Raw genomic sequence first — 57,671 nt, 5'->3', positions numbered from 1 at the left:
GGAAATAAAGGTATCGTTGCGAAAATTGTTCGTCACGAAGACATGCCTTTCTTAGAAGACGGAACTCCTGTAGATATCGTATTGAATCCACTTGGTGTACCATCGCGTATGAACATCGGGCAGATCTATGAAACTGTTCTTGGATGGGCAGGTCAGAAACTAGGTAAGAAATTTGCAACGCCAATTTTTGATGGAGCTTCTTTAGAGCAGATCAATGCTTTAACAGACGAAGCAGGTATTCCTAGATTCGGTCATACTTACCTGTATGACGGAGGAACAGGAGACCGTTTCCACCAGCCGGCGACTGTAGGTATCATCTACATGTTGAAATTAGGACACATGGTTGATGATAAAATGCACGCACGTTCTATCGGTCCATACTCATTAATTACGCAACAGCCATTAGGAGGTAAAGCACAATTCGGTGGTCAGCGTTTTGGAGAGATGGAGGTTTGGGCTCTTGAAGCTTATGGAGCATCAAGTACACTAAGAGAAATCTTGACTGTTAAATCGGATGACGTTATTGGTAGAGCGAAAACTTACGAAGCTATCGTTAAGGGAGAAACTATGCCGGAACCAGGATTACCGGAATCATTCAATGTATTAATGCATGAATTGAAAGGTCTTGGATTAGACATCAGATTAGAAGAATAAATTCACACGGGAGTAATCTTTGATTGCTCCCTTTTATAGCGTTTTTAATAAATCGATAGTATTCATATCATGACGAGATTAAAAGATAAAAATACCGTTAAAAGATTTAACAAAATTTCGATAGGACTTGCTTCCCCGGAATCCATTCTGGCAGAATCAAGAGGTGAGGTTTTAAAACCGGAAACCATCAACTATCGTACACACAAACCAGAGCGTGACGGTCTTTTCTGCGAAAGAATTTTCGGTCCAGTAAAAGATTTCGAATGTGCTTGTGGTAAATACAAAAGAATCCGTTATAAAGGAATCGTTTGTGACCGTTGTGGAGTTGAAGTTACGGAGAAAAAAGTACGTAGAGACAGAGTTGGACACATCAATTTGGTGGTGCCTATCGCTCATATCTGGTATTTCCGTTCCCTTCCAAACAAAATTGGTTACATTCTAGGCTTGCCGTCTAAGAAATTAGACATGATTATTTACTACGAAAGATATGTAGTAATTCAACCGGGTATTGCTAAAAATCCAGAAGGAGAAACTTTAAACCGATTAGACTTCTTAACAGAAGAAGAGTATTTGAATATTTTAGATACCCTTCCGATGGAGAATCAATATTTAGATGATACCGATCCGAACAAATTCATCGCTAAGATGGGTGCGGAATGTATTATGGACTTATTGGCACGTACAGATTTAGATGCTTTGTCTTACGACCTGCGTCACGCTGCTAATAATGAAACATCAAAACAACGTAAAACAGAAGCTTTAAAAAGACTTCAGGTTGTAGAATCGTTCCGTGAAGCAAACAATAACAGAGAAAACCGTCCGGAATGGATGATTTTAAAAGTAATCCCGGTTATTCCGCCGGAATTGCGTCCGTTAGTGCCGCTTGATGGAGGTCGTTTCGCAACATCGGATTTAAATGATTTGTACCGAAGAGTAATCATCCGTAACAACCGTTTAAAACGATTAATGGAAATTAAAGCTCCGGAAGTAATCTTAAGAAACGAAAAACGTATGTTACAGGAATCTGTAGACTCGTTATTCGATAACACAAGAAAAGCTTCTGCTGTTAAAACAGAATCAAACAGACCATTAAAATCCCTTTCGGATTCCTTAAAAGGTAAGCAAGGTCGTTTCCGTCAGAACTTATTAGGTAAACGTGTGGATTATTCTGCCCGTTCGGTAATTGTTGTTGGACCGGAAATGAAATTGTTCGAATGTGGTCTGCCTAAAGATATGGCTGCGGAACTGTACAAACCATTCGTTATTCGTAAATTAATCGAAAGAGGAATTGTTAAAACAGTGAAGTCGGCTAAGAAAATTATCGACAAAAAAGAGCCGGTAGTTTGGGATATCCTTGAAAACGTAATTAAAGGACACCCGGTACTACTAAACCGTGCTCCTACTTTGCACAGATTAGGTATCCAGGCATTCCAGCCAAAATTGATTGAAGGTAAAGCGATCCAGTTACACCCGTTAGTGTGTACGGCGTTTAATGCCGATTTCGATGGTGACCAGATGGCGGTTCACTTACCATTAGGACCGGAAGCTATTTTGGAAGCACAATTATTAATGTTGGCTTCACACAATATCTTGAACCCTGCAAATGGTGCGCCAATCACGGTACCTTCTCAGGACATGGTTTTGGGTCTGTATTACATGACCAAAGAACGTTTGTCTACTCCGGATCATAAAATTTTAGGTGAAGGCCTGACTTTTTACTCGGCAGAAGAAGTAAATATTGCTTTGAATGAAGGGAAGTTAGAGTTGAATGCCCGTGTTAAAATCAGAGCAAAAGACTTTAATGAAAACGGAGAATTAGTATATAAAATTATCCAGACTACTGCAGGTAGAGTATTATTTAACGAAGTAGTACCGGAAGCAGCTGGTTATATAAATGAAGTATTAACGAAGAAGTCCTTAAGAGATATTATTGGTAAAATTTTAAGTGTTACCAATGTACCTACTACTGCTGCCTTCTTGGATAATATGAAAGATATGGGATACCGTTTCGCTTTCAGAGGAGGACTTTCTTTCTCTTTAGGGGATATCAAAATTCCAGATCAGAAACAAGACCTTATTGCGGATGCAAACGGTCAGGTTGAAGCGATTTCGATGAACTATAACATGGGTCTTATTACTAATAATGAGCGTTACAACCAGGTTATTGACGTTTGGACTTCAACCAATGCATTGCTTACAGAATTAGCGATGAAAAACATTAGAGAAGACCAGCAGGGATTCAACTCGGTGTATATGATGCTTGACTCTGGAGCGAGGGGATCTAAAGAACAGATTCGTCAGTTAACCGGTATGCGTGGTTTGATGGCTAAGCCTAAAAAATCAACCGCTGGTGGTGGTGAAATTATTGAAAACCCGATTTTATCGAACTTTAAAGAAGGACTTTCAATTTTAGAATACTTTATTTCTACTCACGGTGCTCGTAAAGGTCTTGCGGATACGGCTCTTAAAACGGCAGATGCCGGGTACTTAACCAGAAGATTACATGACGTTTCTCAGGATGTTATTGTAAACTCTGTAGATTGTGGTACTTTAAGAGGTGTTGAAGTATCAGCATTGAAAAAGAATGAGGAAGTTGTTGAAACTTTAGGAGAAAGAATCTTAGGACGTGTTGCGTTACAAGATGTAATCAATCCTTTAACCAGCGAAATTTTAGTTCACGCAGGTGATGAAATTACAGAAGCTATCGTTAAAGCTATTGACGCTTCTCCAATTGAAAGAGTAGACGTTCGTTCTCCGTTAACTTGTGAAGCTGGAAAAGGTATCTGTGCAAAATGTTACGGACGTAACCTGGCAACAGGTAAAATGACCCAGAGAGGTGAAGCAGTAGGAGTTATTGCAGCACAGTCTATTGGTGAGCCGGGTACACAGTTAACACTACGTACATTCCACGTTGGGGGTACAGCAGGTAACATTTCTGAAGAATCAAGTATCATTACGAAATTCAAAGGAAGACTTGAAATCGAAGATTTAAAAACCGTTAAAGGAGAAGACAATGAAGGTAATGCTATCGATATTGTAATTTCCCGTTCAACAGAATTAAAATTAGTAGACGAAACAACAGGAATCGTATTAAATACACATAATATCCCTTACGGATCAAGCATCTTTGTTAAAGATGGTGAAGTAGTAGATAAAGGAACTACAATCTGTAAATGGGACCCGTATAATGGTGTAATTATTTCAGAATTTACAGGTAAGGTTGCTTACGAAGATATCGAACAGGGACAATCGTTCATGGTTGAAATCGATGAGCAAACCGGATTCCAGGAAAAAGTAATCTCTGAAGCCAGAAATAAAAAATTAATTCCTACTTTATTAATCTACGGAAAAGACGGAGAATTAATCCGTTCTTACAACTTACCGGTGGGTGCCCACCTTATGGTTGATGACGGAGAGAAAATTAAAGCAGGTAAGATTTTAGTGAAAATCCCTCGTCGTTCTTCAAAAGCAGGGGATATTACAGGAGGTTTACCAAGAATTACCGAGTTGTTAGAAGCTCGTAATCCTTCAAACCCGGCTGTAGTATCTGAGATTGACGGTGTAGTATCTTTTGGAAAAATCAAAAGAGGTAACCGTGAGATCGTTGTAGAATCTAAATTTGGTGAGATTAAGAAATACTTAGTTAAACTTTCAAACCAGATCTTAGTTCAGGAAAATGACTACGTAAGAGCAGGTATGCCACTATCTGACGGAGCAATTACTCCGGATGATATCTTAAGAATCCAGGGACCATCTGCTGTACAACAGTACTTGGTAAATGAAATTCAGGAAGTGTACCGTTTACAAGGGGTAAAAATTAATGACAAGCACTTTGAAGTTGTAATTCGTCAGATGATGCGTAAAGTTCAAATCCAGGATCCGGGTGATACACTATTCTTAGAAGATCAGTTGGCTCATACAAGTGACTTTATCGTTGAAAATGATAAATTATACGGAATGAAAGTTGTGGAAGATGCGGGTGATTCTGATAACCTGAAAGCAGGTCAGATCATATCGCCAAGAGAATTAAGAGATGAAAACTCTTTACTGAAGAGAAATGACAGAAACCTTGTAGTTGCAAGAGATGTGGTTCCGGCAACGGCTACTCCGATTCTTCAGGGTATTACAAGAGCGTCATTACAAACGAAATCGTTTATCTCGGCAGCATCGTTCCAGGAAACAACGAAAGTATTGAATGAAGCAGCTGTAGCTGGTAAAGTTGACGGATTAGAAGGATTGAAAGAAAATGTTATTGTGGGTCACAGAATCCCTGCTGGTACAGGTATGAGAGATTACGATAATATTATTGTAGGTTCTAAAGAAGAATTCAACGAATTAATGGCTGCAAAAGAAGAATTTAATTACTAAGAATCATGAGTGATAATAAACAGCAAGGACAAATCAATATTGAATTGGATGAGCAGGTAGCCGACGGGATTTACTCCAATCTGGCAATCATCAATCATTCCAACACAGAATTCGTAATTGATTTTGTGAACATTATGCCGGGAGTGCCAAAAGCAAAAGTAAAATCCAGAATTATACTTACTCCGCAGCATGCAAAACGTTTATTAGGAGCTTTAGCAGAAAACATAACACGGTTTGAAGCAGCTCATGGTGAAATCAAAGAGGCAGAATTGCCTTCGATACCTTTAAATTTCGGACCAACAGGTCAAGCTTAATAAAAAGCCTCTCATTATGAGAGGCTTTTTTTATTTGTGTGTCCCGTCCTGAAATAAGTTGACACAAAATCGACTTATTATGAAAGACACAACAACAACGCGAGTTAAGCGTACTCAAAAGGATTATAATATGGCTTTTAAATTAGCTGTAGTTTCCCGAGTTGAACAAGGCGAAATGACCTATAAACAGGCTCAAACTGTTTACGGTATCCAAGGCAGAAGTACTGTTTTGGTTTGGCTTCGAAAATATGGTAACTTAGACTGGAGTAAACCAAATCTGTTATTTATGTCTAAATCTAAAGAAACCCCGGCTCAGATTATTAAACGATTAGAGAAAGAACTGGCAGGTGAGAAACTTCGAAATAAGATTCTCAATACGATGATCGACATTTCTGATAGTCAGTACGGAACCCAGATCCGAAAAAAGTTTTCTCCCAAACCATCTTCCGACTCCGGGAAGGAGCAGGAATAAGTTTGTCCAAAAGTTGCCGATTGTTTGGGATAAGTAGGCAAGCTATATATCAGGAACAAAAAAGAATCCTCGATCGGGAATCTGAGTTACTCAAAGTAAAGCATCTGGTTCTTTCTTTGCGATTGGAAATGCCACGTATAGGGACACGTAAACTATATTACCTACTTTCGAAGCAATTTGATCAACAGGGTGTAAAGATAGGTCGTGATGCCTTATTTGGTTATCTAAGAAGGGAGAAGTTACTTGTTAAACCAATGAAGAGTTACACTAAAACTACCTATTCTAAACATTGGCTACACAAGTACGAAAATCTTTTGAAAGAGTGTGAGATTAAACGTCCTGAACAGGTATATGTAAGCGACATCACTTATGTCAAATCATCCCGGAAAACCCATTATCTGTCTTTAGTTACTGATGCTTATAGCAGAAAAATAATGGGGTATAAGCTGAGTGATGATATGAGTTCTGAAAATGTGGTACAGGCATTAAAAATGGCTATACAGAATAGGAAATCAACATTACCCCTGATACATCACTCCGATAGAGGATTACAATATTGTTCTAAAATTTATCAGGAAGTATTAGCTAAAAACGGTATTACACCCTCTATGACTGACGGATATGATTGTTATCAAAATGCTTTAGCTGAAAGAATAAACGGAATTTTAAAAAACGAATTCTTGTTTTATAAATGCAAAGATGGTCAGACTTTAGGAAAGCTTATAAAAACAGCGATAGAAACGTATAATGCTAAAAGACCTCATTTGAGTTTAATGATGAAAACGCCTAATTTTATACATGAAAAAACCAGCCAGGTAAACCTGACTGGTTAATATATTTTTATTCTAAAATCTGTCAACCTATTTTAGGACGACTCAGTGAATATTTTAACCGCTAAAATATTAAATTGTTAAATCTTTAAAATTTTTATAGTTTTTTTATTGTATGATGAAAAATTTAGTAATTTAACCGACTAAATAATTTCATATGAATAAAAATTACTATTCATTAGGCAGCGAAAGTAAAGCGTTGCTTAAAAACAGCGATGCCCATCAATTTGCATGGTCGAAGAACATTAAACATATATGTTTAATGTTCTTTTTATTTGTATCGGTCTTTGTAGCCAACGCACAGGTAGCTACAAACGGCGGATCGGGTTTAAGTGCCACATATCCGAACCTGGCTTCGGCTATTACGGCATTGAACGCAGCAACTATTTCGGGACCGGTCGTGATAACACTCTCCGGAAATGAAACGGCACCTGCGGGCGGTTATGTCATTACAGCTGAAGGAACAGCGGTAAATACAATTACAATAGTAGGAAGTACCAGCACAATTACAGCACCAACCCCTCAAACGTCGGGAGCTTTAAATGATGCTATTTTTAAATTAGTAGGAGCAGACTGGGTTACGATCCAGGGCTTTACAATGCAGGAAAATGCAGCCAATTCAACAACGGCAGCAGGAACGAACAACATGACCGAATGGGGTGTTGCGTTGCTGTATGCCTCTACTACAAATGGTGCGCAGAATAACACCATCCTGAACAATACTATCGATTTAAACCGTACTTATCAAAATACCTTCGGTATTTACAGTAACTCTGTTCACTCGGGTACTACCGTTACAACAGCAGCTACAGCAACCGGAGCTAACGGAGGAAATCACAACCTGAAAATCTATGGCAATACGATAACCGATGTAAACATCGGAATCGTATATGTGGGACCAACAGCGGCGGCTGATCACAATACCGGATTGGATATTGGAGGAACAGCACTGGCAACAGGGAACACGATAACAAACTTTGGAACAACGGGAACCTTTTCCGGTTATTCGAATGTTTCCGGATCGGTTAACGGTATCCTGGTAAGAAATACCAAGAATTTTAATATTTCTTATAATAACGTAGCCAGTTCAAACGGAGGCGTTACGGCAGGAACCCTAAGAGGAATCTTTGTACCGGCTTTCAATAACGCACCTACCGGTGTTATTGTGAATACAATCAATAATAATACAGTATCCTTACGCAGCGCTGCTGCCGGGGGAACGATGTTTGGGATATCCAATGAGGCAACTACCGTAAGTGTTACCACAACATTGAATATCAATAACAACGACTTCAATACATTTGGACACACCGTAGCAGGAACGGCAGCGATAACTTTGATTATTAATGCCGCTACTACATTAAATACAAACATCAACAACAATACTTTTACGAACTTATCGGTAAACACAACCGCTGGATTTACGTTTATCAGTAATAATGTAACCCACCCTACAGATGCGGTAACCATTGTAAACAACAATGCCATTGTTACTGGTTTTAGTAAAACCGGAGCGGGTGGAACCGTGTACTTCTATGACTCTTTCGGAAGTACTACAAGTGGTTCAGAAACCAATACCGGAAATAATTTCTCAAATGTTACATTAACCGGAGCAACAACATTAGGCGGTTTCAGATCGGCCGATGGAGGAACTGCGGGATATCCGGCAAAAACAATAACGAACAACACATTTAACAATATTATCAACGGAAGTAGTGCTTCAACCGTATTGAATGCGGGATACAGCTTGGTTGGCGGTACAAACAATGTGTCTGGAAATACAATTACAAATGTTACTACTGCGGGCAGTATCGTAGGAATCACTTCTGCTGCCGGTAACCAGAACTTTTTTAACAATACCATCAGCGGTTTAACAACAACAGGAGCGGCAAACGTTTCTGCTATTTCCATAACGGGAGGAACCATACAGAATCTTTATAAAAACAAGATCTTCAATATTGAGGCAAACAATGCTTCCGGAACCGTAAATGGTATCTTAGTGTCTGGTGGAACAACAACGTCACTATACAATAATATTGTGGGCGACTTGAGAACTCCGATTGCAAATGCAGCCAACCCTTTGATCGGGATCAGCATTACAGGAGGAACAACTGTAAATGTTAACTTCAACACCGTTCGTTTAAACGGAGCAAGTACCGGAGCATTATTCGGATCAAGCGCTGTATCTGTTTCAACAACGCCTACAGTGGCTTTCAGAAACAATATTTTTGTAAACCAGTCTGCAACAACCGGAGCGGGACTTGCAGCAGCCTACAGAAGATCTTCAACAACGTTAACAACGTATGATGCCGTATCTAATAATAACCTGTATTTTGGAACGACAATTTTTACAGACGGAACAAATACCGATGCAACCCTGGCAGCTTTTAAAGCCAGAGTGGCACCAAGAGATGTTGCATCTGTAACAGAAAATCCGAACTGGGTTTCCGTAACAGGCGCAAATGCTACTTTCTTACACATCGATACTACAATACCGACACAAATCGAAAATGGTGGTACACCGGTAGCGGGTATCACGGATGATTTTGACGGAGATGTAAGAAATGTAACAACTCCGGATATCGGAGCAGATGAATTTGCCGGTATCCCTACAGATATAACGGCTCCGGTAATAGTACATACGGTAGTAGCAGGTTCTTGCGTACCGGGTAGTAAAGTAATTACAGCAACAATTACAGACGGAAGCGGAGTGCCAACAACAGGTGCCGGTTTACCGGTTGCCTACTGGAAAATCAATGCAGGAACCTATACGGCAGCTGTAGCGACCAGTTTAGGATCTGGACAATATGAATTTACAATTGGTGCTGGAGCAGTATTAGGAGATTCTGTTTCCTATTATATTGTGGCTCAGGATAATGCAGGAACTCCAAATGTAGCCGTATTACCGGCAGCAGGTGCAGCAGGATTTACAATTAATCCGCCGGCAGCAGCAACGCCGCCAACCACACCGTTTACATACAATATTTACAGCCCTTTAAGTGGTGTTTATACCGTTGGAGCTTCTGGAAACTATGCAACGTTAACAGCGGCTGTAGCAGACTATAACTCAAAATGTTTATCCGGTCCGGTTACCTTCTCATTAACAGATGCAACCTATACGGGAGAAACCTATCCGATTACGATTAATTCCAATCCGGATGCCAGTGCAACAAACACGTTGACCATTAAACCGGCAACTGGTGTTACAGCAGCATTTTCAGGATCTAATGCAACGGCTATTCTTAAAATAGCAGGAGCAGATTATGTAACTATCGACGGAAGTAATAACGGAACAACTACCCGTGATTTAACAATCACCAATACCAATGGAGCAGGGGTGGTACTTTGGGTAGCGAGTGCCGATGCTACAAACGGAGCATTGAATGCGACATTCAAAAACCTTAAAATCATCGGAAACACACCGGCAACAACCGTGGCAGGTATTGTGGTGAGTGGTACTGCTTTAGGAGGTGCTGCAGAAGCATCCAATACCGGTTTTACAGCCATTAATAACACCTTCAACAAAATGCAGAATGCTATTTTCGCTATCGGAAATGCAACAACTCCGGATCAGGGATTTGTGATTACGGGTAATGTTATAGGATCTGCAACTGCTGTTGATAAACTTGGTTTTAGAGGAGTAGCGGTGCAAAACGCACAGGGATTTGTGATTTCCGGAAACCAGATTTTTGGAGTAACAACAACTACAACCAGTACAGCATCGGGTATACTTGTTGGCGGAAACGCAATTAACGGAACCGTGTTTAATAACAAAATATCCGATATTAAAAATACCAATACCACTGGTTATGGATGTAACGGAATCTATTTGAATTCCAACAACGCTGCGGCAAACATTACGGTATATAATAACTTCATCAGTGATGTGGCAAGTTATGGCTATTCAGCGGGTGGTGGCGTAGCCGATAACGGATACGGAATCATCATCAACCAGGGAGCTGGTTATAATGTTTACCACAATACAGTGGCAATGAATACTAACCAGACTATTGGAGGAAGACCGGCAGCGATCAATGTTACAGCAACGGTTACAGCAGCCGGAGCCATTAACTTGCGAAACAATATCTTTAGCAATACGCAAACACAAACCGGAGCACGCTATGCGATTTATTCGGAAGCAGCCAATACGGTTTTTGCAGCAATAGATTATAACAACTATTATACAACAGGAACGAATCTGGGGTATATTGTATCAGACAGAGCAGATCTTGCAGCGTTACAAACAGGTTTCGGAGGCAACACAAACGCTAAAAATGTTTTACCGGTGTATACCTCTTTAACAGACTTACATTTAGTACCGGCAAGTAATGTTTATTTAGACAACCTTGGAACACCAATTGCAGGTATCACTACCGATATTGATGGCGATACAAGAAATGTTACAACACCGGATATGGGAGCCGATGAATTTACGTCTCCGGTTTGTACAGCAGCAGTTGGCGGTACCGCTACCGCTACGGTAACTACAATTTGTACTTCCGGAACGTCAACAATTCAGGCAGCAGGTTACTCTACTGGTGAAACCACATCATATCAGTGGCAATCTGCTACAGATATGGCATTTACAACACCGGTAAATGTGGGAACAGCAACAGCAACTTATGCTGATTTGACTACAGCAACAATTACGCAAACAACATACTATCGTTTAGCGGTAACCTGTGTGGCAAACGGACAGGCAAATTACTCTACTGTTGCTCAGGTAACGGTAAATACAACTGCAGAACCTGTAGCAGCAGCACAAACATTCTGTAACAGTGCAACAGTATCACAATTGGTAGCAACAGGAACGGGAGTACAATGGTATAATGTTCCAACCGGAGGTACAGCGATGGCAGCAACAGATGCTTTGGCAACAGGTACATACTATGCGACACAAACAATCTCAGGATGTGAAAGTACAAGACTATCGGTTTCGGTTACTGTAAATGTAACACCGCAGCCTACAGCAGCCACACAAACATTCTGTAGCAGTGCAACAGTATCACAATTGGTAGCAACAGGAACAGGAGTACAATGGTATAATGTTCCAACCGGAGGTACAGCGATGGCAGAAACAGATGCTTTGGCAACAGGTACTTACTATGTGACACAAACAATTTCGGGATGTGAAAGTACAAGACTATCGGTTTCGGTTACTGTAAATGTAACACCGCAGCCTACAGCAGCCACACAAACATTCTGTAACAGTGCAACAGTATCACAATTGGTAGCAACAGGAACAGGAGTACAATGGTATAATGTTCCAACCGGAGGTACAGCGATGGTATCAACAGATGCTTTGGCAACAGGTACGTACTATGTGACACAAACAATTTCGGGATGTGAAAGTACAAGACTATCGGTATCGGTTACTGTAAATGTAACACCACAACCTGGTGGAGCAACAACACAGACAATCACTGTAAATACACCGGCAGAAGCAACAATCGAAGATTTGGTAGCGACCGGAACAGGTATAATCTGGTACCCTACGCTGGCAGATGCACAGGCGGGAACAAATGCCATTCCGGCAGGAACACAACTGGTAAACGGTTCTACCTATTATGCAACGCAAACAGTGAGCGGATGTGCCAGTGCTACTGCACTTGCTGTTACCGTAACAGTTACATTGGGAACATCATCATTTGATAAAAACCAATTCAAATACTATCCTAACCCGGTTATTGATAACATCACGTTTAGTTATGCTGAACCAATCAATACAATTGAAGTATTCAATATGTTAGGACAACGGGTTATTTACAAAACAGTAAACATGACAACGATAGAAATCGACATGACGCAATTAGCCGCAGGAACTTATACGGCTCATTTGAAATCTGGAGATGCAAAAGAGATCGTTAAGGTGGTTAAAAGGTAGATAATTAACGTAAATACTTTAAAATAGTCTAAGAAATATTTCTTAGACTATTTTTTTTGAACTTAATTAAGGGTAATATTGTTATATTACTGTTTCTTATTGATTCTTTTTAACGTTAACAAAACTTGATGTTAAAAAAATATGGTGTTTTCATTGATTTTGCATTTATAATTGTTAAAATAGATATATGCCATTTATAGTGTTATTATTTTGTTAAATTAGCCGCGATAAACTAATGACACTATTTTATGAAAAACTCTACTTTTTTGAGTGGATTTCGATGGCGTAATGCATTGAAAATTCACTGGAATTTTAGTTGTTTGTTATTGTTTGCACTTTTGTTAGGACAACAGGTCAGTGCGCAGGGAACACAAACAACACTATTAATTAACCCCAATGCAGAAGGCGGCTTCGAAACCGGAACAACGTTTGCCAGCAATGGATGGACGGCAGTTAACGGAACGACCAATACTTGGAACGTAGGAACTGTTCCGGGTTGGTTTACCGGTACTGGCGGTGCTTATGTTTCTAATAACTCAGGAGCAGCATGGGCTTATACCAATAATACGGCGAACCGTTCACATTTTTATCGTGATGTCACTTTTCCGGCCGGTGTAACGGCAGTAGATCTGGTATTTGACTGGAGAGGAAATGGAAATGATACAGATTATGACAACCTGTTAGTGTATCTTGTAGACACAACGGTTACTCCGGATACGGCTGGTCCAACCGGAACCAATACAACTACGACAGGATGGACGGGTTATACTAGTGCTACTACAGGGTATTACCTGTTACAACGTAGCGGAACGGTAACGCCTACTACAACTACAAGCGTAACCTATTCACTTACTGCAGCACAAAGAACGTATGTAGCAGGGAAAACAAAACGTCTTGTTTTTGTATGGAAAAACGATGGATTGGGTGGAACAAATCCACCGGCATCTGTAGATAATATCTCTTTAACGGCAGTAGCACCTACCTGCTTAATGCCTTCGAATATTACAGCAACAGCTGTTGCAACACAAACTGCAACAATCAACTGGACGGCTTCTGGTTCTGCCCCTGCAAACGGGTATGAATATGAAGTGAGAACCAGTGGAGCAGCGGGTAGCGGAACAACTGGTTTGACAGTAGCAAATACTACAGCAGCCGGAGTTACTACAGTTAATATTAGCGGACTTACATCGGCGGTTACCTATTCTGTTTATGTTCGTGCAAATTGTGGTTCAGGCGATTTTAGTGCCTGGACAGCAGCGGGTACATTTACAACATTGTGTTCACCATCTGCAATTCCGCACATAGTACCGATCGAAGCGGTAACGGTACCTGCAATTCCTGCATGTACTACCGTTCAGAATGTTAATAATGATACCAGAACATGGATAAGTTATGCCTCTATAGCAGGTATTACAGGAAAAGTAATGGGTTATCCATACCATGGTAGCAATGCAGCAAATGACTGGTTTTTTACTAACGGATTAGAATTAACGCAAGGCGTTAGCTACCGTTTGAAATTCAAATATAAAGATGCAGCCTATGCTGAAAAACTTAAAGTAGGTATTGGTACTACAGCTGTAAATACGGCAATGACCACTACTTTGTTTGATGTGACTACAGGAAATACAAGTACAGTAGTAGCAAAAGAAATTGATTTTACGGTACCAACTACCGGAGTTTATAACATCGGATTCCAGTGTTATTCTGCGGCGAATATGAACATTTTATACGTAGGAGAAATTGCTGTTGAGGTGACTCCTTCTTGTCTTGTGCCTACAGCAGTTAATGCTTCGGCTATCACGATGACAACGGCAACTATCGGTTGGACAGCTCCGGCGACAGCTCCGGCAAACGGATACCAGTATGAAGTAAGATCAAGTGGTGCAGCGGGAAGCGGTGCAACAGGTCTTGCTGCTTCAGGTAATACGGCAGCGGGTGTTGTTACAGCTAACGTAGCTACTTTAACTCAGGCTACAGTTTACACGGTTTATGTGCGATCTGCTTGTGGCGCTACAGATTTTAGTGCCTGGACAGTTGCCTATACTTTCACGACAGTATGTGATAATGCTGTGATTCCTTATACAGTGCCTATTGAAGCGGTAACTGTACCGGCAATTCCAATGTGTACTACCGTTCAGAATGTGAATAATGATACCAGAACATGGGTGAGTTATGCTACTACAACAGGTATTACAGGAAAAGTAATGGGATACCCTTACCATGGTACCAATGCAGCAGATGATTGGTTCTTTACTAACGGATTAAATTTAACACAAGGTGTTAGCTACCGTTTGAAATTTAAATATAAAGACTCCGGATATGCTGAAAAACTTAAAGTAGCGGTGGGTACTACTGCTGTAAATACAGCAATGACAACCACTTTATTTGATGTAACTACAGGAACAGGAACTACTGTTGTAGCGAAAGAAATTGATTTCACAGCACCAGCAACAGGCGTTTATAACATTGGATTCCAGTGTTATTCTGTAGCGAACATGAGTACTTTGTATTTAGGAGAAATTACGGTTGAGTTAGCGCCAACTTGTTTGCCGGCTTCAGCAACAGCTGTTTCAGCGATTACAAAAAATACAGCTACCATTTCATGGACAGCTTCTACATCAGCTCCGGCAAGCGGATATGAATATGAAATCAGAACAAGTGGTGCAGCCGGAAGCGGTGCAACAGGTCTTGCAACTTCTGGTACTACTGCGGCAGGAATTGTTACTAAAAACGTAACAGGTTTATTGCCTTCAACGGCTTATGCCGTTTATGTTCGTGCAAATTGCGGAGCAGGAGATTTCAGTACATGGACAGCAGTAACGAACTTTACAACCAGTTGTGATTATTTTGATATAACAGGAACAACACCTGCAACAATCTGCGGACAGGGAACTGCTAACTTAGGAGTAACGACTACAGGCGGAACAGTAAAATGGTACGCGGCAGCTACAGGCGGAACAGCATTGGCAACCGGAGCGACATATACAACTCCGGTAATTAATGCCACTACATCTTATTGGGCTGAAACAAGTGTTCTGGGTACTCCGGTATCAGTAGGTCCGGCTTCTCCAACAGCACAGGGAGGTACTATAGGAGTGCAAACAACGGCTTGGAATGTGAACTTTACAGTTACTCAAAATACAGCATTGGCATCTGTAGATGTTTTCCCGGTAACTTCAGGGCAAACAGGAGCGATCGTTGTTAGAAGCAGTACCGGTACCGTTATTGCGACGTATCCGTATACCACAAATGTATCCGGTGGAGCAACAGCACAAACCATTACATTGAACCATGTGTTCGCACCGGGAAGCTACCAATTGTATCCAACCTTGCCAACAGCTGGTTTATCAAGAAATACTACCGGAGCGGTTTATCCTTACACCTCTTCTGTAGCAAACATTACCGGAAATGGTTATGATGCGGCTTACTTTATGAGCTTCTATAACTGGGTGTTCCAGTCTTCATGTGTTTCTCCAAGAACAGAAGTAGTGGCTACGGTAACAACACCACCAACTTTTGCTTTGAGCACTAACAGTACAACAGCTGTTTGTAGCGGACAAGCTGCTGCTGCGGTAACTATCGCAACAGGAGCGGCAGATTATGATACTTTCGTTTGGTCACCGGCAACAGGCGTTACCGGAAATGCAGCTAACGGATGGGTATTTAATCCAACAGCTACGACAACTTATACTTTAACAGCGTCACAATCGGCAGGTGCTTGTACTACTACAGCAAATGTAGTAGTGAACATCAACCCGCTACCGGTTGTTGCGGCTTCTGCAGCAAACGCAACCGTTTGTGAAGGAACTTCGACAACATTATCAGCAATAACGATTGCTCCGGGAACGGTTGCTATTGGAACAGGAACAACCTTAACATCGGCAACTACACAACCGACAGCTTTCTGTAACCGTTTTGATCAATACTGGAACCAAACGGTTTATACCGCTGCAGAACTTACAGCTGCCGGATTAAAAGCAGGAAATATCACTTCGATTGCTTATAACATTACCACATTAGGTGATGCTGCTAATGTTACGAATTTCACAATCAGAATCGGAACTACAGCAAACAGTACGTTAACAGCGTTTACAACAACAGGATTAAACCTTGTTTACGGACCGTCTACCTATGCTCATGCTGTAGGTGTAAATACCATTACATTTGCAACACCTTATGTTTGGGATGGTGTATCGAACATTATTGTTGATGTAAGACATGATGGGGTTGATGCTACAAATAATTCCATAACTTATTACACAACAACTACCGGAAATATGACTATTTCGGCTGTTTCATCAACACCGTCTTCTACTACCGTATTGTCTACAACAAACCCGACAGGAACAGTGTCTACACAACGTTTGAATGTAGTATTCGGAGGTCAGGTTGTTTCAACAGGAGCTGGAACTATAGACTGGACCTGGACACCGGGTAACTTAACCGGAAGTACAGTAACAGTATCGCCAGCAACAACGACAACCTATACGGTTAGAGGAACAAATTCCGCTACAGGTTGTTATGCTGAATCTACGGTAACGGTAAACGTAACGTCTACACCGGCACCAACAGGAAACAGTACACAAACAATCAATGCCAACACGGCTGCTGATGCAACAATTGAAAACATCGTTGTAACAGGAACGGCTGTAGTTTGGTATCCAACGGCTGCTGATGCATTGGCAAATACAAACCCGATCGCTGCCGGAACACAATTAGTAAGCGGAACAACTTATTATGCAATGCAAACAGTTGGCGGATGTAGAAGTGTTAGCCCGTTAGCGGTTACAGTAACCGTAACATTAGGTACTTCTTCATTTGATATCGTAGGATTGAAATACTATCCAAACCCTGTAGTAGATGTGTTTACAGTAACCTATACAGATGCTATCACATCGGTTGAGGTATTTAACTTGGTTGGTCAGCGAGTAATTGCGGTAAAACCAAATACAAATACAGCGCTTTTAGATATGAGCACTTTACCAACAGGAGCTTATATTTTACAGGTAAAAGCAAATGGTCAATCACAATCCATTAAAGTGATTAAAAAATAAGTTTTTTGATTTTTAGGAAAAGCCGCTCAAATGAGCGGCTTTTTTTATGGGGCAAAATGCGAATTATTCATTTTAAAAGTTAATTATACAGGATCTTTGTTGTTATTTTGTTATAATAGTTTTTTTATGATGTTAAAATGCTGTTTTTAGTGCTTTTGTGATTAATATTTTTTTACATTGGTATAGTATAAACTAATACTATATCATTCATGGAGAAAACTACTTTATTAAAAATGAATCACTGGCAAAAAGTATGGGGGCAGAAATGGAACGCCTGCTATTTGCTGGTAATGGCTTTCCTTATCGGACAGTCAATGACAGCACAAACAGTGCTGATTAATCCCGCTGCAGAAGGTGGATTTGAAAACGGAACAACATTTGCCAGTAACGGATGGACACAGGTTGACGATACTACTAATAAATGGGCTTTAGGAACAGTTCCAGGGTGGTTTTCGGGGTCAAGAGGTGCTTATGTTTCCAATGATTCCGGAACAACATGGGGTTATAATGCGGGAGCAACCAGCCGATCGCACTTTTACAGAGATGTGGCTTTCCCGGCCGGCGCTACTGCAGTTAATTTAGCTTTTGACTGGAGAGGTAACGGAAACGACGGTAACTATGATAACCTGATGGTGTATGTAATGGATACCAGTATTACACCATCTAATGTTGGTCCTACAACAACAAATACAACAACAACCGGTTGGACGGGCTATACTAATGGCACTACAGGCTATTATTTATTACAGCGTAGCGGCACATCGGCTCCCACAACAACTACTGCGGTAACCTATACCTTTACAACGGCACAATTAAATTATGTTTCCGGCAAAACAAAACGGCTGGTATTTGTCTGGAAAAATGATGGTTCAGACGGGGTGAATCCACCGGCTTCTTTAGACAATATCTCTTTAACAGCTACGGTACCAAGCTGTATTGCGCCTACAGCGGTTACTGTTGCAGGTATTACAAAAAATGCAGCAACTATTTCATGGACTGCTCCTGCATCAGCTCCTGCAAGCGGATACGAATATGAGATCAGAACGAGTGGTGCAGCCGGAAGTGGTGCAACAGGTCTAACAACGTCAGGAACTACAGCAGCCGGAATTGTTACTAAAAACGTAACTGGCTTGGCAGCTTCAACAACATATTCGTTATATGTCCGCTCCAACTGCGGTAGCGGCGATTTTAGTGCATGGACCAGTGTAACAAGTTTTGTGACAGCCTGTGATTATGCCGATATTACCGGAACCACACCGGGCAGTGTTTGCGGTAACGGTTCTGCAACTTTGGCAGCAACGGCAACCGGCGGAACCCTTAGCTGGTATGCAGCAGCAACCGGCGGAACGGCATTAGGAACCGGAGCTACATTTGCAACACCGGTAATTTCAACAACAACCTCTTACTGGGTTGAGGCAGGAGTGCCGGGAGTAGCATCACTGGGACCTCTTTCGCCAACAGCACAGGGTGGAACGATAGGAACACAAACAGTAGAATGGAACGTTAACTTCACAGTTACACAAAATACAACCTTAACATCTGTAGATGTTTTCCCGGTAACGTCAGGACAAACAGCAGCTATTATTGTTAGAAACGGTTCGGGTACTGTAATTGCTACTTATCCGTACACCACAAATGTATCCGGTGGTGCAACAGCACAAACCGTTATATTAAACCATGCGTTAACACCGGGAAGTTACCAATTGTATCCAACCTTGCCATCGGCTGGTTTATCAAGAAATACTACCGGAGCGGTTTATCCTTACACCTCTTCTGTAGCAAACATTACCGGAAACGGGTATGATGCAAATTACTATATGGGCTTCTATAACTGGGTGTTCCAGGCATCATGTGTTTCTCCAAGAACAGAAGTTGTGGCTACGGTAACAACGCCACCGGCATTTACATTAAGTACAAACAGTACAACAGCTGTTTGTAGCGGGCAGGCTGCTGCTGCGGTAACTATCGCAACAGGAGCGGCAAATTATGATACTTTCGTTTGGTCACCGGCAACAGGTGTTACCGGAAATGCAGCTAACGGATGGGTATTTAATCCAACGGCTACCACAACCTATACCTTAACAGCGTCACAATCGGCAGGTGCTTGTGCTACTACAGCTAGTGTAGTAGTTAACATTAACCCGCTACCGGTTGTTACGGTTTCTGCAGCAAACCCAACCGTTTGCGAGGGCGCTTCCACAACATTAACGGCACTTACAAGCGTTATTGGTCCGGGAACTGTTGCTATCGGAACAGGAACAACCTTAACATCGGCAACAAACCAGCCAACAGCTTTTTGTAACCGTTTTGATCAATACTGGAACCAAACGGTTTATACCGCTGCAGAACTTACGGCTGCCGGATTAAAAGCAGGAAATATCACTTCGATCGCTTATAACATTACCACATTAGGGGATGCCGCTAATGTTACGAATTTCACAATCAGAATCGGAACTACGACTAACAGTGCGTTAACAGCGTTTACAACAACAGGATTAAACCTTGTGTACGGACCGGCTACCTATGCTCATGCAATAGGAGTAAATACCATCACATTTGCAACACCTTATGTTTGGGACGGTGTATCGAACATTATTCTAGATATAAGACAGGATGGAGTAGATGCTACTAATAATGCGGTAACCTATTATACGGCTACTACCGGAAACATGACTATTTCGGCTGTTTCATCAACACCGTCTTCTACTACCGTATTGTCTACAACAAACCCGGCAGGAACAGTATCTACACAACGTTTGAATGTAGTATTCGGAGGCCAGGTTGTAACAACAGGAGCAGGAACTTTAGACTGGACCTGGACACCGGGTAACTTAACCGGAAGTACAGTAACAGTATCGCCAACAACAGCGACTACCTACACTGTTAGAGGAACAAACGCAACTACCGGCTGTTATACAGAAGCTACGGTAACGGTAAACGTAACGTCTACACTGGCACCAACAGGAAACAGTACGCAGACTATCAATGCCAACACGGCAGCTGATGCAACAATTGAAGACATCGTTGTAACGGGAACGGCTGTAGTTTGGTATGCAACCTCGGCTGATGCATTGGCAAATACAAACCCGATCGCTGCCGGAACACAATTAGTAAGCGGAACAACCTATTATGCAATGCAGACTGTTAACGGATGTAGAAGTGTTAGCCCGTTAGCGGTAACTGTAACCGTAACATTAGGTGCCTCTTCATTTGAGATCGTAGGATTGAAATACTATCCAAACCCTGTAGTAGATGTGTTTACAGTAACCTATACAGATGCTATCACATCGGTTGAGATATTTAACTTAATTGGTCAGCGGGTAATTGCTGAAAAACCAAATACAAATACAGCCCTTATTGATATGAGTGTGCTGCCAGCTGGAGCTTATATTTTACAAGTAAAAGCGAATGGTCAATCACAATCCATTAAAGTGATTAAAAAATAAGTTTTTTGATTTTAGGAAAAGCCGCTCATTTGAGCGGCTTTTTTTATTTTATAGAATGCTAAAAGTTAATTATAATAACACGCGCTATTATTTTGTTATAATACTCATTTTCAGCTGTTAAAGTTCTGTTTTGTAATGGTTTGCGGTTTTTTAATGGTTATATTAGTTATGATATAAACCATTTAAAATTTTTATTTATGAAGAAAACTATTTTATTAAAAGAGAATTGCGGGCAAAGAGTATGGAGACTGAAATGGACTGCCTGCTGTTTATTTTTAATGGCTTTCCTTCTCGGACAGCCAATGAATGCGCAAACGGTATTGATTAATCCCAATGTAGAGGGTGGATTTGAAGACGGAACAACATTTGCCAGTAATGGATGGACACAAGTTGATGATACAAACAATAGATGGGTTTTAGGAACAGCACCGGGATGGTTTTCGGGAGCAAGAGGCGCTTATGTTTCCAATGATTCCGGAGTAACATGGGGTTATAGTACAACAGAATTCAGCCGGTCTCACTTTTACAGAGATGTGGCTTTTCCGGCTGGTGTTGCAGCTGTTGATTTAGCTTTTGACTGGAGAGCTAACGGAAGCGACGGTAACTGGGATAACCTGCTGGTGTATATAATGGATACCAGCATTACACCATCTACTGCCGGTCCGACCTCAACCAATACAACCAATACAAATTGGACGGGCTATACAAATGGCACTACAGGCTATTTTTTATTACAGCGTAACGGGACGACAGTTCCCACGACAACTACGGCCGTGACTTATACCTTTACAGCGGCACAATTGAACTATGTTTCCGGAAAAACAAAACGGCTGGTATTTGTTTGGAAAAACGATGGTTCGGGCGGTGCAAATCCGCCGGCTTCGTTAGATAATATCTCTTTAACAGCGATGGTGCCAAGTTGTGTTCCGCCTACAGATGTTACTGTTGCAGGCATTACAAAAAGTGCAGCGACCATTTCATGGACGGCTTCTGCATCCATTCCGGCAAGCGGATATGAATATGAGATCAGGACAAGCGGTGCAGCCGGAAGCGGTGCAACAGGTCTTACGACTTCTGGTACTACAGCTGCCGGAATTGTTGCTAAAAACGTAACAGGCTTGGCAGCTTCAACAACATATTCGTTATATGTCCGCTCCAATTGCGGTGGCGGCGATTTTAGTGCATGGAGCAGTGTGACAAGCCTTATAACAGCTTGTGATTATGCCGATATTACCGGAACCACACCGGGCAGTGTCTGTGGTAACGGTTCTGCAACTTTGGGCGCAACGGCAACCGGCGGAATCCTTAGCTGGTATGCCGCAGCAACCGGTGGAGTGGCATTAGGAACCGGAGCGACATTTGCAACACCGGTAATTTCAGCAACAACTTCTTACTGGGTTGAGGCAGGAGTGCCGGGAGTAACATCGCTGGGACCTCTTTCACCAACAGCACAGGGAGGAACGATAGGAACACAAACAGTGGACTGGGATGTGAGCTTCACGGTTCTGGAAAATACAACCTTAACATCTGTAGATGTTTTCCCGATAACGTCAGGACAAACAGCGGCTATTATTGTAAGAAACGGTGCCGGTACTGTAATTGCCACTTATCCGTACACCACAAATGTATCCGGTGGTGCCACCCCGCAAACCATTACATTAAACCATGTGTTAACACCGGGTAACTATCAGTTGTATCCAGCCATGCCGTCGTCTGGTTTATCAAGAAATACTACCGGAGCGGTTTATCCTTACACCTCTTCTGTAGCAAACATTACCGGAAACGGTTATAATGCAAATTACTATATGGGCTTCTATAACTGGGTGTTCCAGGCAACATGCGCTTCTCCAAGAACAGAAGTGGTGGCTACGGTAACAACGCCACCGGCATTTACATTAAGTACAAACAGTACAACAGCGGTTTGCAGCGGTCAGTCCGGCAGTGCGGTAACAATTGCTACAGGAGCAGCAAATTATGATACTTTCGTTTGGTCACCGGCAACAGGCGTTACCGGAAATGCAGCCAGCGGATGGGTATTTAATCCGGCAGCTACCACAACGTATACCTTAACAGCTTCACAATCGGCAGGTGTTTGTGCGATAGCGACAAATGTAGTGGTAAACATCAATCCGCTGCCGGTTGTTACGGCTTCTGCCGCAAACCCAACAGTTTGCCAGGGGACTTCTACAACGCTAACGGCACTTACAAGTGTTATTGGTCCGGGAACTGCTGCCATCGGAACAGGGACAACAACCTTAACATCGGCAACAACCCAACCGACAGCTTTCTGTAACCGTTGGTCGCAATACTGGAATCAAACGGTTTATACCGCAGCAGAGCTTACGGCTGCCGGATTAAGAGCCGGTAACATCACCTCAATTGCTTATATCATTACCACTCTGGGTGATGCGGCTAATGTTACGAATTTTACAATCAGAATCGGAACAACAGCTAACAGTACATTAACCGGATTTACAACAACAGGATTAAACCTTGTGTACGGACCGGCTACCTATGCCCATACTATAGGTGTAAATACCATCACATTTGCAACGCCTTATGCCTGGGACGGCGTATCGAATATTATCGTAGATGTAAGGCAGGATGGGGCAAATTTGACAAATAATGCCATAACCTATTATACGGCAACTACCGGAAATAAAACGGCTTCAGCTGTTACGTCAACATTACCGACAACTTTTATATTGGCGGAAACGAATCCTTCTGCTGCTTTATCCGTACAACGCCTGAATGTGATATTCGGAGGCCAGGTTGTGACAACAGGAGCGGGAACTTTAGACTGGACCTGGACACCGGGTAACCTAACCGGAAGTACAGTAACGGTATCGCCAACAACGGCGACTACCTATACTGTTAGAGGAACAAACACGGCTACCGGCTGTTATACAGAAGCTACGGTAATGGTAAATGTAACGACTACACCGCCGCCAACAGGAAACAGTACGCAGACTATTAATGTGAATACGGCTGCTGAGGCAACAATTGAAGACCTCGTTGTAACGGGAACGGCTGTAGTTTGGTACCCGACGGCTGCCGATGCACTGGCAAATACCAACCCGATCGCGGCCGGAACACAATTGGTAAGCGGAACAACTTATTATGCGGTTCAGACAGTTGGCGGATGCAGAAGTGTGAGCCCTTTGGCGGTGACAGTAACGGTAACATTAGGGACTTCTTTATTTGAAATTACAGGTTTGAAATACTATCCGAATCCGGTAGCAGCTGTGTTTACAGTAACCTATACAGACGCGATTGCCTCGGTTGAGGTGTTCAATTTGATTGGTCAGCGGGTGATTGCCGAAAAACCGGCTACCAATACAGTACTTTTAGATATGAGTGTTTTGCCCGCAGGCGCCTATATTGTACAGGTAAAAGCTAATGGTCAGTCACAAGCCATTAAAGTGGTTAAGAAATAAATTTTTTTGATTTTAAGAAAAAGCCTCTCTTCGGAGAGGTTTTTTTATGGAAATAATTAAAACCGGTGCTTAACGCAATGATAACCTTATGAATAGTATATGATAATGTGATAAACAAAGGTGGTGATGTACTGGTCGTTATTTTTGTAACGCTCAAATTGAAAAGAACAAAAGAGCTAAAAACAGAATACGTTTAATGGATTTAAGAACATTATATCAACTAAAAGCGCCGGCTTTTTCCAGGATTTTCGGAGTATTGTTTCTCTTGATACTCGGTTTTACAGATAGTTATGGACAAAGTATTTTTAGTAATCCCATTACCGGCACCAATCCCAATACGGCAAACCCTTATACTGCCGGACAGCTTGTAAACCCGAATATAACCGTTTCCGGTATCGGAAGAGGATCTGGGATCACCGGAAGTAATACCAACAACAGGTATAATGCCACCGGATGGAATATAGGATCATTAGGAGCAACTCAGTATTTCGAATTTGTCTTAACGCCATCTGCCGGGTATGCCATCAACTTTACAAGCTTTGAATATACCGGACAGGCATCCGGCACAGGACCAACTTCTTTTGCATTCCGGTCTTCTGTCGATTCTTTTACCGGTAATATCGGTACGGCAACGGTAAGCGGAACAACAATAAGCCTTTCCGGTGCTGCTTTCCAGAATATCACCCAGGCAATACGATTCAGGATATATGCATGGGGAGCATCCGGCGGAACCGGAACATTCAGTATCAACGATTTTACGTTTAACGGACAGGTGGTTGCTGCCTGTACGCAGCCTGTGATTACAAGTTTTCTGCCAGCGTCAGCTCCGGTCAATACACTGGTGAAGATCAATGGGAATGGCTTCCTGAACGGTTCCGGAACCACTTCGGTTAAATTCAACGGTGTTCCGGCAGCGTCATTTACGGTTATATCCAATACGTTAATTGAAGCGGTTATTCCGGTAGGAGCAACAACAGGAGCGGTAACCATTACAACAAATAACTGTACGGGTACTTCGGCAGCTTCTTATACGATACTATCCTCAAATTGTAGTACGCTTTACGCGGATTTGTTTATCTCGGAACTTTATGATGCCCAGGTTGGAGATGGAGGCGTAATAGAATTGTATAACGGAACCGGGGCAACAATTAATATGACCCAGTATTCCATTTTGAGATATGGAAATATTGGCGATGCTGCACCTTCCTATACAATACCGCTTACCGGAACACTGGCATCGGGCAGTGTTTACCTTATCCGGATAGGAAACGATGCCCCGGTATGTACCTTTACGCCAAACATGACTTACAATACCGGTTTTAATGCCAATGATGCATTCGAACTGGTAAAAAATACAACGGTAATTGATGTGGTCAATGCACCCAATAATGCCGGTTACTCGGTAATCAGGCTCAATACGGTTCCGGCACCCAATAGTACTTTTGTGGACAGCGAATGGAATACTTCTTCTTCGGAAAGCTGTGCCGACATTGGCTTGCAAAATTATAACAACTCCACAACCACGGTGATTGCGCCGCAACCGGTTAATGCCATTATCTGCGAAAATCAGACAGCATCCTTTACGGTGGGTGTCAGCAATCCGGCAGGAGTGACCTATCAGTGGAAAATACTGAACAGTTCCGGAAACTGGGTAAATGTGACCAATTCGGCTACCTATTCCGGGGCAACAACGGCGACACTTACCGTGAATAACGTACCGATAAGCTTCAACGGGAACCAGTATTATTGCTTTGTAAATATTTCAGGCTGCCAGGAAAGCTCGCATGCCGCTATGCTTACGGTGAAAACAAAACCGGTCACAGCGGGAATTTATTTTAATTAAAAAATTACTAAATAGAAAACATGAAACAGCATTATTTAAAAAATTTAATTTTCACACTTGTGTTGTTGGCATCCCTGGGAGGCTATGCGCAACAGACAATATGTGTGGGTGCGGTTAAAAACTATAGCGTGAATACTCCGGGTTCCGGTCCGGCAGGTTCTACCTACAGCTGGGTGGTAACACCCAATACTTTTGCGGGTACCATTACCGGAACGCCCGGTGTAAATGCAAACAGTATTACCATTAACTGGGGAACAACGCCGGCAGGGGTGTATACCTTGCAGGTAACGGAAACCAATGCGGCCGGATGTCCGGGAACACCGGTTGACGTAACGGTTACCATTGAAAATATTCCGGTTAACCCGACGGTAACAACGGTTCAGCCTACCTGTGCTGTGGGAACGGGTAGCATTACCGTAACCACTCCTGTAGGAACAGGACTTACCTATAGCATTGACGGAACGAACTATCAGGCGGGTACAGGATTTAACAACCTGGCGCCGGGAACCTATAATGTAACGGTTAAAAATGCAGCAGGCTGTATTTCCGGAATAACTCCGGTTACAATTAACGCACAACCGGCATTACCGGCAGCACCTACCGCAACATTAACACAGCCTACCTGTGCCGTTGCCACAGGAACCATTACAGTTACTGCTCCGGTAGGAACAGGTTATGAATACAGCATTGACGGAACGAATTATCAAACGGGTGTAGCCTTTAATAATGTGGCACCGGGATCGTATAATCTAACTGTAAAAAATCCGGCAGGATGTATCTCCAGCCCTATGGCAATAACGATTAACGCACAGCCGGCCGCGCCAACGGCACCAACGGTAACACCAACGCAGCCTACCTGTGCCCAGGCGTTGGGAGCCATACAGGTAACAGCACCGTTAGGAGCAGGACTTACGTATAGTATTGACGGGGTTAATTACCAGGCCGGTACAACTTTTAATAACCTGACGCCGGGCAATTATAATGTAACCGTTCAAAGTGCAGGAGGATGTACTTCGGGAGCAACCGCGGTAACCATAAACCCGCAGCCTGCAGCGCCAACAACATCGGCTATTATTTTTAATTAAAGAGAAACAGCGATAAGCAACGGCTTAAAGCCGGAGTGAATAAAGAAAATAATGAGTAAAAGTACAGATACAAATAGTATATACGCAACTAAAGAAGAGGCAATAAAGTATTCGAAAATGCAGCGGTATTTTAGAATGCTAACAGGACTTCTGCTCTTAAGTACCGGGTTTGTCAGCTACGGCCAGCAATCGATCTGCTACGGAACCGCGACTTCGGTTTATAAGGTGGATGCTTTAGAAAACGGCGGTTTGGGAACTATAGGCTCTGTTTATGTATGGACTGTTTTAAATACCGGATTTTCAGGAACCATAGGGTATGTAAATCCGCCCAGTACAAACCAGGTAACGGTTAACTGGGGCAATACGCCGCCCGGAACCTATACCATTCAGGTTCAGGAAAAAGACGCTGTTTCCGGCTGTCTGGGACCGGTACAGCAGTTAACAGTTGACCTGAAAAGTGCTCCGCAGCCCAATTTAGCAGATACTGTTGCCTGTGTTAATCCGGTTACGGGCGTTTTAGTAGATCCGGTTCTTTTAAATTCCGGAGTTCCGCAGGCAGGGAATACCTTTTTATGGACATTAAATAACGTGCCGTTATCCGGGAATTCCAATACCCTTGTGGCAACACAGCCCGGAAATTATGCGGTAACGGTTACCCATACGGCTACCGGCTGTTCCGGTACTGATACGGCTACCATTGGAGTGTCTTCGGTTGCCGTTGCTTATGCGGTTGTAAAAGAAGCGTTTGAGCTGTATCAGGCAATTACGGTTACGGTTACACAGGGATCCGGCGATTATGAATACCAGTTAAATGACGGTCCTTTTCAGAGTGAGCCTGTTTTTTATGTGAACAAATCAGGATCATATACGATAAATGTAAGGGATACCAAAGGGTGCGGTGAGGTGCCACTCAAAGTAAATGTGCTGAATTATCCCCGGTATTTTACGCCAAACGGCGATTCCTACCACGATACCTGGAATATTACCGGTTTGCCAAATCCGGAAAAAGCAAAGATTACGATATTTGACCGCTATGGTAAAGTAATTAAACAAATTTCGCCCAAAGGAAGAGGCTGGGACGGAACCTATAACGGAAACCCGTTACCGTCTACCGATTATTGGTTTGTGCTGGATTATTATGAAGATGGAGTGCAAAAAGAATTCAAAGCCCATTTCAGTATGAAACGATAATTTACGTTTATAACCATAAATTATACCCTGTTACGTTGACAATATTGTTAGTGTAACAGGGTGTTTTGATTTTTAAATGTTAAAAAAGGGTGCAATGTTAAAATTAAATTAAATGTTATTCACTTGTTATCGTGTGTATTGTGAATTTTTATCGACGAAAAGTGTTAAAAAATTAATAAAATGTATTTCTATTGTTAATTAATGAAATAGTAACATACGCAATGTAAAAATTTGAAACATCTTTATACCTTTGGAGGCTCAAAAAAACAAATATTTATGAAACAAAAATTACATTATCATTTGCCTAAGTGTCTGATGTTGCTCATCATATGCTTATTGAGTGTAAACTCGTGGGGGCAAACAACGATCTTTAGCGTTTCGGGAGGCGGAGCTTTCCCGTCCGGATGGACAAGTGCAAATAATGTGCCTACAAATGACATTGATAAATCAAGTTATTATTTATTAGATGCCGGTAATCCAAGTGACGTAATCACAACAAGCAGTTATAATTTATCCAGCTACACAAGTGCTGTGTTTACTATAAATGTAGCTACTTTTGATACGGGAACGGCAAATCCTGGAAAGATAGAAATATCCTATAATGGAGGAACTACTTTTACACAAACAACTACAACGACTACACCTTCAAATTCTACTTATGTAGGATCGACTATAAATTTAAACTCTGTAAGTAGTCAGGTTGTTATAAGAATTTCAAATAATGGAACTTCTGGTCGTGGAATAAGAGTACAGGCTATTAAATTAGTAGCATCAGGTACTGCTACTGTTCCTGCTATAACAGCTACACCAAGTACTGTCCCAGGTTTTGGAAATGTTAATGTAGGAACAAATTCAGCAAACAGTACTGTAACAATTTCCGGAGCAAACCTGACAGGAGATATTATGGTTAATGCACCGTCTGCAGATTTTCAGATAAGTAAAGACCAGTCAGCCTGGTCAGCATCAGTATCGTTAACGCCAACTTCTGGAACAATAACGAGCGTACCGGTGTATGTTAGATTTACTCCGCAATCTGTTGGGGCTAAATCCGGTAATATTACTTTTTCAGGTGGTGGTGTTTCTTCGTCTCCAACTGTAGCTGTTTCCGGAACGGGAACATTACAGACGCCTGTGACAACTGCAGCTACAACGGTACAACAGTTGCAATTTAATGCAAACTGGGGAACTGTTGCAGGAGCTTCAGGATATCGTCTTGACGTAAGTGAACATGCAAGTTTTGGAATTGATACACCATCAAGTGTATTGGAAGAATTCGAAACAGGGCTTAGTACTTCCGGATATGGAACAGGTACGACTTCATTGGCTTCCGGAAACTGGGAAGTAGAAGATGTTATCAGAGCTGCGGCCAATCAGTCTGTGTCAGGATATGGAGCACAACTTAGAGCGAGTACTGGAAAAATGACCACGCCAAGTTTTGCTAAAATAAGCACAATTACATTTTCAGCTAAAAGAGGAGCTTCTGCAACGACATTACAGGTTAGCAAAATTGTAAACGGGGTAACGACATTGCTTCAAACAATTAACTTGACAACATCACATAGCGATTATACCGTAAATGTCAATGAAACCGCTTCCGATGTTAAGATTTTGCTTGCAAATGGAGGAGGTAACCTGGTTTATGTAGATGAACTTACAATCAATTATACAGGATCAACACCGTCTTTTGTTACCGGGTATAACGACAGAAATGTTGGTAATGTAACAACTTATGCAGTAACAGGATTAAATCCGAATACCGCTTACTATTACAGAGTGCGTGCAACAGCTACAGCTACTACTTCATCAAACTCAAATGTAACAGCAGTAACAACAAAACTAAGTACAGTAACCTGGAACGGAACGGCATGGTCTAACGTAACTGGACCGGATGCGACTATTGAAGCAGTTATTGCCGGAGCCTACAACACCAATACAAACGGTGCGTTTACCACTAAAAAATTAACATTAAATTCAGGATCATTTACATTGGCATCCGGTACAAACCTTACTGTTGTAAATGAAGTAGTGAATAATATGACAGCAGCTGATTTTGTGATCCAGAACAATGCAAACTTAATTCAGACAAATGCTGTTGCCAATACCGGAGCAGTAACCCTGCATAGAAATTCAGCGCCAATTGTACGTTTGGATCATACTTTATGGTCTTCACCGGTAGAAGCACAAAATCTTTTCGGATTCTCTCCAAATACACTGACAAACCGTTTTTATACGTATCAAACGAGTACGAATACTTATGTAAACACCGGATTAACGGCAGCAACAACTTTTGTTGTTGGTAAAGGTTTTGCAGTAAGAGCACCAAACAATTACCAGGCTTCACCGGCAGCTGCATGGGAAGGAACTTTTGTAGGGAAACCAAACAATGGTAATGTAACATTTACATTAGAAACTACAGGTACCGGATACAACATGGTGGGTAACCCTTATCCGTCTGTTATTGATGGAGCGACTTTTGTAAGTAACAATACAACGATCGACGGAACTTTATACTTCTATGCACATACTTTAACGATGAATGCTCAGGGACAATTCCCGGCAGGAACAAACTATGCAACATGGACTCCGGGCGTAGGAGGAGTAGCGGCTACAGCCGGAACTTCCGGTGTACCGGCGAATGTGCCAAACGGTAAAATTCAGGTTGGACAAGGATTTATAGTAAAATCATTGCCGGCAGGAGGAAATGTAACTTTTGCAAACACAATGCGTGCTGCTGAAAACGGGAACCAGTTCTTTAAAGTGAGCAGCGCTAACGCTACGCTTCCGGAAACAGAAAAACACAGAATGTGGCTTAACTTAACCAATGATGCCGGAACAGCTTTCAACCAGATTCTGGTTGCTTATGCAGAGGGCGCTACAGAAGGAGTAGACCGCGGTTATGACGGATTGGCATTCGGAACTACAGGAAGTACCTTATCGTCTAAAATTGCCGGAGCAGATTATACTATCCAGGGACGTTCTTTGCCTTTCAATGCAGAAGATGTTGTGGCTTTAGGATTTAAAGCGGCTACAGCAGGAAACTACAGCGTTACCTTATCGGCTATGGACGGAGTGTTCTTGGGAGCTCAGGATGTTTATTTAAAAGATAAAACAGCGGGAGTATTACACGACCTGAAAGCGGGTGCCTATGCATTTGCTTCAGCAGAGGGAACATTCGACAATCGTTTTGAAATCGTTTACAAAAACACTTTGGGAACGGTAGATACAACATTAGATGCTAATGCTGTTGTAGTATTCAAGCAAAATGCAGCTTTATATATCGAAACTAAAAATACGCAAATCAAAGACATTGCTATTTTTGATATCAGAGGCCGTTTGGTGTACCAGAAAGCAAATGTGAATGCTGGTTCTTTTGTGATTTCTGATTTAACTGCAGCGAATGAAGTATTATTGGTTCAGGTAAAATCGGAAGACAATAAAACAAAAACGGTTAAAGTAATTTATTAATAAAAAATACTTCGTGTAGTGTTGCGGCACTACACGAAAGTTGTACTATACATTAGGACTATGAAAAAGATATTAAAATACAGTTACGTCGTTATTTTTACACTATTGTTGGATGTGATGGCGTTTGCGGCAGAGGAGCCGGGTGATTTCGGTGATACTGACGATACAAATCCTACAGATACTCCGGTGCCAATTGACGGATATTTGTTATGGCTGACGATCATTGCAATAGCTTTTGCTTTTTTTGTGATCAACAGAAGAAGAGCAGCGCAATTGAATGAGTCGTCCTAAAATAGGTTGACAGATTTTAGAATAAAAATATATTAACCAGTCAGGTTTACCTGGCTGGTTTTTTCATGTATAAAATTAGGCGTTTTCATCATTAAACTCAAATGAGGTCTTTTAGCATTATACGTTTCTATCGCTGTTTTTATAAGCTTTCCTAAAGTCTGACCATCTTTGCATTTATAAAACAAGAATTCGTTTTTTAAAATTCCGTTTATTCTTTCAGCTAAAGCATTTTGATAACAATCATATCCGTCAGTCATAGAGGGTGTAATACCGTTTTTAGCTAATACTTCCTGATAAATTTTAGAACAATATTGTAATCCTCTATCGGAGTGATGTATCAGGGGTAATGTTGATTTCCTATTCTGTATAGCCATTTTTAATGCCTGTACCACATTTTCAGAACTCATATCATCACTCAGCTTATACCCCATTATTTTTCTGCTATAAGCATCAGTAACTAAAGACAGATAATGGGTTTTCCGGGATGATTTGACATAAGTGATGTCGCTTACATATACCTGTTCAGGACGTTTAATCTCACACTCTTTCAAAAGATTTTCGTACTTGTGTAGCCAATGTTTAGAATAGGTAGTTTTAGTGTAACTCTTCATTGGTTTAACAAGTAACTTCTCCCTTCTTAGATAACCAAATAAGGCATCACGACCTATCTTTACACCCTGTTGATCAAATTGCTTCGAAAGTAGGTAATATAGTTTACGTGTCCCTATACGTGGCATTTCCAATCGCAAAGAAAGAACCAGATGCTTTACTTTGAGTAACTCAGATTCCCGATCGAGGATTCTTTTTTGTTCCTGATATATAGCTTGCCTACTTATCCCAAACAATCGGCAACTTTTGGACAAACTTATTCCTGCTCCTTCCCGGAGTCGGAAGATGGTTTGGGAGAAAACTTTTTTCGGATCTGGGTTCCGTACTGACTATCAGAAATGTCGATCATCGTATTGAGAATCTTATTTCGAAGTTTCTCACCTGCCAGTTCTTTCTCTAATCGTTTAATAATCTGAGCCGGGGTTTCTTTAGATTTAGACATAAATAACAGATTTGGTTTACTCCAGTCTAAGTTACCATATTTTCGAAGCCAAACCAAAACAGTACTTCTGCCTTGGATACCGTAAACAGTTTGAGCCTGTTTATAGGTCATTTCGCCTTGTTCAACTCGGGAAACTACAGCTAATTTAAAAGCCATATTATAATCCTTTTGAGTACGCTTAACTCGCGTTGTTGTTGTGTCTTTCATAATAAGTCGATTTTGTGTCAACTTATTTCAGGACGGGACAGAAATAATAAAAAAGCCCGGTTATTTAACCGGGCTTTTTATTTTTTTAAGAATCATAAGTCGTCTTCCTGCATTTTTTGAAAACCAGGTAATAATAGCCTATTCCTATCGCGGCAAGGAGCAATAGTAATGCAAAATTATCTATTGGAACAGGCGGATCACTATCACCGGGAGGGTCATTTGGGCCTTCTTCTTCATTCGCTGTTATAAAAGAAGCAAAAGAATTTACATAAGAAAATAGTAAAATGACAACAAACCATTTTTTTTGATGTAATAAACGCATAAATTTTAGTTAAGAGGCGATAAAAATAAATAAATTAATGTTAATATATTGCGATTTTATGTCAATTTAATGATTGTAAAATGTAAAATTTTACGTGCGTATTGTTCAAAAAATAAAAAAGCGTAAACTTTTTTAGGGTTTACGCTTTTTTTATTGGTTTATCGGTAAGGTGTTAATCCATTTCCGAGGTGAAATGCAATTTAACCGTCGGGAACTTGCTTTGTGTCATCTGTATCGAGAAATCAGAATCGGCAAGGAATACCAACTGACCGTATTTGTCTTTTGCCAGGAACTTTTGCTTGATACGTTTAAATTCGGCGAACTCTTCGTTTTTAGTATCATCCGGTCTTACCCAGCAGGCTTTGAATGCCGGGAAATTTTCATAGGAACATTTAGCGCCATATTCGTGCTCCAGACGGTATTGGATAACTTCATACTGTAAGGCACCAACCGTTCCGATTACTTTACGGTTGTTCATTTCCAGAGTAAATAACTGGGCTACCCCTTCGTCCATAAGCTGGTCGATTCCTTTGTCAAGCTGTTTAGCCTTCATTGGATCGGCGTTGTTGATATAACGGAAATGCTCCGGAGAGAAACTCGGGATGCCTTTAAAGCTCATCAATTCTCCTTCTGTTAAAGTATCTCCGATCTTAAAGTTTCCGGTGTCGTGCAAGCCTACAATATCACCCGGATAGGAAATATCAACGATCTCTTTCTTCTCGGCAAAGAAAGCATTCGGACTTGAGAATTTCAGGTTTTTACCCAGACGAACGTGTAAATACGGTTTGTTTCTTTCGAATACGCCCGATACGATTTTAATAAAAGCCAGACGGTCACGGTGTTTCGGATCCATATTGGCGTGAATTTTAAAGACAAAACCGGAGAATTTATTCTCATCGGGTTTTACCTCCCGGGTATCGGAATCTTTTGGTCGCGGTGACGGTGCTATTTCAATAAAACAGTCCAGTAGCTCCCGAACCCCGAAATTATTTAAGGCCGAACCGAAAAATACAGGTTGCAGTTTTCCTTCCAGGTATTCGTTTCTGTCGAACGGCGGATAAACTTCATCAATTAATTCTAATTCTTCCCGTAATTTATTAGCCGGTTTTTCACCAATGATCTTTTCAAGTTCCGGATTGGCGATGTCCGAAAAAGCAATGGTTTCTTCAATATTTTTACGGCTGTCTCCTTCAAAAAGATTGATGTTCTTTTCCCAGATGTTATAGATACCTTTAAAATCATATCCCATACCGATAGGGAAACTCAAAGGAGTAACTTTTAAGCCTAATTTTTTCTCCACTTCATCCATTAAGTCAAAAGCGTCTTTACCTTCTCGATCCAGTTTGTTGATAAAAACAATCATCGGGATGTTACGCATACGGCACACTTCTACCAGTTTTTCCGTTTGCTCTTCCACACCTTTTGCCACGTCAACAACAACAATTACACTGTCAACAGCTGTTAGCGTACGGAAAGTATCTTCTGCGAAATCCTTGTGACCCGGAGTATCGAGAATGTTGATCTTTTTGTCCTTATAATTAAAAGCAAGTACAGAAGTGGCAACCGAAATCCCTCTCTGGCGTTCAATCTCCATAAAATCCGAAGTTGCTCCTTTCTTGATCTTGTTGCTTTTTACAGCCCCTGCTTCCTGAATAGCCCCTCCGAATAATAATAGTTTTTCCGTTAAGGTGGTTTTACCCGCATCGGGGTGGGAAATAATACCAAAGGTTCTTCTGCGTTGAATTTCTTTCTGAAAGCTCATTTTTAACAAAAATTAATGGCTGCAAAAGTAGCTATAATTTGTGAAAACTTCTTTTATAGCCAAAAAAATAAGAAGTTTAATATTACTTTATGCGACGATAATTTTTTGTTAATAGTAAAAAGCATAGTTGCATAATGTAATTGAATTGTTATTTTTGTTGATTGCTAATCAACTATTACCCCAGATCCTTGTTAAAGGACTGCCCGAAAAACAATAATTTTAAAGAAAATAAATATTTCAAAAGAATGAAATTAAAACATGTTCTGTTAGGTCTTTTTGTTGCTGCGAATACGTTCTCTTATGCGCAGGATAAAACAAAGAAAGTGCTTTTCAATATTGATAATCATCCTTTTTATACTGATGAATTTAGCAGAGTCTATAAAAAGAACCTTGATTTGGTAAAAGACGAATCACAAAAAGATTTGGATCAGTATCTGGATCTTTTTTTAGGTTACAAACTCAAAATTCAGAAAGCAAATAAATTAGGCCTGCAGAATGAAGCCAATTATATTGCAGAACTAAAATCGTATCGTACGCAATTGTCAAGAAACTATATGACAGATACGAAAGTTACCAAAGAACTGGTAGACGAAGCCTACAAGCGCTCGCTTAAAGAAATAAAAGCTTCCCATATCCTTATTAATGTTGACGAAAATGCGTCGCCTGCCGATACGCTAAAAGCCTACAACCAGGCTTTGGATATCCGTAAAAAAGCAATTGCCGGAGAAGACTTCGGAGATTTGGCAGCCCGTTTTTCACAGGATCCGTCTGCAAAAGACAACAAAGGAGATTTAGGCTATTTCTCTGTATTCAGAATGGTTTACCCTTTTGAAACTGCTGCTTACAAAACCAAAAAAGGAGAAATTTCAATGCCGGTTCGCACCCGTTTCGGATACCACCTGGTAAAAGTAAACGACATTCGGGACAACCGCGGTCAGGTAACGGTAGCTCACATTATGCTGATGAAAGCCGAAAACCCGATTGAAGGAGAAGCGGTTAAAAACACAATTGAAGATATCTACAAAAAAATAAAACAGGGTGAAAGCTTTGAAACCCTGGCGCAGCAATTCTCGCAGGATCGCTCTTCTGCCGGTAAAGGCGGACTTTTACAGCGTTTCGGTTCGGGAGAACTAAGCTCGGAAGCCTTCGAAAATGTGGCCTTCTCATTAAAAAACTCAGGCGATGTGTCCGAACCGTTCCAAAGTCAGTTCGGATGGCATATCGTAAAACTGATTGAAAAATTCCCGGTTCGTGACTTTGCAGACACGCAAACGGAATTTGAATCCAGAGTTCGTAAAGACGACCGATCCAAATTGATCGATGCTTCCCTGAATGATAAGCTGACCAAAAAATATGCTGTAGAGAAAAACGCAAAACTATATGCCAAAGCGGCAAAACTGGTTACCGATAAATTCTATACTCAGGAATGGGAAGTGCCGGCAGCTACAAAAGAACTGGAAGGAAATCTTTTGGTGATCAACAAAGAAAAAGGCATTACCGCGATGAACTTCCTGGAATTTGTCAATACACAGCAAAAAACCAAATGGGGTCTGAAACCAATCGGTAAAGTTGTAGACCAGTTATACGGTAAATTCATCCAGAACCAGTTGGTAGCGTATTATAACGACAATCTGGAAAAAGAAAATCCGGAGTTTGCCAATGTAATGGATGAGTACAGAGACGGATTGCTGTTGTTTGATTTAATGGAAAAAGAAATCTGGAACAAGGCAAAAACCGATACCCTTGGCTTAAAAGCATTCTACGAAAAGCATGTGGCTGATTACCAGTGGAACCCAAGAGTGGAAGCAAATGTATTCTCTTCAACAAAAGAAGAAGCCATTCAGCAGACTTTGAAATTCTTAAAAAAGAAAAAATCAATTGACTTCATCAAAGAGCAATTGAATAAAGACAATAAAGTTTCCATCATGGTAAAATCGGGTGTATTCGAAGAAGGAAGCGATGCTTTGCCGAAACACCAGAAACTGGAATTGGGACTTTCGGATGTTTTTAAAGACGGGAACTATTATTTTATCACCCAGGTAACGAAAAAACTGCCTAAAGGAGCAAAAACATTTGAAGAAACCAAAGGGAAGGTAATCAATGACTATCAGCAATATCTGGAAAGCAAATGGGTTGATGACCTGAAAAAAGAATTTACGATAAAAGTAAATAAAGATGTTTTCACGCAGGTGAAGCAGGAGTTGCAGCAATAAAGCATGAAAAAAGTAGCCGTAATAATTTTAGGAGCCCTTACGGTTTTGTCTTGTGATTATTTTAAAGCAAAGCACAAACCGGAAGCCATCGCCAGAGTGAATGATTCCTATCTTTATTCTGACGAGATAAAAGGCCTGGTGCCTGCCGGTACCTCAAAAGAGGACAGCCTGACCATCGTGAAAGGCTATATCGACAGATGGGCGACCAAAACATTGCTGATGGATGCGGCTGAGGTAAATTTGAGCGACAAGCAAAAAGCAACTTTTGACGAACTGATAAAACAATACACAACCGATCTGTACACCGGTGCCTATATTGAGCAAATCGTAAAACAGGCGATTGATACGGTCATAACAAATGACGAATTGTTGCGTTATTATCAGGCGAATAAAGAGAACTTTAAAACAACAGGAAACCTGGTGCGGTTAAAATATATTAATCTGACAAAAGATAATCCTAAATTTGCCCTCATCAGAAGCCGTTTTAACTCGGCAAAAAAAGAAGATAAAAAGGCATTGGAGACGATGACCATACAGTTTAAAAGCTATGCTTTTAACGATACGGTCTGGGTAGATATGAACCAGGTGTATAAAGCCCTGCCGTTCGTTACTCCTGATAATCGTGATCGATATATTACAGATGGTATTTCCTATGAATATAAAGACAGTTTATCGGCTTATCTGGTCAAAGTAAATAAGGTTCTGGAACGCAATCAGGTAGCGCCTTTCGACTATATAAGCCCTACAATAAAACAAATAATACTAAACAACAGGAAATTAGAATACATTAAGAAATTTGAAAAAGAGATCACTAATGATGCCATTAAAAATAAGAAATATGAAGTTTATAAATAAAAAAGCGGCTTTTATTTTTGGATTGACGGTTGCCATCTTCGGAACGGCACAGGCGCAGAAAAGTCCAAAAAAGAAGATTGATGGAGTAGTAGCCGTTGTTGGGGAATATGTTGTTTTGGATTCAGATATCGACAAAACATTTGTCGAATTACAGGCACAGGGGATCGACATTAAAAACATTACCAGATGTGAAATGTTTGGTAAACTATTGGAAGATAAATTATATGCACACCAGGCAATACAGGACAGTATTGTTGTAACCGATCAGGAAGTACACGATTTTATGAATTCACAGCTGGACCAGATGGTAGAGCAGGTGGGGTCTATTGATAAAGTAGTTAAATTTTACAACAAGAAAAATCTGGAAGAATTTAAAACCTACTTTTTCGACATTGTAAAAATGAACAAGCTGACTTCGCAGATGCAGCGTAAAGTTGTTGATGCTGTCGAAATCACTCCGGAAGAAGTGCGTACCTTCTTTAAAGGAATTCCAAAAGAAGATTTACCGGTTTTCGGAGCAGAAATGGAAGTAGCCCAGATTGTGGTAAAACCTAAAATCTCGGATGCCGAAAAACAAAGGGTGATCAACCAGCTGAAAGACATCAAAAAAGACGTTATGGAAAACGGAGCCAGTTTCTACAGCAAGGCCGTTTTGTTTTCAGATGATAAAGCTTCCGTTCCAACCGGAGGATTCTACAAAATGACCCGTAAAACAGCTTTCGTAAAAGAATTTAAAGATGTGGCGTTCAGTCTGGCCGAAGGTGAAATTTCGGAACCGTTTGAAACCATGTACGGCTACCATATTATTTACCTTGAAAAAATCAGAGGACAGGAACTGGATTTAAGACACATCCTGATTATTCCTAAAGTATCGGACGATGCAATGAAAGAAGCAAAAGAAAAAATCGAGAAAATCCGTCAGCGAATCGTAAACGGAGAGATCTCTTTTGCCGATGCAGCCCGTTCTTCTTCAGATGAAAAAGAAACCCGTAACAGTGGGGGTATCTTGGTTAATCCAAGAACATTGGAAACCCGTTTCGAATTAACAAAAATGGATCCGACGTTATACAGCCAGGTTTCCGATTTAAAAGACGGAAAAGTTTCCTTGCCGTTAGTGGATAATGACGATAAAGGAACGAAATGTTACAAATTAATGACGGTTACCAATCGTTATGACGAGCACACGGCCGACTATGCTAAAGACTATATCAAGATTAAAGAATTAGCCTTAAAAGAAAAACAAATCAAAGCCATTGCAAAATGGACTGATGAGAAAATTAAAGAAACCTATATCAAAATTAACGGAGAATACAGAGATTGTAAATTCACGAATAATTGGTTGAAAAAATAATTTTTAAAAAATAATTAAAAGAGTTAGTTTTATGAATTTAAAGCTAACTCTTTTTTAATTTAATATATACCTGAAAATAACATGTCAGACGTTGCAGCAATTCAGAACTTGGTTCAAAAGCAAAAAGCACTTAAGCAGGAAATCGCTAAAATTATTGTAGGCCAGGATGAAGTAGTTAATCAAATTGTACTAAGCATCTTTGCTGGTGGTCATGCCTTGTTGGTAGGAGTTCCCGGATTAGCCAAAACCTTAATGGTCAATACGATTTCACAGGCTTTGGGACTTGAATTTAAACGGATTCAGTTTACGCCCGATTTGATGCCGTCCGATATTTTGGGAAGTGAGATCTTAGATGAAAGCAGGACCTTTAAATTTATCAAAGGCCCTATTTTTTCGAATATAATTTTAGCCGATGAGATTAACCGTACACCGCCAAAAACACAGGCAGCCTTATTGGAAGCCATGCAGGAAAAATCGGTTACGATAGCCGGGCATCATTACAAACTGGACCTGCCGTTCTTTGTACTGGCAACACAAAACCCGATTGAGCAGGAAGGAACCTATCCGTTACCGGAAGCGCAGTTGGACCGTTTTATGTTTGCGGTAAAATTGAATTATCCCACCTTTGAAGAAGAAGTACAGGTAGTGAAAAGCACAACAACAGATGTGAAAGTACAGGTAAACCCATTATTTACAGCGCAGGAAATAATCGATTTCCAGCACCTGATCAGACGTATTCCGGTAGCGGATAACGTGATTGAATATGCCGTGTCTTTAGTGAGCAAAACACGTCCTGATAACGCATTGGCAACAGACTTCGTGAAAAACTATCTGGATTGGGGAGCCGGACCGCGTGCTTCGCAAAACCTGATCCTGGCCGCTAAAACAAATGCCGCATTAAACGGTAAGTTTTCACCGGATATTGAAGATGTAAAAGCCGTTGCAACCGGAATTCTGCGCCATCGTATTATTAAGAATTACAAAGCTGATGCAGAAGGAATTACGGAAGAAATGATTATTGATAAATTGATATAATTTTTTTACTTTTATTACGTTTTTGATATACTAACCAAAAAACGTTGTCAAATGAGAAATATTTTAAAAAATTTACCGGAATTTTTACTGATCGGACTGGCTGTTTTCTTTTTTTTCGAAACCCTGATTGTAAGGAGCGAAATTAATTATGTAATGCTGATCGTGACCGCAATAATGGTTGCTCAGGTAATTTTTAAAAATAAATATTTTGGCGTCTTTTTGGGAATAGCCGTTGGCCTGATCTCCTTCGGGCTTTTTTTAGCGGTCTTGTCCGATTACCGGAAATTCCCGGAAATTACGACTAAAGCGATCGAATTGATAACCGTGGGTGGTTTTATGGCGTTGGCCGGAGCAGTATTATCGGCAGTCATGATTTTTAAATACTTTAGTCAGGACGATAACGCAGCAGTAAAACTATAAAACAACATAGCAATAAATAAAAGAGCCTTTTCAATACTTTTTGAAAAGGCTCTTTTGTTTTCAGGTATAACCGTTCTGCTGCTTATTGCGGCTGTATTTTCTGTTCCAGTTCCCGGTCGTGAAAAAACAAAAACATACTGCCCATCATGTCCTGTTCTGTAGCAGCGGTATTGTTCACGTTTAAAACTAATTCATAATCGTGATTACCGTAAAGCCAGACACCGGTTTCGGAACGGAATGGCTGTATTGCTTTTAACCCGATCTTATCTTTATAATTGGTCACCTTACAGGTAAAAACGGTCTTGTTTGCAGTCTTGTCATAAATGCTGATTGCGGTGGCAAACGGGTGTACGTGCGGAGCAGAAAAATGCAGGCGGGCACTATCCTGAATTTGCAGCTGTTCCTTAATAGAACTGCGGTAAGTGGCAGCGCCGGTGGGGATCACCCAATGCCCGGACAATTTGTTTCCGTTCTTGTCTTCATAAGTATGATTTTTGGTCTCTACGGGAATGCACTGATTGCTTCCCGGATCCAAAGGGCCTTTAAAAGGATCATGCTTGTCAAAAGGCAATTGTATAAAAACGGTTTTGCTCATCAAAGGCTTTATAGGATTTTTGGAAGCATCATATTTAACCGTGATTTTGTGCTTTACCTTTTTAAAAATATCCGGAATATTCTGGTTTAAGGTCTGCGATGTCACAAAAAGAAAATCGTTGCCTATAACAGGAACCCCGTAGCCTTCCGGGAAATCAAAACGTTCCAGTCCTTGCGATAACGACGTGAGCCGCGGGTATTGTTTGCCAATGCGGTCGTTTAGCTGCCAGTGATGGTAATACTTTACATCATTGATGTCAACATTCATGTGGCAGATATAGTCATTGGATAGTACGGCATTGGTATTGGCATCAAGTGCCTGTACTTCGAAACCTTTAATCCACAACAGCTTTTCGGTTTGATTCAGCTGGATATAGCGGGAGGCTTTAGGGCCTTCCATGGATTTGTAAATACCGTCAATAAGAAAAGTAGGCGATACCATGTTGTATTCCTGTGTGCCGCTGGCAACCGTCCAGTTGCTGTCTAATAATCCGGTGAGATACAAAGCCTTTGTTTTTACGATTGCTTTATGCCGGTTGGACAACTGGGAATATACAATTCCGGTCACCACTATAGCGGAGAATACCAGGATTGCTGTATATTTATATATCTTTGATTTTGTCATAATTACATTCGGTAGAAAACAAAAATACATAATAAAATGAATGGTACTAAAATAACCGGAACGGAACGTGTTTTCGGATTAGATGTTATGCGTGCTGCGGCAATCCTGATGGTTTTAGGTGGCCATTTATTGTGGATTTACCCGGATTGCCCGAAAATATTATCCCAGCTCTTTACGTTGTTCGGATTTTGGGGAGTGGAGCTGTTTTTTGTATTAAGCGGCTTCCTGATTGGCGGCATTCTATACCGTTTGTTTTTAAAAACGGACTTTACCCGGGCAACCGTTTTTTACTTTCTGCAAAGAAGATGGTTCCGGACACTGCCTAATTACTTTCTGGTATTGCTGCTCAATTGCGGCATCGGGTTGTTGTTTGGTTTTCAAATGACGCATGTCGGTTACTACTTCCTTTTTTTGCAAAACTTTGCCACAACCATGCCGGCCTTTTTTCCGGAATCCTGGAGCCTGTCGGTAGAAGAATTTGCCTATCTGATTAGTGTGCTGGCGCTTTTTACTGCGGCTATACTGATTCCGGGAAAAAACAGATCCCGTCTTTTTATAACAGTGGTTTTAGGGTTGATAGCCGTATTTATAGGAACCAAGATCGGATATTACTGCTGGACGTCCAATACAACCCTGATCCAGTGGAATGTATCGTTAAAAGCCGTAGTGATCTATAGGATAGACTCTATTTTAATCGGGGCGGCCTTTAGCTGGCTGTCTCTTAATTATCCGGAATTCTGGGTAAAGCAAAAGATAAAAATGGCTGCTTCAGGTTGTGTGCTGATAGTGCTGATGTATGTGGGAGTAGGTTTTTTCCGGATCCTGATTGCAGACTATCCGTTCTTTTGGAATGTACTCTATTTGCCGGTTACCTCGCTCACGTTTGCGCTGTTTCTGCCTGTTTTGTCCGGATGGAAAACGGCTCCGGCCTGGCTGCTTAAGCCGGTTACTTTGGTGAGCCTGATCTCATATTCCGTTTACCTGCTTCATTACAGCCTTATCCTGCAATTACTCAAATACTGGATCGATACCACGGCTCTGGTGGGCTGGCAGCTGCATCTTTTTACAATAATGTATCTCGGCATTACTTTTTTACTGAGTTATCTGCTGTATCGTTATTATGAAAAACCGTTAATGGCACTCCGGAAATAAATTATTGGTTGCGAAAAACATTTTTCTGCGTTTATTTCAAGCGATAAAAACACTCATTTTAGCCTGTTTACAGGCTTTTATGGCCGTGCGGATTTTGGGTTTTATTAGTAAATGAGTTGTTTTTTTTAGGAATTGACAATATAAAATTAAAAAAATATGAATTTCTTGCTTTTTGGTGTTATTTCTTGAATTCGTTGAAAAATATTCAGTAAAATAGAATGTTTATAAATAATAATTCTTTGAAATCAATGAAATGCTAAAAATTTTCAATTCTCATTAAGATTGCTTAAATTTGTGCCACTTTTAAAAAACAAACATAATAATAACATAACTTATTCATAGTATGGCTTTTGATATTGAAATGATTAAAAAAGTGTATGATAACATGGCTGAGCGTGTTGATAAAGCACGTGAACTTGTTGGTCGTCCATTAACATTATCGGAAAAGATTTTATATTCTCACTTGTGGGAGGGGACTCCAACACAAGCTTTTACAAGAGGTAAGGATTATGTTGATTTCGCTCCGGATAGAGTAGCGTGTCAAGATGCGACTGCGCAGATGGCATTATTGCAGTTCATGCACGCAGGAAAAAATAAAGTTGCCGTTCCAACAACGGTTCACTGTGATCACTTGATCCAGGCTAAAGTTGATGCAAAAACGGATTTAGCGAGAGCAAAATCACAAAGTAGTGAAGTATTCGATTTCCTTTCTTCTGTTTCCAATAAATACGGAATCGGATTCTGGAAACCGGGAGCAGGTATTATTCACCAGGTAGTTTTAGAAAACTATGCTTTCCCGGGCGGTATGATGATCGGTACGGATTCACACACTGTAAATGCAGGTGGATTAGGAATGTTAGCTATTGGAGTTGGTGGAGCAGATGCTGTTGATGTAATGTCGGGTATGGCTTGGGAATTAAAATTTCCAAAACTTATCGGGGTTAAATTAACAGGTAAATTATCAGGATGGACGGCTCCAAAAGACGTTATCTTAAAAGTAGCCGGAATTCTTACGGTAAAAGGAGGAACAGGAGCTGTTGTGGAATACTTCGGAGAAGGAGCTACGGCAATGTCTTGTACCGGTAAAGGAACAATCTGTAATATGGGTGCTGAGATTGGTGCAACAACATCAACTTTCGGATATGATGATTCAATGGATCGTTACCTGCGTTCAACAGGACGTGCAGATGTTGCAGATGCAGCAAACAAAGTAGCACAATATTTAACAGCAGATGCGGAAGTATATGCTAATCCGGAACAATATTTCGATCAGGTAATCGAAATCAACCTTTCAGAATTAGAGCCGCACTTAAACGGACCTTTCACTCCGGATTTGGCAACGCCAATCTCAAAAATGAGAGAAGAGGCTGAGAAAAATAACTGGCCTTTAAAAGTTGAAATCGGATTAATCGGTTCTTGTACAAACTCTTCTTATGAAGATATTGCCCGTGCTGCTTCATTGGCAAAACAGGTTGCGGATAAAAAATTAAAAACAAAAGCACAATTCACAATCACACCGGGATCAGAGCAGGTTCGTTATACTATCGAGCGTGACGGATTCATCGATACTTTCGATAAAATCGGGGCAACAGTATTTGCAAATGCCTGCGGACCATGTATCGGAATGTGGGATAGAGAAGGTGCTGAAAAAGAAGAAAGAAATACAATCGTTCACTCTTTCAACCGTAACTTCTCTAAACGTGCCGATGGTAACCCGAATACATTAGCATTCGTAGGTTCTCCGGAATTGGTAACCGCTTTAGCGATTGCAGGTGATTTAGGATTTAACCCGCTTACGGATAAATTAATCAATGAAGACGGTGAAGAAGTAATGTTAGACGAGCCTACAGGAGATGAATTACCTAAAAAAGGATTCGCTGTAGAAGATGCAGGATACCAGGCACCGGCAGAAGACGGTTCAGGTGTTCAGGTAGCAGTTTCGCCAACATCGGAGCGTTTGCAATTATTGGATCCGTTCCAGCCTTGGAATGGTGAAAACATTACCGGAGCAAAATTATTGATCAAAGCTTTCGGAAAATGTACAACCGACCACATTTCAATGGCAGGTCCTTGGTTACGTTTCCGTGGTCACCTGGATAATATTTCTAACAATATGTTGATTGGAGCAGTAAATGCTTTTAACCAAAAAACAAATAACGTTAAGAACCAGTTAACAGGAGAATATGCAGAAGTACCGGCGGTACAACGTGCTTATAAAGCGGCAGGTGTTCCGTCTATCGTTGTGGGTGACCATAACTACGGAGAAGGATCTTCCCGTGAGCATGCTGCAATGGAACCACGTCATTTAGGTGTGAAAGCGGTATTGGTAAAATCATTTGCCCGTATCCACGAAACAAACCTTAAAAAACAAGGTATGTTAGCGTTAACGTTTGCAAACGAGGCAGATTACGATAAAATCCAGGAAAACGATACGATCAACTTCTTGGACTTAAAAGAATTTGCACCAGGTAAACAATTAACATTAGAATTTGTTCACGCTGACGGTACAAAAGATATCATCATGGTAAACCATACCTACAACCAGGGTCAGATTGGCTGGTTTGTGGCTGGTTCTGCCTTAAACTTAATTGCTGCCGGAAAAGCATAATTAAAGGATATAGTATAAAGCAAAAGCGCTCCGAAATTCGGAGCGCTTTTTTTATATAAAATTTGGTAAAACCTCATACCTCATATTTCACACCTCACACTTCGTACTTCATATATCGTACCTCATATATCATACTTCGCCTCCTTCCTCATAAAACCTCCGGATTCACAATATTCGAAGGCTTCCCGCTGGCATAATGAATAACATTTTCAAAAGCCTTTTCAAAGTAAAGTTCATAACTGTTCTGTTCAACATAACCCAGATGCGGCGTACAGATAACATTAGGTATTTGCAGCAGCTCATAATCCGGATCATAAACCGGTTCCTGTTCGTAAACATCTACAGCGGCAAAGCCCGGATGTCCTTTTTTAAGAGCGCTTGCTAAAGCACCTGCCGCGATTAGCTCTGCCCGGCTTGTGTTGACAATAATAGCCTCCTTTTTCATGTCCAGTAAATCACTTTCTGTTACAATTCCGGTTGTTTCGCCGTTCAGGCGCAGGTGTAAAGTAATGATATCGGCATTCCGGAAAAAATCGGACTTGCCGGAAGCGGCCTGAAAACCGTCTTTTACAGCCTCATTCCGGGAATTTTCGCTGCCCCATACCAATACGGTAGCACCAAATGCCTGGGCATATTGCGCTACTTTTTTACCGATCTTGCCATAACCCCAAATCCCGATAGTCTTACCGTGAACAGTGCTGCCGATGTTGACCTGCCATTTTCCGTCTTTCATTGCCTGGATGGCCTGCGGCAACTGGCGCACGGCATTCATGATCAAAGCCCATGTTAACTCTGAAGGCGCAACGGGCGAACCGACACCTTCCGCAACGGCAACCTTATGGCGGGTGCAGGCATTCAGGTCTAAATGATGCGATATTTTTCCCGTTTGACTGATGAGTTTTAAATTGGGCAGACGGGAAAGCAGGGCTTCCGAAATTTCCGTTCGCTCCCGTATCAGTACCAAAGCATCGGCATCCGAAAATTTTGCCGCCAGTTTATCAATGTCTTGTTCGGTTTCATTGTAAATAACAACCTGGTGGTCTTTAAGAAGTTTAAAGCAGTCCAAATGCATTACGGCATTTTGATAATCGTCCGGAATTATGATTTTCATAATATGATTTTTAGGGAATAAGGAAACTTAAAGGTAAAAAAAAACCGCCTCAGGATCCTGAGGCGGTTTGATAAAATTTCGTTAATAACGACTATTAATAGTACATGTAACGTCTTACTTTAGCAATGTATTTAGCCAAACGAATTACCTGGTGGCTATAGCCGTATTCGTTATCATACCAAACATACATAACCACATTTTTCCCGTCAGCAGAAACAATAGTTGCATTGCTGTCGAAAATTGAAGGAGCAGAAGTTCCAACGATATCAGACGATACCAGTTCGTTATTTAAAGAATATTTGATTTGCTCTACAAGTTCCCCTTCTAAAGCATATTGTTTCATAATGTCGTTTACACCATCTTTAGAAGTTGCTTTTTCAACCTCTAAATTCAATACTACTAACGAACCGTTTGGAACCGGTACACGGATAGCATTGGATGTTAATTTTCCGGCTAAAGAAGGCAAAGCTTTTGCAACAGCGCTTCCGGCACCAGTTTCGGTAATAACCATGTTTAAAGCTGCAGCTCTTCCACGACGGTATTTTTTGTGCATGTTGTCAACCAGATTCTGGTCGTTTGTATAGGCGTGGATCGTTTCCAAGTGTCCTTTTACAACACCTAACGTATCTTCTACCGCTTTTAAAATAGGAGTGATTGCGTTTGTTGTACAGGAAGCGGCAGAGTAAATTTTTACTTCATCCGGATTGTAATCGTTGTGGTTAACACCATAAACGATATTCGGTACGCCTTTTCCTGGAGCAGTTAACAATACTTTGTCGGCACCTTTTGAAGTTAAGTGACGGCTTAGGGCTTCTTCTGTTGTAAAAGCACCGGTATTGTCAATTACCAAAGCGTCGTTAATACCATATTTTGTATAATCGATATCTTCCGGAGCATTGGCAGTAATGATGTGTACTGTTGTTCCGTTAATAATCAAAGCATTGTTTTCCGGATCAGCAATTACAGAACCTTCGAAATCACCGTGAACAGAATCATAACGCAATAAAGAAGCTCTTTTTTCAAGAAGTACAGCGTCATTTTTATCACGGGTAACAATAGCTCTTAAACGCAATTGTTGTCCTTTGCCGATTTTAGACATTAATTCACGTGCCAGTAAACGTCCGATACGGCCAAAACCGTATAAAACAACGTCTTTCGGCTGGATGTCCTGCGTGTCTTTTGCGTTTTTCAGTTTGTCTAAAACAAAAGCGGTTGCATCGTTATATTTATCATCTTCCAGATGATATTCATAAGTAAGTTTTCCAATATCAATACGGGAAGGTGGTAAATCCAAAGACTCGATAGCTCTTGCGATCTCTACTGAATCGAAAATATTGATTGGTTTTTGAACAAATTCTCCTGCATATTCGTGTAAGTTGATAATATCACTTACATTTCTGTCGATCAATTGGTTTCTGAAAAGAACTAATTCAATTGATTTGTCATACCATAAGTCGCTAATAATTTTGATAAATTCAACGCCAGCTCTTCTTCTGTCTGCCTGAAAAGCCAACTCTTTTTCGTATACAGCACTATTGTTGTTCATGAAGTAAATAAGTTAGATTGTGTTGTTAGTAAAATTGGTGCAAAAGTATTGATTTTTACTGAATTTATTTTAGAAAAAACAAGTTTTTTAAAATTAAAAACCCGACTAAAAAGCCGGGTTTGTTTTTGTGGTTCCGTTTTATTGGGTGATGACTTGTACAAGCACTCCTTTTTTGGTAATTATTTCTAAGCGAACCGATTGATCTTCTCCTTTTCGGGCTAAAGCGCGGGACACCGTTTCAATGTCGGTGGCTTTTGCACCGTCAACATTTAAGATAATGCTGCCTTTTAAATCGTTTGCATATTTCAGAAGATTGCCGCTGGTTACATCTTTTATTTTTACCCCGTAATTAATGTTGAACATTTTCTTTTCGGCAGCGCCAATGTCTTCAAGCTCCAGTCCGTTAAACTCATAATTCAGCAGCTCTCTTTTGGTAAGCTCGATTTTTACATCCCTGCGGTCGCCATCGCGGATAATGCCGGCAATCACCACATCATTCGGACGTTTGGTGTTGATATATGAGGAGAGATCTGCATACGAATTGATATTCTGATTGTCCAGTTTAACGATAATATCGCCTTTGCGTAATCCGGATTTTTCCGCACCGGATTTTTTAGAAACATTGGTGATGTAAAAGCCCTGTGTCAGTTTCACGCCAAATTCTTTTGAAGCGGCACTGTTCAAATCGGTTCCTTCAACACCCAGTACACCGCGTTGTACATTTCCGTATTCCATTAAATCTTCAATGATTTTACGGGTAATGTTGGACGGCACGGCAAAAGAATACCCCACATACGAACCGGTTACCGAAGAGATCATCGTGTTGATCCCGATCAGCTCACCACGGGTATTCACTAACGCACCGCCGCTGTTTCCGGGATTAACGGCAGCATCGGTTTGTATAAACGACTGAATGCCGTTGTTGGAAAGATTTCTGGCTTTGGCCGAAACAATTCCGGCAGTTACTGTTGAAGTAAGGTTATACGGATTACCAACAGCCAGAACCCATTCGCCTACCTTAAGATTGTCGGAATTTCCAAATGTGGCATACGGCAGCTTTTCATCGGCATCTACTTTCAGTAAAGCGATATCCATTTTACTGTCGGTACCGATTAATCTGGCTTTATACGTCTTATTATTATTTAAGGTAACTTCCAGTTCGGTAGCATTCTGGATCACGTGATTGTTCGTTACGATATAACCGTCTTCCGTAATAATAACACCGGAACCGGTACCGATTTGCGTTTGCTGCTGGTCACCTCTGTAACCGTAAAAGAACTCCATTAACGGGCTCGACGGTATTTTGGAAACCGAAACGTTTTTAACGTGAACAACAGTGTGTACCGCATTCTCGGCAGCAGCTGTAAAATCCATGTTCTCAGCTCCTAAACTTACATTTCTGGTGTAATTGTCTGATGCGATAGAAAGTCTGGAATCATTGGGAGAATTGCGGTCAAATAAAACTTTGTAAGCTCCCAGAGTAATAGCTCCGCTTAACAGTGAAACTAATAATAAGCTTGATAATCTTTTCATATTCGCTGGTATGTTTAATTATTTAACAGTAAAATTATAAACTTCAGGAATTCAAAAAAAGGGTTTAACGCCCGTTTAACAATCTTTAACGTGTCATTAATATTTGTACTTTTGTGAATCACTACCTTAGTGGTAATAAAAGCAAAAAAGCAACGTTGTAGCAACTACACAAAAGCCTTATTTAATATTCGAATACTAAATGAAAGTAACTTTTTATAAATATCAGGGAACGGGTAATGACTTCGTTATGATCGATAACCGTCAGTTGACATTTCCCAAAAATGATACCAAACTGGTAGCATATCTGTGCGACAGAAGATTTGGCATAGGTGCCGACGGATTGATACTGCTGGAAAATGACGAATCGACAGATTTTCGTATGGTGTATTATAACTCAGACGGAAACGAAAGTTCCATGTGTGGAAACGGAGGCCGCTGTATCGTGGCTTTTGCAAAAGAACTGAACCTTATTAACGATCAGACCACTTTTATAGCGACAGACGGTTTGCATCATGCAACTATCGCGGCTAATGGTATCGTGTCGCTGCAAATGAAAGATGTGGATACGGTGGAGCAGCATGAAAACCATGTATTCTTAAATACCGGTTCGCCGCATCACGTGGAATTGGTGGACGATTTGAAGATCTTTGATGTTAGAAACGAAGGTGCCCGGATCCGGTACAGCGATTTGTACGGAAAAACGGGGAGTAATGTGAACTTTGTAGCCCAAACGGGAACGGACAAATTTTCAGTGCGCACCTACGAAAGAGGGGTGGAAGATGAAACGCTTTCCTGCGGAACCGGAGTAACGGCTGTGGCAATCGCCATGAAAGCAACCGGAAAAACAACCGGTTCTGTGATTGAACTGGAAGTAGAAGGCGGAAAACTGGAAGTGAGCTTTCAGGAAAAAAACGGCTTTTTTACCCAGGTTTTTCTAAAAGGCCCGGCTACCCGGGTTTTTAAAGGAGAAATCGATTTTTCATAAGACTTTAAGGCAATAACAGTTGGTAACACTAAAAGGAGATAAAATTTATCTGAGAGCTTTGGAACCCGAAGATCTTGAATTTGTGTATGCTGTCGAAAATGACGAAGCGATTTGGGAAGTAAGCAATACGCAAACCCCATATAGCCGCTTTTTAATACGGCAGTATCTTGAAAATGCACAGCAGGATATCTATGAAGCCAAACAATTGCGGCTGGCGATTTGTAAAAACGATGATTTTAAAGCAATAGGCCTGATCGATTTGTTTGATTTTGATCCGAAAAATCGGAGAGCCGGAATCGGGATCGTTATAAAAAACACGGAAGACCGGAGTAAAGGTGTTGGAAAAGAGGCGTTACGCTTACTGATTGCGTTTGCATTTGAGCAATTGCAATTACATCAATTGTATGCAAATATTAGTCAAGAAAATGTAGCGAGTATTCAGCTTTTTACTACTTTTGGCTTCCAATGCATCGGGGTGAAGAAGGATTGGGTTCGCACCCAAAACCGGTTTACCGATGAAGGAGTTTATCAATTAATTCATCAATCTTAATCGTATTTTTATTTTGAAAGTAAAGAAAATTATCAGCATCTTTTCGGTGGTATTGCTATTTATCGCTTTGATTTATGGTTATATACTGTATAATAAAGTGTTTTCTGCCAATACTAAATTTTCGGAAAATGAAACCTTTGTATATGTACCCACCGATGCGACCTATCCGCAAGTGCAGAAAATATTGGAGCCTTACGTAAACAATATGGAATATTTTGATTTTGTCGCTTCCAAAAGAGGGTACGATCAGAATGTGGTATCCGGAAAATTCCTTTTAACAAACGGAATGAGCAGCTTTGATATCGTAAGAGCTTTACGCAAAAATGTACCGGTGAAAATGGCTTTTAACAATCAGGAATCCCTGGGGAAATTAGTGCAGCGATTATCGTCTCAGATTGAACCGGACAGCATTACTTTGATGAAAACCTTTACCGATTCTACGTTTATGGCAGAAAACGGTTTTACAGAAGATAATGTTTTGAGTATGTTTATCCCGAACACCTATGAATTTTACTGGAATACCACAGGAATCAAGGTGCGCGATAAAATGATCAAGGAATACCGTAAATTCTGGAATGAAGACCGCCTGGCAAAAGCAAAAGCATTGGACTTAACGCCATTGGAAGTGTCTGCATTAGCTGCTATTGTACATAAAGAAACAGCAAAAGTGGACGAAAGACCAAGGGTTGCCGGTGTTTATCTGAACCGTTTAAAAGTAGACATGCCGCTTCAGGCAGATCCAACGGTTATTTATGCAGTAAAAAGAGAAAGCGGTGATTTCGACAGAGTGATCAAACGCGTACTGTATGAAGACCTGAAAATTAACTCTCCTTATAATACCTATATTCATACAGGATTGCCGCCGGGACCAATCGCGATGCCGGATATTAACGCTATCGATGCGGTTTTAAATGCCGAAAAACACGATTATATCTATTTCTGTGCAAGTGTTGAAAAATTCGGATACCATGAATTTGCGGCAACTTTGGCGCAGCATGGTGTGAACAAAAAGAAATATGTGGAATGGCTTGCCAAACAGGGCATCAATCGTTAATTTTTGAAAAGCAACCTGCAAAATAGTACAACATACAAATCAAAAGAAATTTTGACGGCTTCCCGGTATTTATCGGGAAGTTTTGTTTTAGGGAAAATGATGTCCGGATGGAATGCAACGGTTTGTCTTTTACTGCTGTTGTTTTTCGGTTCTGTACAGGCGCAGTCCTTTTTGATTCCTTCCGATACGCTCAACAAACAAAGAAGAACGCTGGTGTATGCCTCCGAAGGAACTGTTTTGGGTGGTGCTTTAATCGGTTTGAACCAATTGTGGTATAAAGATTACCCGCGCAGTGGTTTTCACTTTAAAAACGACAACAGCGACTGGATGCAGATGGATAAGGCGGGACATGTTTATACTGCTTACCACATGGGACGGATGGGAGCGGAGTTGCTGGAATGGAGTGGTGCCGACAAAAAAAGAACAGTTAGTATATGGTTCCACTTTAGGCTTTGCCTTTTTAACGGCAGTGGAAACCTTTGATGGATTTTCTCAGGAATGGGGAGCATCCTGGGGCGATGTGGTGGCTAATGCTTCCGGAACTCTGTTGTATGTGTCGCAGGAACTGCTGTGGAAAGAACAGCGCATCACACCGAAATTTTCATTTCATACCACCCGTTATGCCGCGATGCGGCCGGATGTTTTGGGGAAAGATTTAAAAGAACAGCTGCTAAAGGATTATAACGGACAGACGTACTGGCTTTCGGCAAATATACAGGCCTTTACCAAAACGGAAATGCTGCCGGAATGGCTCAGCTTTGCAGTGGGCTATAGTGCCGAAGGAATGCTGTCCGGAAGAGCGGAAACCTTACCGCCCGAATTTGCTTCTGAAAGCCGGCGGTATCGCCAAATCTTATTTAGTCTGGATATAGATTTTAAAAAAATTAAAACAAAATCTCCGGTTTTGAAAACAGTTTTCTCGATTTTAAACACCGTAAAAATTCCCGCTCCCGCTTTGGAACTCAGCGACTTCAGTAGGCTCCGCGGGCATTGGTTCTATTTTTAGAAAAGTTTAACATGCTGATTTTCAGGTTTATAATTTTTGTCTTATATTTGCAAACGGAAATTTCATGTCGGTGACAGCGCTTGAGAAATCAAAATGTATGATAAAAAGATGGACTTACTTTTTAGGATTGATACTCCTAATCACCTTAATCAGTTCTGGTTTTAAAGCTTTCGAGGTAGAAAAATTAGAAGGATTTCATGTAGAGGATGATGAAGTGATCACGTATTTAGTTCCCACAGAGGAAGAAACAAGCAAAGTATTTTTCAATTTCCCTTTTACCGGTAAATCTTATGTAGGCTTCAAGCAGGCAATTGCTGTGAAAGAGTCATTAGGACTATATGACCTGGTTAACCCTTTTGGTTATATGGGGAAATACCAGTTCGGGAAAAGCACCCTGAGAACGGTTGGAATTTATAATGCTGCTGAGTTTCTGAAAAACCCTAAAATGCAGGAGAAAGCTTTTAAAGCGCTTCTGGCCCGTAATAAATGGGAGTTACGAAAAGAGATTGACCGTTACGAAGGTAAAGTGATCAGAGGCGTGAAAATTACAGAATCAGGAATTCTGGCTGCGGCACACTTGGGTGGTGCAGGATCTGTAAAAAGCTTTTTGAGAAGTAATGGTGCAAACGGATTTACAGACGGTTTCGGAACTTCACTGCGAAGTTATATGAAACGATTTGGAGGATACGATACATCTAATATTGTAGCCAATCCGGATGCAAAAGTAAAGATGAATTAATTCATTTTATGAATAATAAAAATACAAGGTCGGTTATGTAAATCGACCTTATTTTTTTTCCACTCGTTCACCGTTCTGGTTTTGATAAACTCTGTAGGCAGGGTAATATCGCAGGCAATGCAAAGATGTGTGCTGGGCTGCAGAATCTGTAACAAATCTTCCATCAGCTTGTTGTTGCGATAAGGTGTTTCAATAAATAATTGCGACTGGTTCTTATCGTGTGACAGCTTTTCAAAATTTTTCAGGGCTTGTTTTTTCTCCGATTTGTCAATCGGAAGGTAACCGTTAAAGGCAAAACTCTGCCCGTTCATTCCGGAAGCCATGATTGCTAAAAGAATAGATGATGGACCTACTAAAGGAACAACCTGAATGCCTTTTTCATGAGCGATTTTTACAATGGCCGCACCGGGATCGGCTACACCGGGACAACCGGCTTCACTCATTAAACCAATGTTCTGACCTTCTAAAAGCGGTTGTATAAAGGCATTGTGCTCGGAAGCTTCGGTGTGTTTGTTCAGTACGGAAATTTTTAAATCCGGCTGTTTTTTTTCGGCATGTACGCTCTTGATAAACCGGCGGGCGGTTTTTTCGTTTTCAACGATATAGTAATCAATGAAATCAATGCTTCTTTTTATGGTTTGCGGTAATACATCTTCGGGATTCATTTCTCCTAAAGTTGTTGGTATCAGGTATAACTTGCCATAAAGAGCGGTTGGTTTCATAAGTGCTGGTTTTTTAATTTGTCGGCAATAATATCGCAGGCATCGTTCAGTAAATTGTAAACTTGTTCGAAACCGTTTTGTTCGCCATAATAAGGATCGGGAACGGCGATGTTTTCACCGGGATAAAGCTCATTTAAAATGAGTTTGACTTTTAATTTTGCAGTGTCGTCAGGAGCCAGGCGGATAATGTCTTTAAAGTTGGAATTGTCCATGGCGAAGATATAATCAAAGTTTTGGAAATCGGATAACTTAAATTGACGGGCCCGCTGGTCGGTAATATCAATACCTTTGTTTTTTGCGGTCAGTATAGAACGATTGTCGGGAAGCTCTCCGGCATGCCATCCTCCGGTTCCGGCAGAATCTACAAAAAAAGATTCCCGGGGAAGTTTACTTTTTAAAATTCCCTCAGCCAGCGGGGAGCGGCAGATGTTCCCCAGACAAACCATTAAAATCTTTATAGGCATGCTGTTATAAGGATAACTTCTTGTGGATATCGTCTACGTATTTTTTGAATTGCTTATCGGTAGAAACAAGATTGTCAACAGTCTTACAGGCGTGTAAAACGGTTGCGTGATCCCTGTCGCCAATTTGTGATCCGATATTGGCTAAAGAAGCTTTTGTGAATTTTTTAGCGAAAAACATTGCCAGCTGTCTTGCCTGAACCACGTCACGCTTTCTGGTTTTGGATTGCAAAGTTTCGATGTCCAACTGGAAATAATCGGAAACCACTTTTTGAATATAATCAATAGAAACTTCACGTTTTACATTCTTAACAAATTTCTCAACGACTTGTTTGGCTAATTCGGTAGTTACTTCCCGTTTGTTGAAAGAAGATTGTGCGATCAATGAAATGATGGCGCCTTCCAGTTCACGGACATTGGTTTTGATGTTCTTGGCTACATATTCTACAATCTCGTCCGGCATTTCCACGCCGTCGCGGTATAAAATATTTTTTAAGATAGCGGTTCTGGTTTCATAATCCGGCTGTTGAATTTCGGCAGACAATCCCCATTTAAAACGGGAAAGTAAGCGTTGTTCAATATCCTGCATGTCCACAGGTGCTTTGTCGGAAGTAAGGATAACCTGTTTTCCATTTTGGTGCAAATAATTAAAGATATGGAAGAATACATCCTGTGTTCCGGCTTTTCCGGAAAGGAACTGAACGTCATCAATGATCAGTACATCAATTAACTGATAGAAGTGAATGAAGTCGTTACGGGTATTCTTTTTAACCGAATCGATATATTGTTGTGTGAAAACCTCTGCCGAAATATACAGTACGGTTTTCTCCGGATGCTTCTCTTTGATCTCCACACCAATAGCATGTGCCAGGTGGGTTTTTCCCAATCCGACACCGCCAAAAAGCAATAACGGATTAAAAGAAGTTCCGCCCGGTTTGTTGGCAACAGCCATACCGGCAGAACGGGCCAAACGGTTGGATTCCCCTTCCAGGAAATTGTCGAAACTGTAATTGGCATTTAACTGGGATTCGATTTTTACATTGCGGATTCCCGGTATGATAAACGGATTTTTTAACTCCGGATTTTTATTCTGAATCGGTACGTCAACTTCCTGTGGTTTTACCGGTGGACGACTAACACTTGGCAGCTGCTCCGTGAACGGTAGTTTATTGCCATAAGTGTTTTCCATTTTAATTTTATAAAGTAACTTTGCGCTCGCTCCAAGTTCTTTTGTTAAGGCAACTTTGAGCAATTTTACATAATGTTCTTCCAGCCATTCGTAAAAAAACTTACTAGGTACCTGAATATATAATGCGTTATCAGTAAGCTCAACAGCTTTGATAGGTTCAAACCAAGTTTTATATGCTTGATCCTGAATATTGTCTTTTATGAATGACAGACAGTTTTCCCATACCGATTGCGCAGTTTTATTCAT

Annotated in this window: 36 protein-coding genes (1 of these 36 running past the window's edge); 26 read left to right on the top strand and 10 right to left on the bottom strand. The window is 41.0% G+C overall.

All coding sequences use genetic code 11. From position 1 onward, the window contains the following. The 13 genes from rpoB to HW120_RS00115 all read left to right on the top strand — a co-directional run. Nucleotides 1–654 carry the 3' end of a DNA-directed RNA polymerase subunit beta gene (gene rpoB, locus HW120_RS00175; RefSeq protein ID WP_177729856.1) on the top strand. Its footprint begins 3,159 nt before the window's first position, so only the last 654 of its 3,813 coding nucleotides appear in the window; the start codon falls outside the window, past its left edge; the stop codon is at nucleotides 652–654. A 69-nt stretch (nucleotides 655–723) separates the two neighbouring features. Further along, a complete protein-coding gene (gene rpoC, locus HW120_RS00170) occupies nucleotides 724–5,022 on the top strand; it encodes a DNA-directed RNA polymerase subunit beta' (protein WP_177729854.1) in 4,299 nt (1,432 codons plus the stop codon). Nucleotides 5,023–5,027: 5 nt separating this feature from the next. After that, nucleotides 5,028–5,336, top strand: coding sequence for a DUF3467 domain-containing protein (locus HW120_RS00165; RefSeq protein WP_177729852.1), 309 nt, complete (start codon nucleotides 5,028–5,030; stop codon nucleotides 5,334–5,336). 79 nt (nucleotides 5,337–5,415) lie between these two features. Further along, a protein-coding gene (locus HW120_RS00160; protein WP_394353016.1) for an IS3 family transposase occupies nucleotides 5,416–6,641 on the top strand; the annotation gives its coding sequence in 2 pieces (ribosomal slippage) (nucleotides 5,416–5,764 and nucleotides 5,764–6,641; 1,227 coding nt in all). A gap of 154 nt (nucleotides 6,642–6,795) precedes the next feature. Then, complete coding sequence (locus HW120_RS00155) at nucleotides 6,796–12,522, top strand: T9SS type A sorting domain-containing protein (protein WP_177729850.1); 5,727 nt, start codon at nucleotides 6,796–6,798, stop codon at nucleotides 12,520–12,522. Nucleotides 12,523–12,788: 266 nt separating this feature from the next. Then, nucleotides 12,789–17,576, top strand: a complete 4,788-nt coding sequence (locus HW120_RS00150; RefSeq protein ID WP_177729848.1) for a beta strand repeat-containing protein — start codon at nucleotides 12,789–12,791, stop codon at nucleotides 17,574–17,576. 233 nt (nucleotides 17,577–17,809) lie between these two features. Continuing rightward, complete coding sequence (locus tag HW120_RS00145; protein WP_177729846.1) at nucleotides 17,810–21,022, top strand: Ig-like domain-containing protein; 3,213 nt, start codon at nucleotides 17,810–17,812, stop codon at nucleotides 21,020–21,022. A gap of 197 nt (nucleotides 21,023–21,219) precedes the next feature. Then, nucleotides 21,220–24,459, top strand: a complete 3,240-nt coding sequence (locus tag HW120_RS00140) for an Ig-like domain-containing protein (protein ID WP_177729844.1) — start codon at nucleotides 21,220–21,222, stop codon at nucleotides 24,457–24,459. Nucleotides 24,460–24,655: 196 nt separating this feature from the next. Then, complete coding sequence (locus tag HW120_RS00135; protein WP_177729842.1) at nucleotides 24,656–26,302, top strand: lamin tail domain-containing protein; 1,647 nt, start codon at nucleotides 24,656–24,658, stop codon at nucleotides 26,300–26,302. Between the two features lie 20 nt (nucleotides 26,303–26,322). Next, a complete protein-coding gene (locus HW120_RS00130; protein WP_177729841.1) occupies nucleotides 26,323–27,387 on the top strand; it encodes a hypothetical protein in 1,065 nt (354 codons plus the stop codon). 51 nt (nucleotides 27,388–27,438) lie between these two features. Further along, a complete protein-coding gene (locus HW120_RS00125; protein WP_177729838.1) occupies nucleotides 27,439–28,578 on the top strand; it encodes a T9SS type B sorting domain-containing protein in 1,140 nt (379 codons plus the stop codon). Nucleotides 28,579–28,854: 276 nt separating this feature from the next. Then, nucleotides 28,855–32,043 carry a beta strand repeat-containing protein gene (locus tag HW120_RS00120; RefSeq protein WP_177729836.1) on the top strand — a complete coding sequence of 1,063 codons (3,189 nt, stop codon included), beginning with the start codon at nucleotides 28,855–28,857 and terminating at the stop codon, nucleotides 32,041–32,043. A gap of 60 nt (nucleotides 32,044–32,103) precedes the next feature. Continuing rightward, nucleotides 32,104–32,334 (top strand): hypothetical protein, encoded by a 231-nt coding sequence (locus HW120_RS00115; protein WP_177729834.1) that lies wholly within the window; start codon nucleotides 32,104–32,106, stop codon nucleotides 32,332–32,334. Between the two features lie 32 nt (nucleotides 32,335–32,366). Here the strand turns inward: HW120_RS00115 and HW120_RS00110 are convergent. The 3 genes from HW120_RS00110 to HW120_RS00100 all read right to left on the bottom strand — a co-directional run bounded on the left by HW120_RS00110 (nucleotide 32,367) and on the right by HW120_RS00100 (nucleotide 35,676). After that, nucleotides 32,367–33,592 (bottom strand): IS3 family transposase gene (locus tag HW120_RS00110; protein WP_394353016.1). Its coding sequence is split into 2 segments (ribosomal slippage): nucleotides 32,367–33,244 and nucleotides 33,244–33,592, totalling 1,227 coding nucleotides; the frame shifts between segments, so codons are not numbered across the junction. Between the two features lie 85 nt (nucleotides 33,593–33,677). Continuing rightward, the gene (locus HW120_RS00105) at nucleotides 33,678–33,914 is read right to left on the bottom strand and encodes a hypothetical protein (RefSeq protein WP_177729830.1); all 237 of its coding nucleotides are present in this window, start codon (nucleotides 33,912–33,914) and stop codon (nucleotides 33,678–33,680) included. 172 nt (nucleotides 33,915–34,086) lie between these two features. Beyond that, on the bottom strand, nucleotides 34,087–35,676 hold the full coding sequence (locus tag HW120_RS00100) for a peptide chain release factor 3 (protein WP_177729828.1): 1,590 nt from the start codon (nucleotides 35,674–35,676) through the stop codon (nucleotides 34,087–34,089). A gap of 245 nt (nucleotides 35,677–35,921) precedes the next feature. Here HW120_RS00100 and HW120_RS00095 point away from each other — a divergent pair, with 245 nt between their 5' ends. From HW120_RS00095 to HW120_RS00075, 5 genes are all read left to right on the top strand, one after another. Next, entirely contained in the window at nucleotides 35,922–37,889 is a 1,968-nt protein-coding gene (locus HW120_RS00095) for a peptidylprolyl isomerase (RefSeq protein ID WP_177729826.1), read from the top strand. A gap of 3 nt (nucleotides 37,890–37,892) precedes the next feature. Further along, complete coding sequence (locus HW120_RS00090) at nucleotides 37,893–38,744, top strand: hypothetical protein (protein WP_177729824.1); 852 nt, start codon at nucleotides 37,893–37,895, stop codon at nucleotides 38,742–38,744. Further along, a complete protein-coding gene (locus HW120_RS00085; protein WP_177729822.1) occupies nucleotides 38,728–40,095 on the top strand; it encodes a peptidylprolyl isomerase in 1,368 nt (455 codons plus the stop codon). The genes HW120_RS00090 and HW120_RS00085 overlap by 17 nt, the downstream gene beginning before the upstream one ends. A gap of 81 nt (nucleotides 40,096–40,176) precedes the next feature. Beyond that, nucleotides 40,177–41,130 (top strand): AAA family ATPase, encoded by a 954-nt coding sequence (locus HW120_RS00080; protein WP_177729820.1) that lies wholly within the window; start codon nucleotides 40,177–40,179, stop codon nucleotides 41,128–41,130. Between the two features lie 51 nt (nucleotides 41,131–41,181). Then, the gene (locus HW120_RS00075) at nucleotides 41,182–41,550 is read left to right on the top strand and encodes a hypothetical protein (RefSeq protein WP_177729818.1); all 369 of its coding nucleotides are present in this window, start codon (nucleotides 41,182–41,184) and stop codon (nucleotides 41,548–41,550) included. A gap of 82 nt (nucleotides 41,551–41,632) precedes the next feature. Here the strand turns inward: HW120_RS00075 and HW120_RS00070 are convergent, their stop codons facing one another. Then, nucleotides 41,633–42,769: a hypothetical protein gene (locus HW120_RS00070; RefSeq protein ID WP_177729816.1), complete on the bottom strand. Its 1,137-nt coding sequence runs from the start codon at nucleotides 42,767–42,769 to the stop codon at nucleotides 41,633–41,635. 36 nt (nucleotides 42,770–42,805) lie between these two features. On the opposite strand from HW120_RS00070, the gene HW120_RS00065 reads away from it, so the two are divergent. Further along, complete coding sequence (locus HW120_RS00065) at nucleotides 42,806–43,921, top strand: acyltransferase family protein (RefSeq protein ID WP_177729814.1); 1,116 nt, start codon at nucleotides 42,806–42,808, stop codon at nucleotides 43,919–43,921. Between the two features lie 343 nt (nucleotides 43,922–44,264). Further along, the gene (locus HW120_RS00060) at nucleotides 44,265–46,529 is read left to right on the top strand and encodes an aconitate hydratase (protein WP_177729811.1); all 2,265 of its coding nucleotides are present in this window, start codon (nucleotides 44,265–44,267) and stop codon (nucleotides 46,527–46,529) included. Between the two features lie 148 nt (nucleotides 46,530–46,677). Here the strand turns inward: HW120_RS00060 and HW120_RS00055 are convergent, their stop codons facing one another. From HW120_RS00055 to HW120_RS00045, 3 genes are all read right to left on the bottom strand, one after another. Beyond that, entirely contained in the window at nucleotides 46,678–47,640 is a 963-nt protein-coding gene (locus HW120_RS00055; protein ID WP_177729809.1) for a D-2-hydroxyacid dehydrogenase family protein, read from the bottom strand. 94 nt (nucleotides 47,641–47,734) lie between these two features. Continuing rightward, nucleotides 47,735–49,186, bottom strand: a complete 1,452-nt coding sequence (locus HW120_RS00050; protein WP_177729807.1) for a glyceraldehyde-3-phosphate dehydrogenase — start codon at nucleotides 49,184–49,186, stop codon at nucleotides 47,735–47,737. A gap of 138 nt (nucleotides 49,187–49,324) precedes the next feature. Further along, entirely contained in the window at nucleotides 49,325–50,719 is a 1,395-nt protein-coding gene (locus HW120_RS00045; protein ID WP_177729805.1) for a trypsin-like peptidase domain-containing protein, read from the bottom strand. 199 nt (nucleotides 50,720–50,918) lie between these two features. On the opposite strand from HW120_RS00045, the gene dapF reads away from it, so the two are divergent. The 6 genes from dapF to HW120_RS00020 all read left to right on the top strand — a co-directional run bounded on the left by dapF (nucleotide 50,919) and on the right by HW120_RS00020 (nucleotide 55,053). After that, nucleotides 50,919–51,704 carry a diaminopimelate epimerase gene (gene dapF, locus HW120_RS00040; protein ID WP_177729803.1) on the top strand — a complete coding sequence of 262 codons (786 nt, stop codon included), beginning with the start codon at nucleotides 50,919–50,921 and terminating at the stop codon, nucleotides 51,702–51,704. A 19-nt stretch (nucleotides 51,705–51,723) separates the two neighbouring features. After that, a complete protein-coding gene (locus HW120_RS00035; protein WP_177729801.1) occupies nucleotides 51,724–52,254 on the top strand; it encodes a GNAT family N-acetyltransferase in 531 nt (176 codons plus the stop codon). A gap of 13 nt (nucleotides 52,255–52,267) precedes the next feature. Then, nucleotides 52,268–53,308, top strand: coding sequence for an endolytic transglycosylase MltG (gene mltG / locus HW120_RS00030; protein WP_177729799.1), 1,041 nt, complete (start codon nucleotides 52,268–52,270; stop codon nucleotides 53,306–53,308). A 3-nt stretch (nucleotides 53,309–53,311) separates the two neighbouring features. Then, the gene (locus HW120_RS17810; RefSeq protein ID WP_317168403.1) at nucleotides 53,312–53,791 is read left to right on the top strand and encodes a hypothetical protein; all 480 of its coding nucleotides are present in this window, start codon (nucleotides 53,312–53,314) and stop codon (nucleotides 53,789–53,791) included. Further along, entirely contained in the window at nucleotides 53,712–54,314 is a 603-nt protein-coding gene (locus tag HW120_RS00025) for a DUF2279 domain-containing protein (protein ID WP_317168402.1), read from the top strand. The genes HW120_RS17810 and HW120_RS00025 overlap by 80 nt, the downstream gene beginning before the upstream one ends. Nucleotides 54,315–54,411: 97 nt before the next feature. Further along, the gene (locus tag HW120_RS00020; RefSeq protein WP_177729797.1) at nucleotides 54,412–55,053 is read left to right on the top strand and encodes a peptidoglycan-binding protein LysM; all 642 of its coding nucleotides are present in this window, start codon (nucleotides 54,412–54,414) and stop codon (nucleotides 55,051–55,053) included. Here the strand turns inward: HW120_RS00020 and HW120_RS00015 are convergent. From HW120_RS00015 to dnaA, 3 genes are read right to left on the bottom strand one after another with little or no spacing between them, the layout of a single operon-like run. Continuing rightward, nucleotides 55,050–55,775, bottom strand: a complete 726-nt coding sequence (locus HW120_RS00015; RefSeq protein ID WP_177729795.1) for an SAM-dependent methyltransferase — start codon at nucleotides 55,773–55,775, stop codon at nucleotides 55,050–55,052. The genes HW120_RS00020 and HW120_RS00015 overlap by 4 nt on opposite strands. Then, a complete protein-coding gene (locus HW120_RS00010) occupies nucleotides 55,772–56,239 on the bottom strand; it encodes a low molecular weight protein-tyrosine-phosphatase (protein ID WP_177729793.1) in 468 nt (155 codons plus the stop codon). Before HW120_RS00010 ends, HW120_RS00015 begins: the two co-directional genes overlap by 4 nt. A gap of 4 nt (nucleotides 56,240–56,243) precedes the next feature. Then, nucleotides 56,244–57,671, bottom strand: coding sequence for a chromosomal replication initiator protein DnaA (dnaA, locus tag HW120_RS00005; RefSeq protein WP_177729791.1), 1,428 nt, complete (start codon nucleotides 57,669–57,671; stop codon nucleotides 56,244–56,246).

Source organism: Flavobacterium inviolabile, from assembly GCF_013389455.1.
Taxonomy (GTDB): Bacteria; Bacteroidota; Bacteroidia; order Flavobacteriales; family Flavobacteriaceae; genus Flavobacterium; species Flavobacterium inviolabile.
This window is presented reverse-complemented; position numbering and strand designations above follow the sequence as displayed.

Coding starts and splice junctions, on each gene's coding strand:
- rpoC (WP_177729854.1), top strand. CDS start 724: ATGACGAGATTAAAAGATAAAAATACCGTTAAAAGATTTAACAAAATT.
- HW120_RS00165 (WP_177729852.1), top strand. CDS start 5,028: ATGAGTGATAATAAACAGCAAGGACAAATCAATATTGAATTGGATGAG.
- HW120_RS00155 (WP_177729850.1), top strand. CDS start 6,796: ATGAATAAAAATTACTATTCATTAGGCAGCGAAAGTAAAGCGTTGCTT.
- HW120_RS00145 (WP_177729846.1), top strand. CDS start 17,810: ATGAATCACTGGCAAAAAGTATGGGGGCAGAAATGGAACGCCTGCTAT.
- HW120_RS00140 (WP_177729844.1), top strand. CDS start 21,220: ATGAAGAAAACTATTTTATTAAAAGAGAATTGCGGGCAAAGAGTATGG.
- HW120_RS00135 (WP_177729842.1), top strand. CDS start 24,656: ATGGATTTAAGAACATTATATCAACTAAAAGCGCCGGCTTTTTCCAGG.
- HW120_RS00130 (WP_177729841.1), top strand. CDS start 26,323: ATGAAACAGCATTATTTAAAAAATTTAATTTTCACACTTGTGTTGTTG.
- HW120_RS00125 (WP_177729838.1), top strand. CDS start 27,439: ATGAGTAAAAGTACAGATACAAATAGTATATACGCAACTAAAGAAGAG.
- HW120_RS00120 (WP_177729836.1), top strand. CDS start 28,855: ATGAAACAAAAATTACATTATCATTTGCCTAAGTGTCTGATGTTGCTC.
- HW120_RS00115 (WP_177729834.1), top strand. CDS start 32,104: ATGAAAAAGATATTAAAATACAGTTACGTCGTTATTTTTACACTATTG.
- HW120_RS00105 (WP_177729830.1), bottom strand. CDS start 33,914: ATGCGTTTATTACATCAAAAAAAATGGTTTGTTGTCATTTTACTATTT.
- HW120_RS00100 (WP_177729828.1), bottom strand. CDS start 35,676: ATGAGCTTTCAGAAAGAAATTCAACGCAGAAGAACCTTTGGTATTATT.
- HW120_RS00095 (WP_177729826.1), top strand. CDS start 35,922: ATGAAATTAAAACATGTTCTGTTAGGTCTTTTTGTTGCTGCGAATACG.
- HW120_RS00090 (WP_177729824.1), top strand. CDS start 37,893: ATGAAAAAAGTAGCCGTAATAATTTTAGGAGCCCTTACGGTTTTGTCT.
- HW120_RS00085 (WP_177729822.1), top strand. CDS start 38,728: ATGAAGTTTATAAATAAAAAAGCGGCTTTTATTTTTGGATTGACGGTT.
- HW120_RS00080 (WP_177729820.1), top strand. CDS start 40,177: ATGTCAGACGTTGCAGCAATTCAGAACTTGGTTCAAAAGCAAAAAGCA.
- HW120_RS00075 (WP_177729818.1), top strand. CDS start 41,182: ATGAGAAATATTTTAAAAAATTTACCGGAATTTTTACTGATCGGACTG.
- HW120_RS00070 (WP_177729816.1), bottom strand. CDS start 42,769: ATGACAAAATCAAAGATATATAAATATACAGCAATCCTGGTATTCTCC.
- HW120_RS00065 (WP_177729814.1), top strand. CDS start 42,806: ATGAATGGTACTAAAATAACCGGAACGGAACGTGTTTTCGGATTAGAT.
- HW120_RS00060 (WP_177729811.1), top strand. CDS start 44,265: ATGGCTTTTGATATTGAAATGATTAAAAAAGTGTATGATAACATGGCT.
- HW120_RS00055 (WP_177729809.1), bottom strand. CDS start 47,640: ATGAAAATCATAATTCCGGACGATTATCAAAATGCCGTAATGCATTTG.
- HW120_RS00050 (WP_177729807.1), bottom strand. CDS start 49,186: ATGAACAACAATAGTGCTGTATACGAAAAAGAGTTGGCTTTTCAGGCA.
- HW120_RS00045 (WP_177729805.1), bottom strand. CDS start 50,719: ATGAAAAGATTATCAAGCTTATTATTAGTTTCACTGTTAAGCGGAGCT.
- dapF (WP_177729803.1), top strand. CDS start 50,919: ATGAAAGTAACTTTTTATAAATATCAGGGAACGGGTAATGACTTCGTT.
- HW120_RS00020 (WP_177729797.1), top strand. CDS start 54,412: ATGATAAAAAGATGGACTTACTTTTTAGGATTGATACTCCTAATCACC.
- HW120_RS00015 (WP_177729795.1), bottom strand. CDS start 55,775: ATGAAACCAACCGCTCTTTATGGCAAGTTATACCTGATACCAACAACT.
- HW120_RS00010 (WP_177729793.1), bottom strand. CDS start 56,239: ATGCCTATAAAGATTTTAATGGTTTGTCTGGGGAACATCTGCCGCTCC.
- dnaA (WP_177729791.1), bottom strand. CDS start 57,671: ATGAATAAAACTGCGCAATCGGTATGGGAAAACTGTCTGTCATTCATA.